The organism is Micromonospora sp. CNB394 (assembly GCF_000374985.1).
GTDB lineage: Bacteria > Actinomycetota > Actinomycetes > Mycobacteriales > Micromonosporaceae > Micromonospora > Micromonospora marina.
The window spans coordinates 224,667-282,337 of the sequence record NZ_KB895826.1; the positions used below are offsets into that span (position 1 = coordinate 224,667).

Genomic DNA, 57,671 nt, shown 5'->3' on the forward strand with positions numbered 1-57,671 from the left:
CGGTGAGCGCGTCCACCTGGTCGGTGAGGATCACGTCCGCTACCCGGCGGTGGATCGCCTTCTCGAACGACGGCGCGATGCCCGGGGTGCCCCGGTTGTCGATGGTGACCACCGCGAAGCCCTGCTCGGCCCACCACTGCCGTTCCAGCCAGACGCTGCGGGCCGCCACCACCTCCTGGTGGCCGGGGCCGCCGTAGATGTCAAGCAGCACCGGCAGCCGGGTGCCCTTGACGTGTTCGGCCGGGTAGAGCACCGCGCTGGGCAGCCGCCGGTCGGTCACCCGGACCATCGTCGGCCGCGGCGCGTACGAGCAGGTGGCGGCGAACGAACGCAGCTCACCCACCTCACGGTCGCCGTGCCACACCCGCCAGCGGACCCCGGCGTGCTCCAGCGACGCGATGCCCACCGCCAGCGTGGACCCACCGATCGAGGCCGTGTGCCAGCCCGGATCGCTGCCCATCCGGCGGGCGTCCATGCCGCCGCCGATCGTGGTCCGCACCCGGTAGAGGTGACGCTGGCTCGGTTCGCCCTCGCTCGCCTCCACCAGCAGGTCCGCCGGCGCGTTCGGGCCGTTCGGCAGCCGCCCGACGACCCGCCGCACGTACAGCGACGGCGGCGTGAGCAGCGTGCCGTCGGCGAACAGGCAGCGGGCGTCGTACCCGTCGTGGGCCAGCTCGCCGCCGACCAGCACCCGTCCGTCGGGCAGGTGCGCCGGGGTGCCGGGGATCGGCTCCACCCAGCGCGGGTCGGCCAGCTCGGCGTGCACCTGCGTCTCACCGGTACGCGGGTCGACCGCCAGTACCAGGCCGTGCTGCTGCGAGCGGCGCAGCACGGTGATGAGCGGTCCGCCCTCGGCCCAGTCCACCGAACTCAGGTACGGGTAGGTCTCCCGGTCCCAGTGCACGTCGACCCAGCCGCCGTCGAGGTCGAGCAGGTGCAGGCTGACCTCCGCGTTCGGCCCGCCCGCCACGGGGTACGCGAGCGACGTCGGCGGGGTCGCCGGGTCGGCCGGGTCGTGCAGGTACCAGCGTTCCAGGCGGGACTCGTCGACCCGGGCCGCCAGTACGCTGCGCCCGTCCGGCGCCCACCAGTACCCCCGGTAGCGGTGGAACTCCTCCGCGGCGACGTGTTCGGCCAGCCCCCAGGTGACGCCGCTGTCCTCCCCGGCGAGCAGATTGTCGGTACCGTCCGGCTCCACCACCCGCAACTGGCCCCGGCGCACCCCCTCGGCGGCGTCGGTGACGTACGCCAGCCGCTCCCCGGCCGGGTCGGGTCGCGGGTCGATCACCGGTCCGACGGCCGTCACCTCGACCACGTCGCCGTGCACCAGGTCGGCCCGGAACAGCCGCCCGGCCAGCGCGAACGCGGCGACCCGTCCGGCCGAGTCCAGCGCGTACGAGCCGATGCCGCCGGAGCTGAGCCGCAACCGCTCGCGCAGTGCCCGCTCGCCGGGGGCGAGGCGGGCCGGTTCGGCGTCCGTGCCCAGCAGCACCGCCGGGTCCGCGACCAGTCGTTCCTCGCCGCTGTCGACGTCGAGCAGCCAGAGCGCGTCGGCCGGGTCCTCCGGTCCCGCGGAACGCAGGAAGATCACCCGGGCGCCGTCGCCCGCGACGGTGACGGCGCGCGGCGCCCCGTGGCTGAACCGACGGGTACGGGCGGCCAGCTCGGGAAAGTCCACGCCTGCAGCGTAGGCGGGCGCCGGAGGTGATGTGGCCGACCTGGGCGGACGCATCACCGTCGAGCGGGCAGGACCGCCGGTTAGAGTGACGGGCGTGACGACCCTGCCCGATCGGCGACTTCTGCTGGTCCACGCGCATCCCGACGACGAGTCGATCGGCACCGGCGCGACGATGGCGCACTACGCCGCCACCGGTGCCCACGTCACGCTCGTCACCTGCACCCTGGGCGAGGAGGGCGAGATCCACGTCCCGGCGCTGGCCGGGCTCTGCGCGGCCGAGGCGGACCAGCTCGGCGGCTACCGGATCGGGGAGCTGACGGCGGCCTGTGCCGCGCTCGGCGTCACCGACCACCGGTTCCTCGGCGGCGCGGGCCGGTACCGCGACTCCGGCATGATGGGCCTGGCCACGAACGAGCACCCGCGGGCGTTCTGGCAGGCCGACCTGGACGAGGCCGCCGCTTACCTGGTGGACGTCATCCGTGAGGTCCGCCCCCAGGTGCTCGTCACCTACGACCCGGACGGCTTCTACGGCCACCCCGACCACATCCAGGCGCACCGGGTGGCGATGCGGGCGGTGGAACTGGCCGCGGACGAGGGGATCGCCCCGGCGAAGGTCTACTGGACGGCCATGCCGCGCAGCGTGCTCGACGCGGGTCTGGAGACGTTCACCGAGTCCTCGGACAACCCGTTCGCCGGCATCGAGAGCGCCGACGAGCTGCCGTTCGGCACGCCGGACGCGGAGATCGCCGCCCGGATCGACGCCACCGACCAGTACGCCGCCAAGGAGGCGGCGATGCGCGCCCACGCCACGCAGATCCCGGCGAACTCCTGGCTGTACTCGATCGCCGGCAACTTCGGCGGCGAGTTCATGGGCGTCGAGTACTTCACGCTCGCCGTCGGCGACAAGGGGCCGGGCGCCGGCCCGTACGGCTGGGAGGGCGACCTCTTCGCCGGGATCGCCGTGGACGGCGCGCAGCGGTCTCCGGTCGCGGCGGCCGGTCTCCGGTGACGTTGCCGGCCGTACCCGTGTCGACCCTTCCCGAGCAGCCGCCGACGGCCGCGACGCCGAGCCCGGCGGAGCGGGCGCTCGACCGCGCGTTGCGGGTGGCCGGCGGTGTCGTGACGGTCTGGGCCGGCGTCCTGCTCGCGTTGCTCGAACTGATCTTCGCGACCTGGGCCTGGAACATCGTGCAGGGCCTCTCCGGCGTGGCGCAGGCGCTGGTCGGGATCGGCTCGGTGGCCGTCGGGGTCGCCGCCGTGGTGGCGTCGACTGTGCTGCTGGGCTCGTACGCGCGCCGGTCGACCGGTGGCCGCTGGGCGATCGTGCTGGCCGCGCTGCCGTGGTTCGTGGTGATCGTGGCGGGTGGTGTCCGTACCGTCGAGGGTGATCTCGCACTGGTCGGCGACAACGTGCTGGGCCTGGCGCTGATCGTGGCCGGCGCGATCACGTTCGCGGTGGTGGGCTTCCGGCAACTGGTGACGCCGCCGCCTGTCCGCTGAGGTGCTGACGGCGCACCGGCAGCGGTGGTAGACATTCCTGCCAGAGGGCCCGCCGAGGGAGCGGGCGGTACGGCGGGAGGCGTGCGATGGGTCAGCGGTGGCGTGCGGTGGGTGTGCTGGCAGCCGCGTTGTTCGGGGTGAACGTGGTGGCCCGGCTGGTGATCAAACTCGCGTTCCCGGACGACGACACCGCGACCGGCCGTGTCTCGCTCGCCATGTTCCTGGTCATCGGACTGATCCTGGCCGGCACCGCGTTCCGGTGGGGCGCCGACCGGCCGCTGGACCGCTGGGCCGGTGACCTGGCCGCCGCGGTCGCGGTCGCGCTGGCGCTCACCGTGTTCGTCGGCCCGCTGCTGGTCGGGGAGAACCCGTTCGGCGGCGGCGCGGGCCTCTTCTTCGCCCAGATCTGGCTCTACCTCGCGGCCAGCGCGGCGGGCGTGCTGGTCGGCTACCTGATCCTGACCGCACTGGGCCGGGACTACCGGTCCCGCCAGCTCAAGCGCTACGCCGAGATGAAGCGCACCCGGCCCCGCAAGATCGTCCGGCGCTGACCGTCCGCCGCTCAGGCCGTCGGGGCGACCCGGGTCAGGTAGGTGTGGTGGGTGGTGAAGCCGAGCCGCCGGTAGAGCGTCACAGCGCCGGTGTTGCTCTGTTCCACCTGGAGGAACGCGCGGGCGGCGCCCTCGTCCGCACCCCAGTCGGCCAGGGCGCGGACGACGGCAGTGGCGAATCCCCGCCGCCGCGCCTCGGGCAGCACTTCGAGCAGGCCGAGGCCGAGCCAGCGGCCCCCGCCGGTCACCGTCCCCCGGCCGATGGCGAGCAACCGGCCGTCGACGCGCAGCTCCGCGAAGCGGACCCGGTCGACGGCGGTGAGCACGTGCCGTGCGGCGTCCGGCAGGCCGCCCTTGCGGCCGGCGCAGATGGCCAGCCAGTCGTCGGTGGGCGTGCCGGTCAGAGTCACCGGCGGCGTCCCGGCGGGTGATGCCGGCGGCTGGGGGTCAGCGGCCGCCGGCATCGCGACGCGCCCGGGGTGCACGTCGGCGGGGACGGTCTCCGGCGGCGCGGTCAGGGTGCGCAGCGGGACGGTCTGCACCAGTACCGGAGGCCGGGACGTCCAGCCGCGGGCGTCCAGCTCCGCCCCGACCGGTGCGGCCAGCGGCAGCGGGGTGTTCACCAGGGCGGACCCGCCGCGCTCGGCGTACCAGCGCTGCACCGCGTCGAGCGCGGCGGGCAGCGGGCGGTCCGGGTCGCCGGCGGGTAACGCGCTGTTCGCCCGCCCGGTCCAGCCGTCGGCCCAGCGCAGCAGCCAGTCGCCGAGCCGTCCGCGTACCGGTGCGGGCCACGCCTCGTCGGCGGCCAGCTCCAGCGCGACCACGGCGGCGGCGGTGGGCCGGCGGGCCGGCGGCACCCGCTTGGCCCGATGCACCTCGGCCACCGGTACGCGCAGCGGCCCGGCGTCGGTGGACAGGGTGATGTGGGTCTCGCTCAGCTCCACGAGTTCGCCGAGCGCGTCGGAGAACAGCGTGCGGCCCTCTCGAATCCCCACAATCCGGCGGACCACGATCCGGTGTCCCACGTCCTGCTGTCGGAGCACGATCGACCCCCTCCCCGGCGAGATACTAGGCTCTTACCGTTGCGGTTGATCGCGACGAGTCTTGCGGAGGAGAAGACCGGTGACCTACATCATCGCCGAGCCGTGCGTGGATGTGCTCGACAAGGCATGCATCGAGGAGTGCCCGGTCGACTGCATCTACGAGGGCAACCGGATGCTCTACATCCACCCCGACGAGTGCGTCGACTGTGGTGCCTGCGAGCCGGTCTGCCCGGTGGAAGCGATCTTCTACGAGGACGACGTCCCGGAGCAGTGGAAGGATTACACCGGGGCCAACTACGAGTTCTTCGAGGACCTGGGCTCGCCCGGTGGCGCCTCGAAGATCGGCAAGGTGGAGAAGGACGCCACCTTCGTCGCCGCGCAGCCGCCGCGCGGCGAGGGCCACTGAACCGGCACTCGCCGGTCTCGGCACGGCTGCCCGACTTCACCTGGGACACCCTGGACGCCGCGGCCGCGACGGCCGCGGCGCACCCGGACGGTCTCATCAACCTGTCGATGGGCACGCCGGTCGACCCGGTGCCAGACCTGATCCGGCAGGCCCTGGCCGACGCGTCCGACGCACCGGGCTACCCGCTGACCGCCGGTACGCCCGCCCTGCGGGACGCGATCGCGGCCTGGGTCGCGCGGGCCTGCGGCGCGGGCGTCGACGGCCTGGGCGTGCTGCCGACGATCGGCTCCAAGGAGCTGGTGGCCTGGCTGCCCACGCTGCTCGGGCTCGGCCCCGGTGACGTGGTGGTGGTGCCGTCGGTGGCCTACCCGACCTACGAGGACGGGGCCCGGCTGGCCGGCGCGACGACGGTACGCACCGACTCGCTGACCGCCCTGGGCCCGGATCCCCGGGTCCGCCTGGTCTGGGTCAACTCGCCGGGTAACCCGACCGGCCGCGTGCTGCCCGCCGCCCACCTGCGCAAGGTGGTCGAGTGGGCGCGCGAGCGCGGCGCGGTGGTCGCCAGCGACGAGTGCTACCTGCCGCTGGGCTGGGACGCCGAGCCCGTCTCGGTGCTCTCGCCCGAGGTGTGCGGCGGCTCGTACGACGGCGTGCTGGCGGTGCACTCGCTGTCCAAGCGCTCCAACCTGGCCGGCTACCGGGCCGGGTTCGTCGCCGGTGACCCGGCGCTGGTGGCCGAGCTGCTCAAGATCCGCAAGCACGCGGGACTTATCGTGCCGGCCCCGGTGCAGGCCGCCATGGTGGCCGCGCTCGGCGACCAGGAGCACGCCGACGCCCAGCGGGAGCGCTACCGGGTCCGGCGGGAGAAGCTGCGGGAGGCGTTCACCGCCGCGGGTTTCACAGTCGAGCACTCGGAGGCCGGGCTCTACCTGTGGCTCACCCGGGGCGAGGACTGCTGGGAGACCGTGGACCGGCTGGCCCGCCGCGGCATCCTGGTGGCCGCCGGTGTCTTCTACGGACCGGCCGGTGCCCGGCACGTCCGGGTGGCCCTCACCGAGTCCGACGAGCACGTGGACGCGGTGGCCGGGCGGCTCGCCGGGGCCTGACGTGGCGGGCGGGCTGGCGCGGGCGGCGGTGGTCGGCACCGGACTGATCGGCGGTTCGGTGCTGCTGCGGCTGCGCGACGCCGGGCTCGACGTCGCCGGCTGGGATCCCGATCCGGTGGCCCGCCGGCAGATACGCGACCGGGGCGTCGACGCGCCCGACACGGTCGAGGAGGCGGTCACCGGCCGGGACGTGGTGTTCCTCTGCGGCCCGCTGCCCACGCTGCCGACGACACTGGCCCGGGTCGCCGCCGTGACCGACGAGGCCTGCGTGCTCACCGACGTGGGCAGCGTCAAGGCCGAGGTGAGCACCGCCGCCACCGTGCAAGGGCTCGGGCACCGTTTCGTGCCGGGCCACCCGATGGCCGGCGCGGACCGCGCCGGAGCGGGCGCGGCCAGCCCGGACCTGCTCGACGGCGCCGCCTGGGTGCTCTGTCCGGGGCCGACCGGCCTGGGTGCGTTCCGGCGGCTGGCGATGCTGCTGGTGGACGTCTTCCACGCCCGGGTGGTGCCCATGTCCGCCCCGGAGCACGACGGCGCCGCCGCGCTCGCCTCGCACGTGCCGCACGTGCTGGCGGGCGCGCTGGCCGGCACCGTGCACCGCTCGGCGCTGCGGGACGCGGTGCTGACGCTCGCCGCCGGTAGCTTCTCCGACGGCACCCGGGTCGCCGGCGGGCCACCCGAGCGGACCGCGAACATGCTGCTCGGCAACCGGGACCGCGTACTGGCCGAGCTGGACGCGCTCGGCGCGTTCCTGGACGAGCTGACCGAGGCGCTGCGCGGTGGTGACGCCGGTGCCCTGGCCGACCGGTTCGCCGAGGGGCGGGACGTCCGCTCCACGCTGCGGGCCCGTACGTTCACCGCGCACCGGCGGGAGTTCCCGGCGGCCGCCGACCACGCGGGCGAGCTGGCGTACCTGCGGGAGCTGGGCACGGCGGGCGGCCACCTGAGCGAGGTCCGGGAGACGGCCGGCGCGGTCACCTACACGGGACACCTCCCGGCCACCCCGCCGTTAGGCTGAGCGGCATGGCGGACGCACCGGTCGTGGCGGTACGCGGTGAGGCGTACCGGGAGACGGCTCCCGAGCTGGCCCGGTTCACGGTGACGGCGGTGGCGCGCGACCGGGACCGGGAGACCACGCTGACCCGGCTGGCCGAACGCGCCGCCGCGGTGCGCGCGCTGCTGGACGCGGCCGAGCCCGCGGTGGAGCGCCGGGAGACCGGCCAGGTCCACGTCCGGCCGGTGACGAAGCGCTCCGGCGACCGGGTGGTCGCCTACCAGGGCAGCCTGAGCACCACCGTGACGACCACCGACTTCACCGCGCTCGGTGACCTGATGCTCCGCCTGGCCGACCAGGATCAGGTCGAGGTGGCCGGGCCGGTGTGGTCGCTGCGGCCGGACAGCCCGGCGTACCGGGAGGTGCGGCAGGCGGCGATCGCCGACGCGCTGGTCCGGGCCCGGGAGTACGCCGAGGCGCTCGGCGCGCGGGTGATCGCGTTGCGCGAGCTGTCCGACACCGGGATGAGCGCCGGCCCGCCGATGCTGGTCAAGGCGGCGTACGCGCGGTCCGGCGAGCCGGAGCCGGAGCTGGAGCTGGACCCGGCACCGCAGCCGGTGCACGCGGCGGTCGAGGCGCGGTTCACCATCAGCGAGCCGGTGCTGGGCTGATGCCACCGGCGGAGGTGCTCGCGCTCGACGAGCTGATCGCCCGGGCCCGTGCGCTGGCCGGGGACGGCCCGCGGCAACTGCTCGGCATCGCCGGGGCGCCGGGGGCGGGCAAGTCGACGCTGGCGGAACGGATCGTGGCCGCGCTCGGCCCGTCCGCCCGGCTGGTCCCGATGGACGGGTTCCACCTGGCCGGGCCGGCACTGGCGCGGCTCGGCCTGGCCGGGCGCAAGGGCGCGCCGGACACGTTCGACGTCAACGGCTTCGTCTCCATGCTGCGCCGGTTGCGCCGCCTGGAGCCGACGTCGGTGTGGGCGCCGGAGTTCCGCCGCGACCTGGAGGAGCCGGTCGCCGGGTCGATCGAGGTGCCGCCCGAGGTGCGCCTGGTGGTCACCGAGGGCAACTACCTGCTGCTGCGGGACGACCCGTGGGAGGAGGTGCGCACGCTCGTACACCAGGTCTGGTTCCTCGACCTGGACGCGGAGCTGCGGCTGCGCCGGCTCACCGCCCGGCACGAGGCGTACGGGAAGTCGCCGGAGCAGGCCCGCGCCTGGGCGCTGGGCAGCGACGAGGAGAACGCCCGGCTGGTCGCCGGCACGGCCGGGCACGCCGACCTGGTGGTACGCCTGGCCGACCCGCCGCAGGCGGCCTGACCGGTCAGCCGGTCCGCTGCCGGGGTGAGGGCACGGTGCGGCGCAGCAGCCGGGCCACCACCGACCGCTCCCGGGTGAACTCCGTCGCCTCCGGGTAGCCGCTGTGGCTGCGGATGGGCGGGTCGGCCACCTCGCCGCCGGACGGGTGCAGCGCCTCCGGGTCGGCCACCGGCACGTCCCGCTGACCGGCGCTGACCTGCCAGCCCAGCGGGTCGGTGTCCCGCCAGAAGTTCGTCCAGGCCACGTGCCCGCCGGGCCAGGTCAGCGCGCCGGCGAGCGCCCGCAGCCGTTCCGGTCCGAAGTAGGACGGGAAGACCCGCCCGTAGAGCCGGGTGAGCTGGCAGCCGTAGGAGAAGAACCAGGTCCGCAGCCGCCACCGGCGGGGAAGTTGCAGCAGCACCGCGGCGCAGATGACGGTGCCCTGGCTGTGCCCGGAGAGGATGACGCCGTCCATCCGGGCGCTGTGGTGCGGCGGCAGCGCCAGCAGTCCCGCGACCCGGGTCTGGAGTTCCGGTACGGCGCGTTCGGCGTAGCTGGGCGGCGCGAGCGGATGCGCGGCCCGGGGCCAGAACGTGCACACGTCCCAGACCACCCCGACCGAGCGGCGTACCGAGTCGGTGCGGTAGACGAGCAGCCCGAGCGCCGCCATCACCACCGGCAGCCAGCCGAGGACGGTGTCGCCGCGCTCGGCGGTCCAGTGGATGGCGGTCTGCCAGCCGGACGGGGACAGCGGGCTGGGCCGCTCGCCGGACAGCGCGGCGGCGCAGCAGAGCGTGACCAGGATCGCGCAGAACGCGGCGTAGCAGCCGAGGAGCCGTACCGCGTGCTCGCCGACCAGCCGGTGCAGCGCGCGGTAGGTGCTGACGTCGCGGCAGCGCCGCAGGTCGTGGGCGGACAGGCCGGGTGTGGCGGCGAGCCGGGCGTACTCGACGCGGCGCAGCCGGTGCAGCAGGACGACGGCCCGGATCAGCAGCACGATCAGCGCGGCCAGGCCGATCGCGCAGGCCAGCCCGGCCCAGAAGACGGCCAGCGGCGGCACGACCCGGCTCGGGCCGCTCGGTTCGGCGGACGCGTCGAGCCGGTCGCTGACCCAGTAGAGCAGCCCGGCGCAGTACGCCACCGCCATCATCCAGCCGAATCCGGCGATGACCGCCGGGGCGCAGCCGCGCCAGGCGAGATCGGTGTACGCGCCGAGCGGCTGGGTCGGCACCGTCGCCCGCAGGCGGGGCAGGAACAGTCCGGCGGCGGCCAGCGCGACGGCCGGGCCGACGAGCATCCAGGTGCGCAGCGCGTCCGGCGCGGCGGGCAGCGCGGGCAGGCCGCGTTCGATCCAGGCCGCGCCGAGCGGCAGCAGCAGCATCCCGGCGGCGGGTCCGGTCAGTGCCCGGCGGCCGGAGCGGTTCGCCGCGGCGATGGCGAGCAGCAACAGCACCTGGTACGCGACGAGCCAGGCGATCGCGGTGTCGTACCCGGGCAGGGACCGGTCGGCGTGACAGCCGCCGGTGTCCGGCCCGGCCACGCACCCGTCCGGCGGCCGGTACGTCGACAGCGGCTGCCCGGCCGCCCCGTCGGGAAGCAGCAGCAGGAGGAACGCCCCGGCCAGTCCGAGGGCGGTGAGCGTCGCGACCGCCACGCTCCACCGGCCGAGTGGGGTGGCGCCCTGCCGCCGGCTCAGCCACGGCCGGGCGACCGCGACCACGGCGATCACCACCACGGCGGCGAGAAGCGCCACTGTGGGCCAGGCGACGGCGGCCCGTATCCCGCTCGGCGGGTCCATGACCAGCACCGCGGCGACCGGTACGGCTGCGGCGCTGACCGCGCCGGTGCACAGGTGCAGCACGGCGGCCCGGCGCAGTTGTCCCTCGCCGTGCCAGAACGTGGGGTCCTGCAACGGGTTCTGCGAGGGTTCAGGCGGGTTCGGGTGCCCGTCCGGTTCCCCGTCCTCCCGGGCCGGCGCGTGGTGGTGCGGGTCGGCGGGCATCTGCGCCTCGTACTGGTAGGTGCGGAAGGCGACGAGCCCGATCGCGGCCAGCACGAGCAGCGGCAGCAGCAGCCCGAGCGCGAGCGCCCGGGTGTCCGCGCGCCACCAGGAGTCGCCGAGGAACTCCCACGGGCCGGGCAGTTGGCTGAGGCAGGCCGCCTCCACGCACTGCCAGCCGACCAGGTCCACTCCGACGCCGGTCACGGTGACGACGAGCGTGCAGGTCAGGCTCAGGCAGAACAGGCGGATCAGCCAGGCGGTGATGCCGGACCGGCTGACCCAGCGTTCCTGGTCCGGGTCGGGCGGGATGCCGGCGCGGGCGTGCAGCGCGACGTTCGCGAGCGCGAACGGGAGCATCAGCGTCCACAGCGCCCGTTCCACGTCCCGCCGGGTCCGCGCGCCGGAGGTCAACTGCCCCCAGCTGTACGCCTCGACCGTGATCGGGTCGTCCCGGCCGGCGGTGCTGGACCGGTAGAAGCCGGTCACCTGACCACCGGCGACGAGCGCTGGTTGCGCACCGTCACCGTTGACGGCGGCGGTCAGGCCGAGCAGCTGATCCGGCGGAGTGTTGGAGACGCCGTGCACCCGCAGTTCGAGGACCCGTTCCATTGTGCCTCCCGGTGAACGCTCTACTACCCAGAGTGCGCGAAGGGCCGGGAATTCGCATCCGCTGGAGCGATTGTTCTCGCAGCTCAGGCGGCTATGTCAGAGTCCTGATTGGGCGAGCGGGATTACCCACCGCCACCACATTGGCCGGTAGGTCACGGGTGACCACAGCACCGGCGCCGACCACCGTGTTCTCGCCGATGGTCACCCCGGCCAGCACGATCACGCCTCCGCCGAGCCAGACATTGTCACCGATGGTGATCGGCTGGGCCGACTCCCACTTGGCTCGGCGCGCCTCCGGCTCCACCGGATGGGTGGCGGTGAGCAGTTGCACGTTCGGCCCGATCTGGACGTCCGCGCCGATGGTGATGCGGGCGACGTCGAGGAGGACCGCGTTGAAGTTGACGAAGGTGCGCGGGCCGATGTGCGTGTGCGAGCCGTAGTCGCAGTACAGCGGCGGCCGGACCCAGGCGTCCTCGCCGAGCGAACCGAGCAGTTCACGCAGCGCCGCGAGGCGGCCGGGAGGGTCGTCGGCGGAGCTGCGGTTGAAGCGTTCGCCGAGCCGGGCCGCGCGCTGCAGGTCGGCGATGATCGCGGGGTCGTCGGCGATGTACTGCTCGCCGGCCAGCATCCGGTCCTTCATGGAGGTCATCGCTCGATCGTCCCGGCCCGCCCGGGAGTGGGGTGGTGGTTCCGTCGGATCGGCGACTTCCTGTTGCATACCTGGTATGCAATCCTGATATCCGCGTCGATGTGTCTCTCATCGATGAAACGCCTGACGAAGGAGGAAGGTTGCTCCGGAACCGCAGAAAGCTGACGGCGGTCGGCCTCGGCCTGGCGCTGGCGCTCGGCCTGCCGGTGCCCGCGCCGGCCGCCGCGCCCACCGGCCCGTCCGCGCCCACCGGCCCGTCCGCCCAGACCGGCGCCGGTCCGGTCACCGTCACCCTGATCACCGGCGACCGGGTCACCGTCGCCCCCGGCGGTCGTGCCGCGGTACGCCCCGGCACCGGCCGTGCCGGCATCCAGTTCCTGGTCGGGCGGGAGCGTGACCGGCTCACCGTGCTGCCCCAGGACGCGCTCCCGCTGGTCCGCGCCGGCAGACTCGACCGGCGGCTGTTCGACGTGACCGGGCTGATCGAGGCCGGGTACGACGACGCGCGCCGCGGCACCGTACCACTGCTCGTGACGTACCGGCCGGGAGCAGCCCGGCGGGCGACGGCCCCGCTCGCCGGCGCGCGGGTGACCCGCGACCTGCCGGCGATCGCCGGCGCGGCTGTCGTCGCCGACAAGGGTGACACCGGCGCGCTCTGGAAAGCGGTGAGCGCGGACCGCTCCGGTGCCCGGCTCGACGCGGCGGGGGGTGTCGACCGGATCTGGCTCGACGGCCGGCGGCGGCTGACACTCGACCACAGCGTGCCGCAGATCGGAGCGCCGACCGCGTGGGCCGCCGGCTGGACCGGTAAGGGCGTGCGGGTCGCGGTGCTCGACACCGGCGTCGACCTCACCCACCCGGACCTGGCCGGCAAGGTCGCCCAGTCGCGCAACTTCACCGAGGAGGCGGACCCGGACGACATCGTCGGCCACGGCACGCACGTGGCCTCCACGATCGCCGGCACCGGCGCCGCCTCCGGTGGGAAGTACCGGGGCGTGGCGCCGGACGCCACGCTGCTGTCCGGGAAGGTGTGCGAGGTCTTTGGCTGCACCGACTCGGCCATCCTGGCCGGCATGCAGTGGGCCGCGGCGGAGCAGCGGGCCACCGTGGTCAACATGAGCCTCGGCGGCGGCGACACCCCGGAGGTGGACCCGCTGGAGGAGGCGATCGGGACGCTCACCGAGCAGTACGGGACGCTGTTCGTGATCTCCGCCGGCAACGACGGCGCGGACGGTTCCGTCGGCTCGCCGGCCACCGCCGACGCAGCCCTCGCGGTCGGCGCGGTGGACCGGAACGACGAACTCGCCGACTTCTCCAGCCGCGGACCCCGCGCCGGCGACGGGGCGATCAAGCCGGACATCACCGCGCCGGGTGTGGAGATCGTGGCCGCGCGGGCCGCGAACGGCCAGATCGGCGACCCGGTGGGGGACCGGTACGCCTCGCTGTCCGGCACGTCGATGTCCGCCCCGCACGTGGCCGGCGCGGTCGCGCTGCTCGCCCAGCAGCACCCCGGCTGGACGCCGGCCCGCTACAAGGCGACGCTCATGGCGTCGGCGAAGCCGCACCCGGAGCAGACCGCGTTCCAGCAGGGCGCGGGCCGGGTCGACGTGGCCCGTGCGATCACCCAGCAGGTGACGAGCGAACCGGCGTCCGTCTCGTTCGGCCTCGCGACCTGGCCGCACACCGACGACCAGCCGATCAGCCGGACGGTCACCTACCGCAACGGCGGGAACGCCCCGCTCACGCTGGACCTGAGCACCCGGTTCACCGGACCGGGCGGACGGACCGCACCGGCCGGCATGCTCACCCTCAGCACCTCCCGGCTCACCGTCCCGGCGGGCGGCACCGCCCCGGTGACGGTCGTGGTGGACACCCGGCTCGGCGCCGACGGCTACTGGACCGGCCGCCTGGTCGCCCGCGCCGGCGACGCGGTGGCGGTGACCCCGCTCGCGGTCGACCGCGAGGTGGAGAGCTACGACCTCACGGTGACGCACCGCGACCGCTCCGGCGCACTGACCGGCGGCTACTACACCAGCCTGCTGGGGCTCGACGACGTCAGCTACCGCGACGTGTACGACGCCGACGGCGAGGCCCGCATCCGCGTACCGAAGGGCCGGTACGGCGTGCAGAGCCTGATCTTCGTGGACGGTGACCAGGGCTGGTCGGAGGTCTCCTTCCTGGCCCAGCCGGAACTGGTGGTGACCGGGAACCAGCGGCTCACGCTGGACGCCCGGCGGGCGAAGCCGATCCGTACCACGGTGCCGCAGCGTGGCGCGGCGCCACTGCTGATCGACCTCTCCGCCGCCTGGGGATTCGGTGACTACTACAACACCTTCGGGCTCTGGACCGACAGGTTCGAAGGTCTCCACTCCGCCCAGCTCGGCCGCACGGTCTCGGACAAGCTGTTCGTCGGTTCGCTCGCCAGCCAGTGGGCCGAGCCGACAGCGCCCGAGCGCAGCCCGTACTTCTACGGCCTGAACGAGCTGTTCCCGGGCCGGTTCCCGACCGGCTTCGTCCGGCACTACCGGCCGGCCGACCTGGCCACCGTCGCGAACCGGTTCGCGGCCGGCTACACCGGGATGGACACCGAACTGGTCGTGTACGCGGAGCCCGACTACAACATGGGCGGCTCGGCGATCGTCCTGCCCGTCCGGGTGCCGGGCAAACGGATCCACCACCTCAGCACCACCCGGACCCGCTGGAGCGCCGAACTGTCCTTCGGCGAGCGGGACGAGCAGGGGTGGCTCCAGCCGCGGGCGGTGCTGGGGTCGGTGCCCATTCGCTACCGGGCCGGGCACACCTACCGCGACGAGTGGAACAAGGCCCCGTTCGGCCCGTCGTTCCCGCAGCCGCGGTGGCCGGAGGAGGGCATCACCCGTATCGGCGACACCTTCGTGGTCTTGCTGCCGGTGCACAGCGACGCGGCCGGGCACCCGGGCGGCTCGCTCAACGACACCGAGCAGACCCGGCTCTACCGCAACGGCAAGCTGGTCGGTGAGTCGCCCTACCCGGGCTACGGCGAGTTCACGGTGCCGCCGGGGACGGCGAACTACCGGCTGGAGAGGAGCGCGACGCGCGGCTTCACCGACCTGAGCACCGAGGTCTCGGCGACGTGGACGTTCCGCTCCAAGCGCGTGCCGGGCGACGTGCCGGCCCGGCTCCCGGCCATGGCGGTCCGGTTCACGCCGCCGCTGGCGGTGGACAGCTCCGCCCCGGCGGGCCGGACGTTCACCGTGCCGGTGACGGTGCAGCGCCAGCCCGGCGCACCGTCCGGCCGGGTCGTGGCGCTCACCGTCGACGTCTCCTACGACGGCGGCAAGACCTGGCGCAAGGCGGCATTGAAGAAGCAGGGCGGGGGGTGGACGGCCACCGTCCGGCACCCGGCCGGCCCGGGGTACGCGTCGCTGCGGGCCACCGCCCGTGACGACGCCGGCAACACCGTGACCCAGCGGATCATCCAGGCGTACCGCCTGCGGTGAGCCGGCCCGTCCGGGTCCGCGCGGCCGTCGCCGTCGCGGACCCGGTCGGGGGTACGGCTCAGTCGTTCGCGTGCAGCGCGGCGTTGAGCGCGATGCCCTGGCCGGTGCGGGGCTTCGCCTCCAGCGCGCCGGTCACCGAGTTGCGCCAGAACAGCAGCCCGTCGACGCCGGACAGCTCGCGGGCCTTGACCGTCCGGCCGTCCGGCAGCGTCACCTTGGAGCCGGCGGTGACGTAGCAGCCCGCCTCGACCACGCAGTCGTCGCCGAGCGAGATGCCGATGCCGGCGTTCGCGCCGACCAGGCTGCGCTCACCGATGCGCACCTTCTCCGTGCCACCGCCGGAGAGCGTCCCCATGATCGAGGCGCCCGCGCCGACGTCGGAGCCGTCGCCGACCACCACGCCCTGCACGATCCGGCCCTCGACCATCGAGGTGCCCAGCGTGCCGGCGTTGAAGTTGCAGAAGCCCTCGTGCATCACAGTGGTGCCGGACGACAGGTACGCGCCGAGCCGGACCCGGTCCGCGTCCGCGATCCGCACGCCCGACGGCACCACGTAGTCGGTCATCCGGGGGAACTTGTCCACCCCGTACACGGACAGGTGGCGCCCGGCGGCCCGCTCGATGACGCGCAGCTCGTCCACCCGTTCCGGCGGGCACGGCCCGGCCGATGTCCAGGCGACGTTGGCCAGCTTGCCGAAGATGCCGTCGAGGTTCACCTCGTTGGGCCGCACCAGGCGGTGGGAGAGCAGGTGCAACCGCAGGTACGCGTCGGAGGCGTCCTTGATCGGGTCGTCCAGCGAGCCGATCACGGTGGTCACCTCGACCGTGCGCAGGCCGGGCAGCGCCCGTTCGCCGATCGCGCCCGGAGGCAGGTCGAGCACGTCGGCCCGGTCCTCGCCGGGCACCAGCGGCAGCTCGCCCAGACCCAGCTTGCCGGTCGGGTACCAGGTGTCGAGCACCTGGTCCTGAGCGGTGACGGTGGCCAGGCCGATGCCCCAGGCGGATGGTGCGGACGTCACGGTGTCACCCTTCTCCTCCGGCGGCGGCGTCCGCCGCTGCCCGCGTCCGGGGGCGCGGCACGTGTTCATCGCGCCCACCGAGGTTGACGGTACCGTGCGAGACATGCAGAACCCGTTGACCCCCGAGGTCCTGGCCGATCCGGTGGCGCTGACCCGCGCCCTGGTCGACATCGAGTCGGTATCCCTCAACGAGAAGGCCATCGCCGACTGCGTCGAGGAGGTGCTGCGCGGAGTGCCGCACCTGACCACCTACCGGCACTCGAACACCGTCATGGCCCGCACCGACCTGGGCCGGGCGCAGCGCGTGGTGCTCGCCGGCCACCTGGACACCGTTCCGCTCAACGGCAACTTCCCCTCGACCATGCGCGGCGACCTGATGTACGGCTGCGGCACCTCCGACATGAAGTCCGGTGTCGCCTTCGCGCTGCACCTGGCGGTGACGCTGCCCGACCCGCGCTACGACGTCACGTACTTCTTCTACGAGGCCGAGGAGATCGAGTCGAGGTACAACGGCCTCACCCTGGTCGCGCAGAGCCACCCCGAGTGGCTGGAGGCCGACTTCGCGGTGCTGCTGGAGCCGACGTACGGGATCGTCGAGGCGGGCTGCCAGGGCACCATGCGGGCGGTGGTCACCACGCACGGCGAGCGGGCCCACGCGGCGCGCTCCTGGCACGGCGTGAACGCCATCCACGGCGCGAGCGAGGTGCTGCGGCGGCTGACCACGTACGAGGCCCGCCGGGTGACCATCGAGGGCTGCGACTACCGCGAGGGTCTCAACGCGGTCCGGATCACCGGCGGGGTCGCCGGCAACGTCGTCCCCGACCGCTGCGAGATCGAGATCAACTACCGGTACGCCCCGGACCGCGACCCGGCGGGCGCCGAGGCGCACCTGCGCGAGGTCTTCGCCGGCTTCGATCTGGAGGTCACCGACGCGGCGGCCGGTGCGCCGCCCGGACTGGAGAGCCCGGCGGCGCAGGAGTTCCTGGCGGCGGTCGGTGCCGCACCGATCGGCAAGCTGGGCTGGACGGACGTGGCGCGGTTCGCGGCCATGGGCATTCCGGCGCTGAACTTCGGCCCCGGTGACCCGAACCTGGCGCACCACAAGGACGAGCACGTCGAGCTGACCAAGATCCGGGACGGCGCGGCGACGCTGCACCGCTGGCTGGCCCCGGCCTGACGCGTTGCGATCGCGGGGCCCGCGCCCGCCTCGCGGGCCCCGGGATCGTCAGACGGTCGTCGTCAGGGGTGCGTCCGCCTCGCCGGTCTCGGCGGTCAGGTCGGACCGGTGGGTCTCCATCATCCGGGCGCGGCGGCGCTCGGCCACCACGTCGCGGATCCGCCGCTGCATCTGACGGCGAATCCGGATCATCTCGCTGTTACTGATCAACGCTGGCTCCTCCCCCGAAGGCGCGTCGCCCGGGGTATACCGGGTATGTGAATAGTAAGACGTACGTGCGACCGATTTAGTTGCCCGGATCCAAAGATTTCTCCGGCTTCCGGGCCTGCGCGCCGCGCCGGAGCCCCTCTACTACGGTGACCCCATGGGCGAGAGCAGGGAAATGCCTGCCGGGGACGGCCGGCGGGAGGAGCGGAACCGGGGGGAGCGTCACCGCGGCGCGGTGACGTTGCGCAATCGGGCGATTCCGACGAGTACGGCGGATCAGCGGCTGCTCGACTCCCGGGGCCGCAGCGACTGGAAGACCAAGGACGCCTGGCGCGCGCTGCGGATCCTCTCCGAGTTCGTCGAGGGCTTCGACACCCTCGCCGACCTGCCCCCGGCGGTGAGCGTCTTCGGCTCCGCCCGGAGCAAGCCGGACAGCCCGGAGTGCCGGATGGCCGAGGAACTGGGCGGCGCCCTCGCCCGCGCCGGTTACGCCGTGATCACCGGCGGTGGCCCCGGCGTGATGGAGGCCGCCAACCGGGGCGCCGGTGAGGCCGGCGGCCTCTCCGTCGGGCTCGGTATCGAGCTGCCGTTCGAGCAGGGCCTCAACGACTGGGTCGACCTGGCAATCGACTTCCGCTACTTCTTCGCCCGCAAGACCATGTTCGTCAAGTACGCCCAGGCGTTCGTGGTGCTGCCCGGCGGCTTCGGCACCCTGGACGAGCTGTTCGAGGCGCTCACCCTGGTGCAGACCGGCAAGGTGACCCGCTTCCCGGTCGTGCTGATGGGCACCGGCTACTGGCACGGGCTGCTCGACTGGCTGCGCGGCACGATGGCCGCCGAGGGCAAGATCGGCCCGGCCGATCTGGACCTGATCTGCCTCACCGACGACGTCAACGAGGCGGTCCGGCACATCGTGGAGGCCGAGGCCGTACTCTCCGCCGAGCAGGAGGCGGTCCGCGAGGAGGCGGTCGCCCGGGTGGCCGCCGACCAGCGCGCCGCCGCCGACGCCGCCCCCGACGGCCCGGCGGGACGGAGCTGATCCGTGGCCAACGTCTGTGTCTTCTGCGCGTCCTCCCGTACTCTCGACGCCCGCTGGCTGGCGCTCGCCACCGACACCGGCGAGGAACTGGCCCGGCGCGGCCATACGCTGGTCAGCGGAGGCGGCTGCGTCGGGATGATGGGCGCCGTGGTGCAGGGCGCGCGGGCGGCCGGCGGTCGCACCGTCGGCGTCATCCCGCAGTCCCTGGTCGACCTGGAAGTGGCCGACCTGGACTCCGACGAACTGCTGGTCACCGACAGCCTGGCCAGCCGCAAGACGCTGATGGACGAGAAGTCCGACGCGTTCGTGGCGCTGCCCGGCGGGCTCGGCACGCTGGACGAGCTGTTCGAGGTCTGGACCACCGCCACCCTGGCCCTGCACGCCAAGCCGATGGTGATCGTCGACGTGGACGGGTTCTACCGGCCGCTGCTCGACTGGATCCGCGGGCTCGGTGAGCAGCGGTTCCTCAAGCCGGCCGCGCTGGACCTGCTGATGGTCGCCGACGGCGTCCCCGCCGCGCTGGACCTGGTCGACGCCCGCCTCACGTGACGCGCGCCCGGTCGGCCGCCCGTGCGTGATCGACACCATCTCGCGGAGGTGGTGGTGTCCGGGCTTGTGGGGTGTGGCCATTTCCCCGTGGTGGTGTTGATCTAGGCGCTGCATGCGGGTGAGCTGGTGACGGGCCGGACGGCGGTCGGTTCCCGGGTGTCGTACCGGCATGGTGGGATGTCGGTGATGCAGGCGTACCGGTTGGTGCGCCGGCCCGGTGGCGCGGAGGCGGGGGTCACCCACGACGCCGGGGCGGGGCAGGGGGTGGGCCGGTCCGGTGGACCGGCCGAGGCGGAGCCGCGATCCGGGGGGTCGGCGGGCGGTGCCGCGCACCCGGAGCCTGGCACGAACGCCGACTCGGTGCAGGCCGAGGTGGTCGCGCACACCGACGGGCCGATGCTCGTCGTGGGTGGACCGGGCACCGGGAAGACGTCCACTCTGGTCGAGGCGGTCGCCGCCCGCGTGGCCGAGGGTGTCGACCCGGAGCGGATCCTCGTGCTCACCTTCGGCCGGCGCGGTGCCACCGGACTGCGCCACCGGATCGAGGCGCGGATCGCCGGGGACGGGCACCGCGTGGTCCGCGAGCCGCTGGTGCGTACGTTCCCGGCGTACGCCTTCGGGCTGCTGCGCCGCGCGGCGGCCGAACGCGGCGAGCCCTCGCCCCGGCTGCTCACCGGCCCGGAACAGGACCTGATCATCCGCGAGCTGCTCGACGTGGTGGGGGAGGAACCCGGCGACGACCCGGTCGGCTGGCCGGAGGACCTGCGCCCCGCGCTGCGTACCCGGGCGTTCGCCCAGCAGCTCCGCGACCTGCTGATGCGTGCCGCGGAGCGCGGCGTCGGCCCGGTCGAGCTGGCCCGGCTGGGCGAGAAGCTGGGCCGCACCGACTGGCCGGCCGCCGCGCGCTTCCTGCGGGAGTACGTCGCCGTGCTCGCCCTGCGCGACGTGAGCAACCGGGGCTCGGTCGCGTACGACCCGGCGGAACTGGTGCGTGCCGCCACCGGCATGCTGCTCGACGATCCCGAGTTGCTCGCCGCCGAGCGCCGTCGCCTGGCCCACGTGTACGTCGACGAGCTGGCCGACACCGACCCGGCCCAGCTCGACCTGCTCGCCGTGGTGGCCGGGGGCGGGCGGTCCCTGGTGGCGTTCGCCGACCCGGACTCGTCCACGTACGCGTTCCGCGGTGCCGACCCGGCGGGCGTCACCACGTTCCCGCACCGGTTCCGCACCGCCTCCGGTGCGCCGGCGGCCCAGGTCACGATGACCACCTCGTACCGGGCCGGGCCGGAACTGCTCGCGGCGACCGCCCGGCTGGCCCGGCGGCTGCGCGGCCCGGCGGCGCACCGGCGGCTGCGCCCGTTTCCCGGGGCGCCCGCGGGAACTGTCGAGGTACGGACGTTCCGGTCCGCCACCAGCGAGTCGGCGTGGCTGGCGCACGCGTTGCGTGAGGCGCACCTGCTCGACGGCGTGCCCTGGTCCCGGATGGCGGTGCTGGTCCGCTCCACCGGCCGGCAACTGCCGTCGCTGCGGCGGGCGCTGCACACGGCCGGTGTGCCGACCGTGGTGCACGGCGAGGACCTGCCGTTGCACCTCCAGCCGGCGGTCGCTCCGCTGCTGCTCCTGCTGCGCTGCGCGCTCGAACCCGACCGGCTGGACGAGGAGGCGGCGGTCGCGTTGCTGCACTCGCCGCTGGGCGGGGCCGACCCGCTGGCCGAGCGGCGGCTGCGCCAGGGCCTGCGGGCGCTGGCGCTGGCCGGCGGCGACCGCCGTCCCTCCGGCGAGCTGCTGGTGGAGGCACTGCGCGACAGGGCGGAACTGGCCACCATCGAGCGTCGCTGGGCGGCTCCCGCGCAGGCGGTGGCGCACCTGCTCGCGACCGCCCGGGAGACGGCCGGCCGGCCCGGCGCCACGGCCGAGGACGTGCTCTGGGCGGTGTGGCGGGAGAGCGGGCTGGCCGAACGCTGGGCCGGGGCGATCACCCGGGGGCGGGCGGCCACCGGCGAGCACGAGACCGCCCAGCGGTGGCGGGCCGAGGCCGCCGACCGTGACCTGGACGCCGTGCTCGTCCTCTTCGACGCGGCGGCCCGGTTCGCCGACCGGCTGCCCGGCGCGCGTACCGAGGTGTTCCTCGACCACGTCCTCGGGCAGGAGCTGCCCGCCGACACGCTCGCCGCCGCCGCCGACCGGGGTGACGCGGTACGCCTGCTCACCGCGCACGCCGCCAAGGGGCTGGAGTGGGATCTGGTCGCGGTGGCCGGGGTGCAGGAGGGCGTCTGGCCGGACCTGCGCCTGCGCGGCAGCCTGCTCGGCTCGGAGCGGCTCGTCGACGTGCTCGCCGGTCGCGCCGACGGCGCCGGGCTGCGGGCCAGCCTGGTCGGGCAGACGTCAGCGCTGCTCGACGAGGAGCGGCGGCTGTTCCACGTGGCGATCAGCCGGGCCCGGCGGCGGCTGCTCGTCACCGCCGTCGCGTCCGCCGCGGTCGGCGGGGACGACCACGAGGAGCAGCCGAGCCGCTTCCTGCACGAGCTGGCCGCCGCCGACCCACCCGCCACCGGTGGAGGCGGCCCGAACCCGACGGGGAACGGACCGACCGGCCCGGCCCGGCCCGGGAACGGCCCGACCGGTACGGCCACGCGCGGAGGCACCGCGGACGGGCCGGTGCCGCACGGGGACGAGCATCCGCAGGACGGGCCGCCCGCGGCGCTCCCGGTCACCCTGCCGCCGCGTGGGCTCACCCTGTCCGCGCTGGTGGCGGAGCTGCGTACCGCCGTCACCGACCCGGCGACGCCGATCACCCGGCGGCACGCGGCGGCGGGTGAGCTGGCGCGGCTGGCCGCCGCCGGGGTGCCCGGCGCGCACCCGGACGACTGGTGGGGGCTGCGTGGCCTGTCCGACGACCGGCCGCTGGTCGACGAGGGCGAGCCGGTGCGGGTCACACCGTCGGCGATGGAGAGCGCGTTGCGGTGCAGCCTGCGCTGGCTGCTGGAACGGCACGGCGGCAGCGCGCCGGCGAGCGCCGCTCAGGGCGTGGGCAACCTGGTGCACGCCGCCGCGATGCTCGCGGAGGACGCGAGCGTCGACCGGGAGGCGTTGCTGGAGTACGTGGCCGCCCGGTTCGACGCGATCGAGCTGGCCGCCCGGTGGATGGCCGGCCCGGAACGGCAGCGCGCCGAGGCGATGGTGGACAAGCTGCTGCGCTGGCTGGCCGGCAACCCGCGCCGGCTGCTCGCGATCGAGCACGAGTTCGCGGTCCGCCTCGACGACCCGTCCCGCCCGATCGAGCTGACCGGCCGGGTCGACCGGCTGGAGGTCGACGACGACGGGCGGCTCGTGGTGATCGACCTGAAGACCGGCAAGTCGACGGCTGTCACCGAGCGGGAGGTGGCCGAGCATCCGCAGCTCGGGGCGTACCAGGCGGCGGTGGAGGCGGGCGGGTTCGCCGAGTTCGGCGAGGAGACGGGCGGTGCCGCGCTGGTGCAGCTCGGCACCGGTGCGCGCGACGCCAAGGAGCAGACCCAGGCGGCTTCCGGGGAGGGCCCGGAGGCGGGGTGGGCCACCGCGCTGGTGCGCCGTACCGCCGACACGATGGCCGCCTCGACGTTCGCCGCCGTGGCCAACTCCAAGTGCCGGGTCTGCCCGGTACGCACCAGCTGCCCGGTCTCCGGCCAGGGCCGCCAGGTGGTCGAAGCCCCACCGGAAGAGTCATGAGCGTTCAGCCGGCGCTGTTCGGCGCCTCCGCCACGCCCGCGCCGCGCACCGCCGACGCCGGGCCCCGCTACACGCCGGTCGAGCTGGCCCGGCTGCTGCGGCTGCCGGCACCGACCCGGGAGCAGGCCGCGATCATCGCCGCGCCGGTGGAGCCGCTGCTGGTGGTCGCGGGCGCCGGCTCGGGCAAGACCGAGACGATGGCCGCGCGGGTGGTGTGGCTGGTCGCCAACTCCTACGTGCGGCCCGAGCACATCCTCGGCCTCACCTTCACCCGCAAGGCGGCGGGTGAGCTGGCACACCGGGTCCGGACCCGGCTCGACCAGCTCATCCGGCGGCTCGGCAGGCCGGGGCGGGATCCGCACGACGACCCGCTGGCGGGCGAGCCGACCGTGTCCACGTACCACTCGTACGCCGGGCGGATCGTCACCGAGCACGGGTTGCGCGCCGGGTACGAGCCGACCACCCGGCTGCTCACCGAGGCGTCCCGCTGGCAACTGGTCGACCTGCTGGTGCGCAACTACGACGGCGACATGTCCGAGGTGGACCGGATGCCGTCGACCATCACCGACGCCGTCCTGGCGCTCGCCGGTGAGCTGGACGAGCACCTGGTCGACCCGGACGAGCTGGCGGCCTGGACTGGTCGGTTCTTCGCCGACGTGCAGTCCCGGCCGGGCCGCGTCTACGCCGACGTCCGCAAGGCGCTCCAGCTCCAGCGGACCCGGCTGAAGCTGCTGCCGCTGGTGCGCGCGTACGCCCGGCGCAAGGACGACTTCGAGGCGATGGACTTCGCCGACCAGCTCGCCCGCGCGGCCCGGGTGGCGCGGGACCACCCCGGCGTCGGCGTGATCGAGCGGGACCGGTTCCGGGTGGTGCTGCTCGACGAATACCAGGACACCAGCCACGCCCAGGTGGTGCTGCTCAACGCGCTGTTCGGCGGCGGCCACCCGGTCACCGCCGTGGGTGACCCGTGCCAGTCCATCTACGGCTGGCGCGGGGCCAGCGCCGGCACGCTCGACCGGTTCCCGGCCGAGTTCGCCCGCACCGACGGCAGCCCCGCCGACGTACTCAGCCTGACCACGAGCTGGCGTAACCGGCCGGAGATCCTCGGCGTGGCGAACACGCTGTCGGTGCCGCTGCGGGCGGCCGGCGCGCGGGTGCCGGAACTGCACGCCGCGCTCAGCGTCCGCGACCCGATCCCGCACCGCACGCCGGGCGGGCAGGCCGGCGGCACTGTGCACTGCGCGCTGCTCCAGACGTACGCCGACGAGGCCGACTGGATCGCGGACAGCGTGCTGGCGGCGTGGCGGGGCGCGGCCGGGTCGCCGGGTGCGCTGCCCGAGCACATCCCGGCCGACCGCCGCCCGACCACTGCGGTGCTGGTGCGGCTGCGCAGCCAGATCCCGGCGATCGAGGCGGCGCTGCGTGCCCGCGGGCTGCCGGTCGACGTGGTCGGCCTGGGTGGGCTGCTGGACACCCCGGAGGTACGGGACGTGGTGTGCACGCTGCGCGTGCTCGCCGACCCGGCGGACGGGGCGGCGCTGCTGCGGCTGCTCACCGGTGCGCGCTGGCGGATCGGCCCGCGTGACCTGGTCGCCCTGCACCGCCGCGCCCGCGCCATCGCCCGCAGCCGCCGCGAGTTCACGGGCGACGAGGGCCCGGAGATCACCGTGGACGCGCTGGACGAGGCCACGCTGGTCGAGGCACTGGCGGACCTGGGGCCCGCGCAGGCGTACTCGGCCGAGGGCTACGCCCGGCTGCGCTCGTACGGGATGGAGCTGGCGCTGCTGCGCTACCGGCTGGACCAGTCGCTGCCGGAACTCATCGCGGACATCGAGCGGACCATCGGCCTCGACGTCGAGGTGGCGGTCCGGGCCGGGCGGGACGGCGCGGGCGACGCCGGACTGGCCCGCGCCCACCTGGACGCGCTCGGCGACGTGGCGGCCCGGTTCAGCGGCGAGACACCCGGCGCCACGCTGGCCGGTTTCCTCGCCTACCTGGCCGCCGCCGAGGACGAGGAGCGCGGGCTGGCGCCCGGCGAGGTCGAGGTGGTGGCCGGCGCGGTGCAGGTGCTCACCGCGCACGCCGCGAAGGGCCTGGAGTGGGACGTGGTGGCGGTGGCCGGGATGACCCGGGGCGTCTGGCCGGGGCCGGTCCGCAACTCCGACCACTGGCTGGGCGGCCTGGGTGTGCTGCCGTTCCCGTTGCGCGGCGACGCGGACGGGCTGCCCGACCTGGCCCTGCCGGAGGCGGAGGACCAGCGCGGCGTGGCCCGGGCGCTGACCGACTTCACCGACGCCTGGCGGGCGCACGACGAGCGGGAGGAGCGCCGGCTGGCGTACGTGGCGGTGACCCGCCCCCGCCGGTTGCTGCTCTGCTCCGGCTACTGGTGGGGGGAGGGGACCAAGCGGTTCCGCGGCCCGTCGGTGTTCCTGCGGGAGGTGCACGACGCCTGCCTGGCGGGTGCGGACGGGCACGTGGTGGACGCATGGACGCCCGAGCCGGCCGGGGACGCGGCGAATCCGACCACCGAGACGGTGCTGCGGGCCGAGTGGCCGGCCGACCCGCTGGGCGCCCGCCGTCCGGCGCTGACCGAGGCGGCGGCGCTGGTCCGCCGCTTCCTGGCCGACCCGGAGGCGGCCCGGCGCGAGGCGGCAGTGCTCGCCACGACCGGGGAGGACGCCGCTGTGGCCCGCTGGCGGCGCGAGGCCGATCTGCTGCTCGCCGAGCGGGCGGAGCTGGCCCGGCAGGCCGAGGCGGTCGAGGTCGAACTACCCGGCCAGCTCTCGGTGACCCAGCTGGTGGCGTTGCGCCGCGACCCGGAGGCGCTGGCCCGGACGCTGCGCCGCCCGATGCCGACGGAACCGAACCCATACGCCCGGCGGGGCACCGCGTTCCACGCCTGGCTGGAGCAGCGCTTCGGCGCCGACCGGCTGCTCGACGTGGACGAGCTGCCCGGCGCGGCGGACGAGGACGCGGCCCCGGACGAGGCGCTGGCCGAGTTGCAGGAGCGGTTCCTCGCCAGCGAGTGGGCCGACCGGGTGCCGGTGGAGGTGGAGGTGCCGTTCGCCACCGTCGTCGCCGGGGTGGTGGTCAGGGGCCGGATGGACGCCGTGTTCGCCCGCCCGGGTGGGCGCTACGACGTGGTCGACTGGAAGACCGGTCGGCAGCCGGCCGGCCGGGAGGCCGACGCGGCGGCGGTGCAGCTGGCGATGTACCGGCTGGCCTGGGCGGAGCTGGCCGGGGTGCCGGTGGACCGGGTCGGTGCCGCGTTCCACTACGTGCGGGACTCCGCCACGGTCCGCCCGGCCGACCTGCTCGACGCCGAAGGGCTGGCCGCGTTGGTGGCCGCCGTGCCGGAAATCCCGGGGGATCTCCCGCAGCGCACGAATCCGTGATACGTTGACGGGGTTGCAGTTTTGGTTTCCAGAGACTCTGTGTGCGCCTGGCGGATTGTGGCCCCAGGCGCTCTTTGTTGTGTCCGGAGTTCTCCGGGCGGGGCGACCAGCAGCGACAGGCACGCCGCGTATTCCACGCGCGGGGTGCTCCTCTCCGGCCCGCAACACGTGCGGGCCGACCGTTCCGTCAAGGAGACGAAACACATGGCAATTGGCACCGTCAAGTGGTTCAACGCTGACAAGGGCTTCGGCTTCATCACCCCGGACGACGGCGGCGCCGACGTCTTCGCCCACTTCTCGGCGATCCAGACCTCCGGCTACCGGAGCCTGGACGAGAACCAGCGGGTCGAGTTCGAGGTGACCCAGGGCCAGAAGGGCCCGCAGGCGGAGAACATCCGTCCGCTCTGATCTTCGGATCAACCAGCACCACCATCGCGCCCCTTCGGGCGTGGTGCACGGGCCGGCCCGCCTCTGCCGGGCCGGCCCGTCCCTTTCGGTTCGTGCTTGTGACCACCGGTGACCACCGGTGACGCGCCGCTGTCCGGCGCCCTTCCTCGACACGTGCCGCGTCGAGGAAGGCTTTCCGCATGACCACGACCCTGCCCACGTTCGCCGCCACCGGCCTGGCTCCGGCGCTCGTCTCCGAGCTGGCCGCGCAGGGCATCTCCGCGCCGTTCCCGATCCAGGCGGCCACCATCCCGGACTCGCTGGCCGGCCGGGACGTGCTCGGCCGGGGCCGGACCGGCTCCGGCAAGACGCTCGCGTTCGGGTTGCCGCTGCTGCACCGTACGGCCGGCCGCCGGGCCCGCCCGGGCCGCCCGCTGGCGCTGGTGCTCGTGCCGACCCGGGAACTGGCCGCGCAGGTGACCGACGCGCTCGCTCCGTACGCCGCCGTGCTCGGCCTGCGCTGCGCCACTGTGGTCGGCGGGCTCTCGCTGACCCGGCAGGCGGCCGCGTTGCGTGCCGGCGCCGAGGTGCTGGTGGCCACGCCGGGCCGGCTGCACGACCTGATCGACAGGGGAGACGCCCGGCTGGACCAGGTGGCCATCACCGTGCTCGACGAGGCGGACCAGATGGCCGACATGGGCTTCCTGCCGCAGGTGACCAAGCTGCTGGAGCAGGTCGCGCCGGGCGGGCAGCGGATGCTGTTCTCGGCCACCCTGGACCGGGGGGTGGACCGGCTGGTCCGCCGTTTCCTGGCCGACCCGGTGACGCACTCGGTCGACCCGGGCACCGCCACCGTCACCGCGATGACGCACCACGTGCTGCACCTCGACGCGGAGGACAAGCCGGCCGCGCTGGCGCATATCGCCGCCCGCGAGGGCCGCACCATCGTGTTCATCGCCACCAAGCACCGCGCCGACCGGGTGGCCCGCCAGTTGCTCGCCAAGGGCGTACGCGCGGCGGCGCTGCACGGCGGCAAGTCGCAGCCGCAGCGCACCCGCATCCTGGAACAGTTCCGCACCGGCCAGGTCACCGCGCTGGTGGCGACCGACGTGGCGGCCCGGGGCATCCACGTGGACGGGCTGGACCTGGTCGTCAACGCCGACCCGCCCACCGAGGCCAAGGACTACCTGCACCGGGGCGGCCGGACCGCGCGGGCCGGCGAGTCGGGCACTGTGGTGACGCTCGTCCTGCCGGACCAGCGCCGCGACGTCGCCCGGCTGATGAGCACCGCGGGCATCAACCCCAAGACCACGCGGGTACGCCCCGGCGACAGTGAACTGAGCCGGCTCACCGGTGCGCGGGAGCCGTCCGGCGTGCCGGTGACCATCACCGCGCCCGCTGCCGCGCACCCCGCTCCGGGAACCCGTCCTCGCCGGCGCCCGCGCCGCCGCTGACCGTGCCCCGCGTCCGCCCGGTCCTGAGTCGGGAATCAGTCGACTTTCGGTCGGCTGCCCGACTGCGCGACCGGAACCCGACCGCGATGCTGCTGCTCGGGAGACCGGTCGGGGGGTCGGCCGGACGCGGAGGGAGCGGTCATGGCGCGGGACGCCGGATCGAGCGGAGCGCGGGAAGTGGTGCTGGTGCTCGCGGTGGCGGGAGCCGGCCTGGCCCTCGCCGCGGTGGCCGCGTTCGGGCCCTGGCAACCCTCCTACGACGGCCCGCAGGGCCGTGGCGCCACCCGAAGCTTCACCCCGGGCACGAGCGCCGAGCACAGCGGCGCAGGGGAAGCCCTCTCGTCGAATGTCCAATCCGCAGTGTTCGGTCGACCGTTCGGCCAGGGCACACCGGCGGTAGAGCCGGTACCGAGGCGCTAGTGTCGATCTCGTGCCGACGCGTAGAGCGAAGATCCCAGCGACGAAGTACCCGGTCGAACGGTTCACCCTCGACAACGGCCTGCGCGTGGTGCTCACGCCGGACCGCAGCGCCCCGGTCATCGGGGTGGCGGTGGTCTACGACGTCGGTATCCGCTCCGAGCCGGAGGGACGCACCGGGTTCGCCCACCTCTTCGAGCACCTGATGTTCCAGGGCTCGGAGAACCTGGAGAAGCTGGCCCACTTCCGGCACGTCCAGGGCGCGGGCGGGACGTTCAACGGCTCCACCCACCTGGACTACACCGACTACTTCGAGACGCTGCCCGCCAACGCACTGGAACGGGCGCTGTTCCTGGAGGCCGACCGGATGCGCGGCCCCCGGCTGACCGAGGAGAACCTGCGCAACCAGGTGGACGTGGTGAAGGAGGAGATCCGGGTCAACGTGCTGAACCGGCCGTACGGCGGGTTCCCCTGGCTGACGCTACCCCCGGTGATGTTCGACACCTTCCCCAACGCGCACGACGGCTACGGCTCCTTCGTCGATCTGGAGTCGGCCACCGTGTCCGACGCCGCTGACTTCTTCCGCCGCTACTACGCCAGCGGCAACGCGGTGCTCGCGGTCAGCGGCGACATCGACGTGGCCGAGGCGACCACGCTCATCGAGCGGCACTTCGGGGACGTGCCGGCCCGGCCCGCCCCGCAGCGGCCCGACTTCGCCGAGCCCGACCTGACCGCCGAACGGCGCAGCACGTACACCGACGCGCTGGCCCCGCTCCCGGCGGTGGCCGGCGCGTGGCGGGTGCCCGACCCGATCGGCGACTTCGCCGCTTACCTGCCGTACGTGGTGCTGGCCGAGGTGCTCACCGACGGCGACGCCTCCCGGCTGGTCGAGCGGCTGGTGCAGCGCGACCGGTCGGTCACCGGCCTCGGCGGGTACGTCGGCTTCATGGGCGACCCGTTCGACGTGCGCGACCCCACCGCACTGCTGCTCCAGGCGCACCTGCCGCCCGGCGGTGACGTGGACAAGGTGCTGCGCACGATCGACGAGGAACTGGACCGGCTGGTCACCGACGGGCTGACCGAGGGGGAGCTGGCGCGTACCCAGGCCCGGATGGCCACCCACCTGCTGCGTGACACGGACGCGGTACTCGGCCGCGCGCTGCGGATGGCGGTGCTGGAACAGCAACGCGGCGAACCCGGCCTGCTCAACGACCTGCCCCGGCTGGTCGGCGAGGTGACCGAGGAACAGGTCCGCGCCGCCGCCACCACCCTGCGGCCCGAGCGCCGCGCGTCAGTCGAGGTCGTTGCCGGAGGAGCCCGATGAGCACGGGTACGACCACCGCCGCTGTGCGGCCGCTGCCGGCACTCGGCCCGAACCGCCGCCTCAAGGTGCCCAAGCAGGCCGAGCGCACGCTCGGCAACGGTCTCACCGTGATCGCGGTACGCCGGTCCGCAGTACCGCTGGTCGAGCTGCGGCTGTGGATGCCGTTCGGGCGCACCCACCTGGCCCGCGGCGCGATGCTGGCGCAGACCATGCTCTCCGGCACCGAGGCGCACAGCGCCACCGAGCTGGCGGCCGAGTTGCAGAAGGTCGGCGGCGGGCTGACCGCCGGTCTCGACCCGGACCGGCTGATGCTCTCCGGCGCGGGCCTGGTCACCGGTCTGGACCGGATGCTGGAACTGCTCGCCGAGGTGCTCACCGGGGCCTCCTACCCGGCCGACTGGGTGGAGACCGAACGGGAGCGGCTGGTCGACCGCATCCAGGTCGCCCAGAGCCAGCCGTCCCACCTGGCCCGCACCGCGCTGCTCAAGCGGGTGTACGGCCGGCACCCGTACGCGGAGCAGACGCCCGACCCGGACCAGGTCCGGGCCGTCCGCCCGGCCCCGTTGCGCCGGCTGCACACCGAGCGGGTGCATCCGGCCGGCGCGGTGCTGGTGCTCGTCGGGGACGTCGCGCCGGACCGGGCGCTGGACGCGGCCGAGCAGGCGCTGTCCGGGTGGCGCGGTGACGGCCACGTCGCCGAGGTGCCCCCCGCGCCGCCGCTGGAACCCGGGCCGCTGCTGCTCGTCGACCGTCCCGGCTCGGTGCAGTCCTCGGTACGCCTCGCGCTCCCAGCGGTGCCGCGCACCCACCCGGACCACGCCGCCCTGCAGCTCGCCAACCTGATCTTCGGCGGCTACTTCTCCTCCCGCTGGGTGGAGAACATCCGCGAGGACAAGGGCTACACGTACGGGCCGCACTCGCTCGTGGAGCACTCGGTGGCCGGTTCGCTGCTCGTCGCCGGCGCCGAGGTGGCCACCGAGGTGACAGCGGCGGCGCTGGTGGAGACGACCTACGAGCTGGGCCGCCTGGCCACGGTGCCGCCGAAGCCGGAGGAGTTGGAGCAGGCCCGCCAGTACGCCCTCGGCACCCTTCAGCTCGGCATGTCCACCCAGGCCGGCCTCGCGTCGCTGACCAGCGCGTACGCCGGCAACGGGCTGCGGCTGGACTTCCTCGCCGAGCACGCCGCCCGGCTGGCCGCCGCGACAGTGGACGACGTGGCCGAGGTGGCCGCCCGCTACCTGGCCCCGGCCCGCGCGGTCACCGTCGTGCTCGGCGACGCCGAGCGGGTGGCCGACTCGCTCGCCACGCTGACACCGGTGCGTACGGAACCGGCATGAGCGGCGAGTCCGCCCCGCCGCTGGCCCGGTCGACGCTCGACCGGGCCGCGCACCGGCGTACCGATCCGGGCTGGCTGACCGAGGCGTGGGAGCGGGCCCGGGTGCTGGTGCTGGACTCCGCGGCCGAGGGACGGGCGCTGGTCCGGGGCGCGGCGACCCCGCCGGAGCTGGTCCTGGTCGGCCCCGGTGAGCTGGCCGAGGTGCCCCGGTCGGTACCGATGTTCCTCGGCGTCGAGCCGGACGGCGTACCGGTGTTCGCGGTGGACGGGCCGCTGCCGGCGCTGCCGGACACCCGCCCGGTCCACCTGCGCGAGGTCGGCCACCTGATGACCGACCGGGACGCGGGCCTGTTCACCACCGCGTTGGCGCTGCTCAACTGGCACCTGCGGCACGGGTTCTCGTCGACGACCGGCAAGCCGACGAGCGTCGACGAGGCCGGCTGGTCGCGGATCGACCCGGACGGCGGGCGGGTCTGGCCGCGTACCGATCCGGCCATGATCGTGCTGGTGCACGACGGGGTGGACGGCCCGGAGGGCCGCTGCCTGCTCGGCAACAACGCGGCCTGGCCGCGCACCCCGGGCCGGCGTCGCTACTCCTGCCTGGCCGGATACGTCGAGCCGGGCGAGTCGGCCGAGGCCGCCGTGCTGCGCGAGGTCCGCGAGGAGGTGGGCGTCCCGGTCGAGGAGATCGCGTACGTGGGCAGCCAGCCCTGGCCGTTCCCCGGCTCGCTGATGCTCGGCTTCCTGGCCCGCGCCGACGCGGACGCGCCGATCCGGGTCGACCTGGCCGAGATCGCGCACGCGCGCTGGTTCACCCGCCGGGAGGTCGGTGCGGCGCTCGCGGACGAGCCGGTGCCGGTGGGCGGGGGAGACCGGCTGGTCCTGCCCACGCCGTCCTCAATCGCGTTGTTCCTGGTGCACCGCTGGCTCGACGGCCACTGCTGACCGTCCGTCGCCGCCGGGTTGCCGTCGTCTCCGCCGGTGGGACACAGCCACCTCGCCGAACTGGCGAGGCCGGTCCGGCCACGACGGACGTCAGCGTCCGGTCATCCGCCGTCCCAGCGGTACGGGTGGCCGGGGGCGGGTTCCTCGATCGGCAGCACCTTGACCCGGTGCCGGCCCGCGCGCACCGCACCGACTGCTGACAGTGCGCGGGCGAGCAGGAGTGCGGCGTCCCGGTCCTCGGCGTGGACGACCTGGCGGCGGGGTTCCGGCGTGCACGTCTCGTCCCGCAGGCGGCCCCCGCCGGCCCAGGCGGCGGCGATGTCGGCGTCGGCGACGGTGCGGATCTCGGTGCGGACGATCAGGAACCGCATGGTGTCCCCCGGACAATCGGCGGTTACACGCTGGAACTTCCACGTCACTCCCGCGTCATGTTACGCCGATGTGTCCGCCCGGCAAGGGGAACGCGCCAGCTCGACCGAACGGGGGATCCCAGGTCAGCGCCGTTGTCGGGGCTGGACGCGCGGAGGGCCGCCGGCTCGCGCCGACGGCCCTCCCGTGGTTCGCCGGATCAGTCCAGATCGAACTGACCGCTCTTCGTGCCGGCGAGGAAGCCGAGCCACCCGGCCCGGTCGAACAGCAGGACCGGTCCGCTCGGGTCCTTGCTGTCCCGCAGCGCCACTGTGGCCGGCCCGGAGCCGAGCGGCGCGACCTCCACGCAGTTGGAGGTCTGGCTGCGGGTGCTCTTGCGCCAGGCGGCGCCGGCGAGCCGTCCCGAGCGGGCGGTCGTGCTGGTGTGGATCTCGTTCATGGTGCTTGCTCCTGGTGAGGTGCTCCGATGGGACCGAGCGACGCCGGAGCGCGGGCGGTGTCCGTGCCGGTTCACCGTTCCGTGGTGAGGCGCCCCGAGTCCCGGCGACGTTGGGTCGGCGCCGTTGCCGGCCCGTACGCCACCGTGGACTCGACTGCCGTGCCGGTCGGCCGTCCCGTCGCCTCGATCAACCAGGAGAGGGTGTCCGATGCGGAGAGCGCCGACGAGCATAGCCACTCGAACACCACTTTATAGCGATTTAGGGTGTTTGCCTCGGTCGACATGACGTCGGTGAACCCACAGTCGATGGCGAGTGTCTCCGGATCGAGGGGATCGGCGAACCGGTAGACCGAGAACGCGGTCGGCGGCAGGTACCAGTCACCGACCCGGGTGTCCCGCAGCAGCAGACGCAGCGTCACGTTCGGCAGCAGCGCCATCTCGCACAGGTGGACGAGCTGCTCGTGCAGGACCTCCGGCGGGCCGGCACGGCGGCCGAGCGCCGCCTCCTCCAGCACCGCCGTGTAGCGGGGCACCTCGGGGGAGCGGGTCAGCAGCGACTGGCGGGCCTGCCGCGCGCGTACCTCGGTCTCGGGATCCTCGGTCTCCGGGTCGCCGGCCTCGGCGGCGACCTGCGCGGCGGACATGATCCGGTGCCGGGCGTACCCGGGCGTCTGCAACAGCCCCGGCACCAGCACCGGGTTGTACTCGGAGATCTCCGCGCAACCGGCCTCAAGCTCGGCGAAGGCGCGCTGCTGCTGGGTCATCACCGGGAAGTTGCGCAGCCAGCCGCGCATGTCGCCGGCCTCGTGGGTGATCCCGGTCAGCTCCGCGCGCTGCTCCTCGTCGGCGCCGTAGAGCGTCAGCAACACGTCCACGTCGTCCGGGTCGGGACGGCTGCGGCCGTTCTCCAGACGGGACAACTTGGATGCGGAGGCCCAGCCGATCCGCTCGATGACCTGGTCACCGGTCAGACCGGCCTGTTCGCGGAGCCGACGCAGCTCGGTGCCGAGTCGGCGGCGGCGCAGAATCGGGCCTGGTACGGCAGGAGGCACGGCGTCCTCTTTCCCGTCGACCGCCGCTTGACGCGACGGTAACTGTATGAAATTCGCCCCCCACGGTCAGTATGGACGGCGCGACCGGCGCCGGAGGTTCCGGCACGGGCGTGTCACGAGACAAAAAGAGGACCGTGGAGGGTGTCTTCACCAGCGCCCGCCCCCGACGCGCCCTGGTGGCGCACCCCGCCGGAGGGAACCCGATGCGCACCGTCCTGCGCCGCCCCGACTTCCGTCTCCTGTTCGCCGCGCTCGTCGCGAGCATGGCGGCGGAGTCGGTCCTGTTGCTCGCCCTGGCTGTCTGGGTCAAGGATCTGACCGGTTCGGACAGCATGGCCGGGGCGACCATCTTCGCGGTCATCGCGCCGATGGCCCTCGCCCCGCTGGTCGGCTGGGTGGTCGACCGCTACCGCAGGCGGCCGTTCTTCATCGCCGCCAACCTGGTCGCGGCCGTCCTGCTCGGCCCACTGCTCACGGTCCGGGACCGGTCCGACGTCTGGGTGATCTACGTGGTCGCCGCGCTCTACGGGCTCTCGTACATCACCCTCACCGCGGTGCTCAACGGACTGATCCGGCATCTGGTTCCGCCCGACCTGCTCGCCGACGCGAACGGGGTGCTCCAGACCGTCCGGCAGGGGCTGCGGCTGATCGGGCCGCTGGCCGGAGCCGGTGTCTACGCCGCCGTCGGCGGCTGGCTGCTGGTCCTGCTGGCCATGACCGGCTTCCTCGTCGCGGCGGCGGTGGTCGGGCGGCTGCACGTGCGGGAGGGCACATCGTCCCGGCCGGGTCGTCGCGGGCCGTCCGAACTGGGCGCGGGGCTGCGGCACCTGACCGGCGAGCCGGCGCTGCGCCGGGCGCTGCTCGGATACGGGCTCGGCTCGCTGGTGATGGGCTTCACCGAGTCGCTGATCTTCGCGTACGTCGATCTCGGCCTGCACCGCGACGCCGCGTTCGTCGGCGTGCTGGTCATGGTGCAGGGCGTCGGCGGGCTGGTCGGCGGCCTGTTCTCGGCCGCCGTGGTCCGCCGGTTCGGCGAGGTCGGCGCGCTCGCCGCGGGCGTGACGTTCTTCGGGCCCGCCGCGCTGGCGCTGGCGTACCCCCGGTTGTGGCTCGGGGTGGTGGCGCTGCTGCTGGCCGGCCTCTCGCTGCCGCTGACCATGGTGGGGTTGAACACGCTGATCCAGCGGCGGACGCCGCCGCGGCTGCTGGGCCGGGTGACCGCCGCGTCGGAGGCGCTGGTCAGCGGGCCACAGGCGCTCTCCATCGGCACCGGCGCGCTGCTCGTCGGCGTGTTCGACTACCGGCTGCTGTTCGCCCTGGTGGGGGCCGTCACCACGGCGGCGGGCCTCTACCTGTGGCGGGGCCGCGGGCTGAGCGCACCGGTCGCCGGGCCGGTCCGAATCCCGTCACCCCGCCAGCCCGCCGACGACGGGGTGCTCAGCCGCGGAGGTGCCTGAACGACGGCGAGCGGCCGTACCCGGATCGGGTACGGCCGCTCGTGGCGTCGCGGGCGGATCAGCCGGGCAGCGCGGCCAGGTGCTGCTTGACCTGGGTGATCGAAGGGTTGGTCAGGGCGCTGCCGTCGGCGAAGCGCAGCGTCGGGACGGTCTGGTTACCGCCGTTGACGCTCATCACGAAGTCCGCGGCCGTCGGGTCCTGCTCGATGTCGACCACCTCGTACGCGATGCCCTCCCGGTCGAGCTGCGACTTCAGCCGGTGGCAGTAGCCGCACCACGGGGTGGAATACATCGTCAGCATGGTCTGGTCCTCCAAGGGTGGCTCGCGCCCGGTCCGATCAGGCCAGGCTAACCGCTGCAACGTCACCCGATGCTGGGATGATTCCCTGCTGTGGGCGTTCACTCAGCGGCGGAACGGGTGCTGGCCGGGCTGGATCCGGAGCAGCGCGCAGCGGTGACCGCACCGGCCGGCCCGGTCTGCATCCTGGCCGGCGCCGGCACCGGCAAGACCCGGGCGGTGACCTCGCGGATCGCCTACCGGGCGCTGACCGGCGACATCGCCGGCCGGCATGTGCTGGCGGTCACGTTCACCGCCCGCGCCGCCGCCGAGATGCGCAGCCGCCTCGGCGTACTCGGGGTGCAGGGGGTGCAGGCACGCACGTTCCACGCCGCGGCGCTGCGGCAGGTCCGCTACTTCGCGCCCCGGCTGCTGGCCGGGCGGGGCATGCCGGAACTGCTGGACAGCAAGGTGCGGGTGGTCACACTCGCCGCCGCCAAGGTGGGGCTGCGCGCCGACCGGGCCGCCGCGCGGGACCTGTCCGCCGAGATCGAGTGGGCCAAGTCGTCGCTGGTCGAGCCCGGGGAGTACGTGGTGGCCGCGGCCAAGGCGCTGCGCGAGACGCCGTACGAGCCGGCCCGGGTGGCCGACGTGTTCGACGCGTACGAGCGGCTCAAACGCGGCAACGGGGTGATCGACTTCGAGGACATGCTGCGCGCCGCGGTCTGGGGCATCGAGGAGCACCCGGACGTGGCCGAGCAGGTGCGCAACCAGTACCGGCACTTCGTGGTCGACGAGTACCAGGACGTCAACCCGCTCCAGCAGCGGTTGCTGGAGGCGTGGCTGGGCGGCCGGGACGACCTGACGGTGGTCGGCGACGCCAGCCAGACGATCTACTCGTTCACCGGTGCCACCTCGTCGTACCTGGTCGACTTCCCCCGGCTGCACCGGGGCGCGACTGTGGTCCGGCTGGTCCGCGACTACCGCTCCACCCCGCAGGTCGTCGGGCTCGCCAACGCGGTGATCTCGCAGGCCCGGGGCACCGAGGCGCGGCTGCGGCTGGAGCTGCACGGTCAGCGCCGGCCCGGCACCGAGCCGGAACTGCGGATCTTCACCGACGAGCCGGCCGAGGCGAACGCGGTAGCGGCCCGCTGCCGGGCACTCGTGGCGGGCGGCACCCCGGCGCGGGAGATCGCTGTGCTGTTCCGCACGAACGCGCAGTCCGAGGCGTACGAGAAGGCGCTCTCCGAGGCCGGGGTGCCGTACGTGCTCCAGGGCGCGGAGCGGTTCTTCGAGCGCCCCGAGGTGCGCCAGGCGATGATCGCGTTGCGCGCCGCCACCCGGTCGGCCGACGCGGGGACACCGCTGCCGGCCGCCGTGGTCGAGGCGCTCACCGCTGTCGGCTGGGCCCCCGACGCACCCCCGCCGGGCGGCGCCGCGCGCGAGCGGTGGGAGGCACTCGCCGCGCTGGTCCAGCTCGCCGAGGAGTACGCGGCGGACGCCGAGGCGGAACCCGGCCTGACCGGCTTCTGCGAGGAACTCGCCCGGCGGGCCGCCCAGCAGCACGTGCCCACCGTCGAGGGGGTGACGCTCGCGTCGCTGCACTCGGCGAAGGGGCTGGAGTGGGACGCGGTGTTCCTGGTCGGGCTGGCCGAGGGCACGCTGCCCACGACGTACGCGAAGACCATGGAGCAGGTCGAGGAGGAACGCCGGCTGCTCTACGTCGGGATCACCCGGGCCCGGGAGTGGCTCTGGCTGTCGTACGCCACGGCGCGCTCACCCGGTGGCCGGGCCCGGCGGCCCTCCCGGTTCCTGCCCCAGCTCGACCGGTCCGGCGGTGGTGAGCGGGCCGGAGGTGCCGGGCCGGCCCGGCGGGCCGAGCGGCGCCGTCCGCAGGTGGTCTCGTGCCGGATCTGCGGCGCCACGCTGCTCGCCGGCGCGGACCGCAAACTGGGCCGCTGCCCGACCTGCCCGTCGGACATCGACGAGGAGCTGTACGAGCGGCTGCGCGAGTGGCGGCAGCGGGTGGCGGGCGCGCAGAAGGTGCCGGCGTACGTGGTCTTCACCGACGCCACGCTCACCGCGCTGGCCGAACGCAAGCCCGGGCGCACCGAGGAACTGGTGGCGATCGCCGGGATCGGGCCCCGAAAAGTCGGGCTATACGGGGATACGGTGCTCGCGCTGGTGGCGGGTGCCACCGTGGACGAGGTCTGCCCACAGAAAACTTCTGAAAAGTAGCCGTAAATCGTTTGCCCTCCCCCGAGGGCGAGGAATAGCCTCATGGCACACCTCGCGAGCGGCGCCGTTCTGGCTGCTCAACGGGGATGAGTCCACGGTCGCACGAGGAGAGTCAGGGAGGTGGCACCAATGGAGATCTTCACCTGTGAGCGTCTTGCGGCGATGCCGTCTGCCGTCGCTCCGCTGTCGTCCGTCCGGGTGGCCCTCGCCGCTCGACCGTCGGCTCCGCAGGTGCACCAGGTCCCGGTTCAGGCCGAGCTGAATCTGACCGTCGCGCCGATCACCGGAGTCGAGGGGACCAGCGGCTTCGCGGGCAAGGGCATCGATGGCGCCAAGAAGCGCACGGATGTCCGCGGCGTTCCACCTCGAGGTAGACCGGTCTGATCCATCAGACCACCGGCTCACCTCGAGGCCGCGGAACCCGCATACCGGGATCCGCGGCCTCAGTTTTTTGCCCCGCCGAAGTACGTCGGAATGCGATCCACGAGATCGAAGTGAGAGAGAGGTGACCGGAGGATGAGTCTGGCGTTGGCCCCACTCGACGTGAGCGTCGAGGTGGAGGCGAACCTGCCCTGCCGGAAGTTCGACCCCGACCTGTGGTTCTCCGACTCGCCCGCCGAGCTCGAGCTGGCCAAGTCGCTCTGCGGGGACTGCCCGCTGCGCGTCGAGTGCCTGGCCGGTGCGGTCGAGCGAGCCGAGCCCTGGGGCGTCTGGGGCGGCGAGATCTTCGAGCGTGGCGCGGTCGTCCCGCGCAAGCGGCCCCGTGGCCGTCCGCGCAAGTCCGACCTCGCCCGTGACGCGCAGCTCCGGGTCGAGGCGGAGGCGCGACTGGCGGCCAGCGGGCTGTCCGAGTCGCGGAACTCCGTCCGGCTGGCAGCCTGACACACCTACGTTCCGAGCCCGAACCGATGCCGGTGTCCCTCCACCGGCCGACCTGAGAGAGAAATTCTGATGCTGAACCTGCCGAACGGATTCGAGATGCAACTACTCCACGAAGCGTTGTCCAGGGCCCGAATGCGCCGGCCTCAGGCCGGTCGCACCACCACGAGCACTGAGGCAACCCGTTCCGCCCGTACCGTCGCCATGCGGGGTCGCAGCCGGTCGGCCCGCGACCTGGGCGTCCTGTAGCACGACCGAGTGAGGAAGGGGCGGTGACCGACAGGTCACCGCCCCTTCGCCGTGCCGCTCGCCGGTCCGCTCCCGCTCAGCCCACCGGCGCGAAGCCTGGTAGCCAGCGTTCCAGGATCGACCGGTAGGACGCCTTCGCCTCCAACTGGCAGAGCACCCCGATCGAACCCAGCGTGACCCGATGGATCATCAGGTACGACGGGGGCAGGTTGAGCTGCCGGCTGAGCTGGTAGGCGGGGGAGCGAGGGGTGGCCAGCCGGGTCGCCTCGGCGCGCAGCCAGGCCCGGGTGAAACGGAACTCGTCGGCGGCGATCGGCTCCAGCATCGGACGGAGGAAGTCGAGCACCGCCGGGGCGTCGATCGACTCGGTGCGGCTGACGAAGCCCTCGTCGCGCAGCCCGTCCACCACCGCTTCGGCGTCCCCGCGCAGCGCCAGCGCCGCGATCCGGCCGATCGGCTCAGGCGTGCCCTGCGGCATCCGGGCCACCGCCCCGAAGTCGATCACGCCGAGCCGCCCGTCCGGGAGCAGCCGGAAGTTGCCCGGGTGCGGGTCGGCGTGCAGCAGCCCGGCCCGCTCCGGCGCGGACAGGTGCAGCTCGGCCATCAGCCGGCCGGCCTCGTTGCGCTGCTCCTCGGTGCCCTCCCGGATGATCTGGGACAGCGGGATGCCCTCCACCCACTCGGTGATCAGCACCCGCGGCGCGGCGTCGAGCACCTCCGGGATGAAGATGTCCGGGTCGTCGGCGTACGCCGCGGCGAAGGCCCGCTGCGACTCCGCCTCCAGTTCGTAGTCCAGCTCCTCGGTGATGCGCTCGCGCAGCTCGGCCAGGAGCGGCTTCACGTCCAGCCCCGGCTGGATGGCCCGGAACATGCCGCCGAGCCGGGAGAGCTGCTTGAGATCGGCGAGCAGGGCGTCACCGGCCCCCGGGTACTGGATCTTCACGGCCACGTCCCGGTGCAGCGGGCCGCCGTTCGGGCCGTACCCGGGGTCGCGCCAGACCGCGCGGTGCACCTGGCCGATGCTCGCCGCGGCGGCCGGAATGTCGTCGAAGGAGACGAACCGGTCGCGCCAGTCCGGGCCGAGTTGCTCGGCGAGCACCTTGTGCACTGTCGCCGCCGGCAGCGGCGGCGCGGCCTCCTGGAGCTTGGTCAGCGCCTGCCGGTAGGGGGCGGCGACCTCCTCGGGCAGCGCCGCCTCGAACACCGACAGGGCCTGGCCGAACTTCATCGCCCCGCCCTTGAGCTGCCCGAGCACGCTGAACAACTGCTCGGCGGTGCGCTGCTGGATCTCGGCGGAGATGACGTCGGACGCGAGGCCGGTCACCCGCTTTCCCATGCCGAGGACGGTTCGACCGGCGAACCCGAGCGGCAGGGCGGCGAGTTTGGCGGTGCGGGACACGGCCCGGCGCGGGATGTCGGTCACCCGGCCATTGTTACCGACTCGGGGCCTCCGCTGCTGCAGTGCGGCGGGTAGCGGCCGGGGCCGACCGGATCGGGCGACGCCGGCAGCAACCGCAGGAGGAGTGTGGCGGCCACCGTCGGTAGCGGACCCGGCCGGGACCGCGGATCTCCACCGCGCCGCCGAGTGTCTCCGGCTGGGCGCCGTCGAGGTGGGCCAGCACCTCGGCCGTGGCGAAGGCCACCGCGGCGAGCCCGGTGGCGGTGGCGCAGGCCCGCTCGCCCCGGTCGGCGGCGAGCTGGGCGGCGAGCGCGGGCCAGTCCGGATCCCGGTCGCCGCGGTGCAGGTCGAGGCAGCGAAGGCAGGGACCGGCGGGCGGGCGGACCAGCGGACCGATCACCGGTACGCCGCCGCGCAGGTCGAGCAGCAGGTGAGGCTGACGGCGGCGGGCGTACCCGGTGGCCAGCAGCTCGGCCGGACGGTCCACGCCGAGCTGGACCACCAGATCCGGTCGGGTCGCGTGGGACGGGCCGGTGACGGTTGCGGGCGCGCACCGCTGAAGCGCCGCGCGTACCGCCGGGGCCAGCGGACGGCCCAGCTCCGCGGCGGTCAGGCCGGTCCCGACCAGGTCACCGGCGCCGACCGGCCCGGCCAGATCGGGTACGACGTGCCCGACCCCGGCCTGGGCCAGCGCGACGGCGACCGCCGCGCCGAGGCGTCCCGTGCCGGTGACCAGCACCCGGGCGGCACGGCGGCGGCGCAGCAGCCGGGCCGGTGTGCCCGGCAGGTCGGGTGACGCGAGCGCCAGCGCCGCGGCCTCGGCGGCCAGCCGGGCCCGGGCGGCTCCGGCCAGTTCACGGGGCAGCAGGGCCTGGGCCGGCACCACCAGTCCGGCGTCGCGGAGCGTGTCGAGCAGGGCGCGTGCCTCGTCGGGCGGAACCCGGGCGGCGCCCGCCGCGGCCAGCACCGCGCGTTCGCTGCGGGTGCCGTCGAGCAGGTCGAGCAGGCGGGCCGTCCCCGGCGAGGACATCTCCAGCAGTACCGCGCGGCCGGGCGGCTCGCCGAGCTGGAGCGTGTGCCGGTCGCGCCAGAGCCGGGTCAGGCCGGGCAGCAGGACGGGACGGACGAGCGGAGTCGGATCGGTCACGCCACTGATCGTGACCGTTTCCAAGCGTTCCGTCGCTCGTTATCCACAGGTGTGGCGAGCCGTGGCCAGCGTTGTCCACAGGATCTCGCCGGTTTTCCACAACCAGCCGGTAACCCTGTCGGCTACCCGACGGGGAGGACGGCCACCGGCCGTCCTCCCCCATGTCCGCCGTACGGGTCAGACCTTGGCCTTACCCAGGATGCGGTTCACTGTTGTGCCGCACACCGGGCACTTGCCCTTGGCCATGTTCATGCCGGTCTTCGAGACCTCCACGTGCCCCTCGAAGTCCCGCTTCTCCTTGCACTTCACGCAGTAACCGTTGTAGGTCTGGGCCTGGTCGGCCACGGTAGCCTCCTCGTCTCGTCCGCCGGAGGTGTCCCGGCGGGTCTCCCTGCGGCGGCCCACGCGTGGCACCGGCGCCGGGGGTTCTCCACGGTCAGTCACCTGACCGTGGTTGGCGGACCCTACCCAGGTCTGGGCGGTTCCATGTCAGCTGTACGCCGACTCTGTGAGCAAGTCGACGTCGAGAGTGTGCATGCCGAGTAACGTCGGATAAGTCAGTTTCGCGCGGACACGCCGGATGAATGCACCCAGATCCGCTTCGCGTGGCCCCGCCGGTAGTCACTCGTCGTAGATCACTTAACGTGAACAGGGCCGGTCAGGTGATGGTCAGCTACCGTCGCAAAGAATTTTTTCCGGACTCCTGACAATCAACCGCCATTTTCCGGGCGCGTGTCGTCGTGTTGACTCTTGCGGAGTCCTGGTCAGAACGCATTAGCTTTCCATCGTGACAGTCAACCGAGGCTGCGCGGACCGGTAATGGCCGTGACGCGGAAGCCCGTGGTCGAGGTGCGGCGCAGCCAGCGTCGGCGGCGCACGGTGTCCGCGTACCGGGACGGGGAGCGCGTCGTCGTGCTGATCCCCGACCAGTTCTCCCGGGCCGAGGAGAGCGAGTGGGTCGACCGGATGCTCGCCCGGCTCGCCGCCCGCGAGGGCCGGCTGGCCCGCTCGGACGCCGAGCTGCTCGCCCGCGCCGCCCGCCTGATCGACCTCTACCTGTCCGAACACGGGTCGGCCGTCGCGCCTGCGAGCGTCCGCTGGGTGACCAACCAGAACGGCCGCTGGGGCTCCTGCACGCCCGCCGACCGCACCATCCGGATCTCGCACCGGGTCCAGGACATGCCCGACTGGGTGATCGACTACGTGCTGCTGCACGAGCTGGCCCATCTCATCGTGCCCAGCCACAACGCCGAATTCTGGGCGCTGGTCGCCCGCTACCCGAGGTCGGAGCGCGCCCGCGGCTACCTGGAGGGCGTGGCCGCCACCGCCGCCATCCCCTGAACCCCCTTCGTGCGTCGATCATGAAGTTGTCCCGGTGTTCCGCCCGTGTGCTGGCGTGGGGTTAAGGTCGGCGGATGTCGCGACGTGTGGTGGTGGCGCTGCTCGGCCCGGTGACCTGGTCGCCGCCCGGAATCGATCCGGCGCGATGGCGTACCGCGCTCGCCGAGGACGTGGTGGACCTGCTCGCCACGCTCAACGAGGTGGAGACCGCCGTCGCGGTCACCGCCCGGGACCGATGGCTGGCCGACGCCGTGGTCTGGCCCGGCACCGGTGTGTACGAGGTGAGCGCGCCGACGCCGAACGCGGTGTTCGCGGCGGTGGCGGCCGGCTACGACCAGGTGGCGGTGGTGGCGGCGGACGCGCCGGACGTGCCGGGACTGACGCTCGGCAAGCTGCTGCGCCCGCTGACCACCCGGCCGGTGGCGGTGGCCCCGGTCGAGGGAGGCGGGGCCGGGCTGCTGGGAGTGGCGGCGCGGCTGCCCGTACCGGCGTGGCTGCCCGAGCTGGATCTGGGCACTGCCGAGCCGGCCGAGGTGCGGCGGTCGGCGCCGAGCCCCGGGGACGTGGCGGTCACCGCCGGCTGGCGCCGGATGCGCGGCCCCGCCGACCTGGCCGCCCTCGATCCGGCCGTCGAGGGCTGGGAGGCCACCCGCGCCCTGCTGTCCGGCCGCCCCGTCTGACCCGCCGCCGGCCGATCGAGGAACTCCCGCCCGCGCCGCCCGAAACCTCTGCGATCTTGGAGTTGTGGTGCCCGGCAGACGCCACACTCAGGACATGCTGAGCGCCGCAACTCCAAGATCGACGGGCGGGACGGGGGTGGGGACGCGGGCGGGGCCCGCACGGTGATCCGTGCGGGCCCCGTGTCGCGTACGTGTCAGCGCTTGTCGTCGTCCTCGCCGGGGGACTTCTCCTCCGGGGCACCGGGGGCGGAGAAGTCGAAACTCGCCAGCTCGTCGTCGAGATCGGTGCTCGTCCTGGCGAACGCCTCCGGGTCGGCGAAGTCGTCGTCGGAGGGCAGCAGGTCCGGGTGGCCCCAGACCGCGTCCCGGCCCGCGATGCCGCGGTGCTCGGTCAACGCCGCCCACAGCACCGTCGCCTCGCGCAGCCGGCGGGGCCGCAGTTCGAGGCCGACGAGCGCGGCGAAGGTCTGCTCGGCCGGGCCACCCGCGGCGCGGCGACGGCGGAACGCCTCGCCGAGCCGTACGACGTTGGGGAGGCGGTCACCGGCGGCGCTGTCGACGACGTGGCAGACCCAGCCCTCGACCAGGGCGAGTACGGTCTCCAGCCGGGCCAGCGACGCCTTCTGCGCGGGAGTGTCCTCCGGCGTGAAGATGCCCTCCAGCGCGATCGCCTGCATCGACTCCGGGTCGGTCGGGTCGACCCGGCCCATCGCCTCCTCGATCGCCTCCCGGTTGACCCGGATGCCCGCGGCGTAGTTCTCCACCGCCGTCAGGACGTGCCCGCGCAACCACGGCACGTGCTGGAACAGCCGCTGGTGGGCGGCCTCGCGCAGGGCCACGTAGAGACGTACCTCGTCCTCGGGCAGCTCCAGGCCCTCGCCGTACACCTTGATGTTGGCGGGGACGAGCGCGGCGGTGCCGGCCGGGCCGAGCGGCAGGCCGATGTCACCGGCGGAGAGCACCTCGGCGGCGAGCGAGCCGAGCGCCTGGCCGAGCTGGCCGCCGAAGAGGGCGCCGCCGAGCGTGGCGACCATCGACTGCATCGGACCGAGCTGGGCGCGCGCCTCCGGCGGCACCAGGTCGCCCATCGCGCCGACCATCCGGCTGGCCACCGGGTCGCAGAGCTTGCGCCACACGTCGAGCGTCTTGAAGATCCACTCGTTGCGGTTCCAGGCGACCGAGGTGCGGATGCCGGAGGGCCACGAGGTCGACGGCTCCAGCCAGAGGTCGGCGATGCGCAGCGCCTCCTCGACCGCGTTGCGTTCGAACGGCGACACCGCCGGGTCGCCGGCGGCGGCGAGCTGACTGGCGGCTACCTGCCGGGCGAGGTCCCAGTTGACCGGCCCGCTGCCCGGCGCCGAGAGCAGGTGCTGCAACTGCGACATGAACTGCTGCATCGCCACGGGATCGTTGGGGTCTGGTGGTTGACCACCCGGGAGCGCGAAGCCGAACGGAATATCAGGCACGACCTCTACGGTACGCGGGCCCCGCCGCAGGTCGTGTCACTCGGCGTTGCGCTGAGGGCGAAGTCCTCGGGTCACCGCGCCGGATGGCAGGGCACGGATCGGTACGCTCTGGCGCATGAGACGTCGCGGCGTGACCGTCCTGCTCGGTGCCCTGCTCACCGCACTGCTCAGCGTCGGCGTGCTGAGCGTGCCGCTGCCGTACGTGGTGCTCGGCCCCGGTCCGACGGTGAACACGCTGGGCCGTGAGGACGGCAAGGAGGTCATCCAGGTGACCGGCCGCGCGACGTCCACCTCCGCCGGTCAGCTCCGGCTCACCACCGTCGGTGTGCAGCCGACCGTGCGGCTGCGGTCGGCGCTGGCCGGATGGTTCTCCGCGGACGAGGCGGTGGTGCCGCGGGAACTGGTCTACCCCCCGGGGGAGTCGCAGGAGGAGGTCGAGCAGCGCAACACGGAGGACTTCCAGAACTCGCAGACCAGCGCCGAGACGGCGGCGCTGCGCGAGCTGGGCTATCCGATCAAGGTGCTGGTCAAGGCGGTCACGCCGGGCGGCCCGTCGGTCGGCGTGCTGCGGCCCGACGACGTGGTCACATCGGTCGACGGGGTGCCGGTGACGAGCGCGGCCAAGCTCACCGAGCTGATCCGGTCCAAGCCGGCGGGCACCGCGCTGACGATCGGCTACACCCGTGGCGACACTCCCGGTACGGCCACGGTGACCAGCAGTGAGCGGGACGGCCGGCCGCGCATCGGGGTGGAGATCGACCAGCAGCAGCCGCACCCGTTCACCCTGAAGATCGACCTGGGCGACATCGGCGGGCCGAGCGCCGGGCTGATGTTCTCGCTCGGCATCATCGACAAACTGGAGCCCGCCGATCTCACCGGCGGGAAGATCATCGCCGGTTCCGGCACCATCGACGACGAGGGACGCGTCGGCCCGATCGGCGGTATCGCGCAGAAGCTGGTCGGCGCCAAGGACGCGGGCGCGAAGGCGTTCCTGGTGCCCGCCGACAACTGCGCGGAAGCGGTCCGCAACCCGCAGCCGGACCTGCCGCTGCTGAAGGTCGCCACGCTGGGTGAGGCATTGACGGCACTCGAGACGCTGCGGGCCGGGGGGCAGCCGACGCGCTGCTGAGGCGGGCCGGGCGGCGGTAACCGGGCGGATCGTGACGTGACCTTGACCCGACGTGCTCAGGAACACCCCGTACTCTTGGTGCCTGGTCGGAGCCGATCACATCGAGCGTGCGGAGCCAACAGTGGTCATGCGTAGCAGTCCCTTGCCGAGGATGAGCCGGCGCGGACGCGTCACCATCGGTGTCCTGATCGGGGTGTTCATCTTGTTCACCCTCCTCGGCTGGGGCGTCAACGCCTGGACCGACTGGCTCTGGTTCGACGAGGTCCGCTACACCCAGGTCTTCACCGGCGTGCTCACCACCCGCCTGCTGCTGTTCCTCGTCGTCGGCGTGGGCATGGCGCTGCTCGTCGGCGGCAACCTCTGGCTGGCCCACCGGCTGCGGCCCAGGATGCGTCCGCACTCGGCCGAGCAGGCGACGCTGGAGCGCTACCGGATGCTGCTGAGCCCCCGGCTGGGCATCTGGATCACGCTCGCCGCCGCCGTCGTCGGGCTGTTCGCCGGCCTCTCCGCGCAGAGCCGCTGGGGTCAGTGGCTGCTGTTCCGCAACGGCGGCGACTTCGGCGTGAAGGACCCGGAGTTCGGCGTCGACGTCGGCTTCTACGTCTTCCAACTCCCGTTCTGGCGCTACCTGCTCGGCGTCGGCTTCACCGCCGTGGTGCTGTCGCTGCTCGGCGCGCTCGCCGTGCACTACATCTTCGGCGGCGTGCGCCTGCAGGGCGTCGGCGACCGGATGACGAACGCCGCCCGCGCCCACCTGAGCTCGCTGATCGCCGTGTTCGTGCTGCTCAAGGCCGTCGCCTACGTGCTGGACCGGCGGGCCATGCTGCTGGAGTACAACGAGGGCGCGAAGCTCTACGGCGCCGGCTACGCCGACGTGAACGCGCTGCTCCCGGCGAAGGAGATCCTCGCCTGGATCTCCGTCCTGGTGGCGCTGGCGATCATCGTGTTCTCCAACGCGGTCATGCGCAACCTGGTCTGGCCGGGCATCTCGCTGGCCCTGCTGGGCGTCTCCGCGGTGGCGATCGGCGGCATCTACCCGTGGGCCGTGCAGACCTTCGAGGTGAAGCCGAGCGCCCGGGACAAGGAGGCGCCGTACATCGAACGCAGCATCAAGGCCACCAGGTCCGCGTTCGGCCTGGAGGGTGCGAAGACCACACCGTACGCGGCCAGCAACCTCGTTCCACCCGCCAGCCTCGCCACCGACACCTCGGTGGTGTCGAACATCCGGCTGCTCGACCCGCAGCTCGTCTCCGAGACGTACACGCAGCTTCAGCAGGTCCGCGGCTTCTACGACTTCGGCTCGAAGCTGGACATCGACAGGTACTCGGCCAACGACAAGACCTCCGACTACGTGGTCGGCGTCCGTGAGATCAACTACGGCGAGCTGACCGACCAGCAGAGCAACTGGATCAACCGCCACACCGTCTACACCCACGGGTACGGCCTGGTGGCCGCCCCGGCGAACCAGGTGGTGTGCGGCGGCCAGCCGTACTTCGTCTCCGGCTTCCTCGGCGAGAAGGCGCAGGAGGCGTGCTCCGCGCCGACCGAGGAGATCCCGGCCCAGCAGCCGCGGATCTACTACGGCGAGCGGATGGAGCAGAGCGACTACGCGATTGTCGGGCAGACCGGCGACCGCAACGTCGAGTTCGACCGGCCCACCTCCACCGGTGGCGAGCAGTACTACACCTACACCGGCGAGGGCGGCGTCGAGATCGGCTCGTTCCCGCGCCGGCTGCTCTACGCGATCAAGGAGCAGGAGACGAACTTCCTGCTCTCCGAGGCGGTCAACGAGAACTCGAAGCTGCTGTACGTGCGTAACCCGCGCGACCGGGTGGAGAAGGTCGCACCGTTCCTCACGCTCGACGGCGACCCGTACCCGGCGGTGGTCGACGGGCGCGTCCTGTGGATCATCGACGGCTACACCACCTCGGCGACCTATCCGTACGCCGAGCGGGTCAACCTCCAGGCCGAGACCGCCGACGAGCTGACCGGCCGGGGCACGTTCCAGCTCGCCCGGGAGAACGTCAACTACATCCGCAACTCGGTGAAGGCGACTGTCGACGCGTACGACGGCACGGTCAAGCTGTACTCGTACGACGACACCGACCCGGTGCTCAAGGCGTGGAACAAGGCGTTCGGCGGCGATCTGGTGCTGCCCAAGGGCGACATCCCGGCCGAGCTGGCCGAGCACTTCCGCTACCCGGTCGACCTGTTCAAGGTGCAGCGCAACCTGCTGACCAGGTTCCACGTCACCGACCCCGGCGACTTCTACTCCGGCCAGGACTTCTGGCAGGTGCCGAACGTGCCGGACGCGCCGGACAGCGACCAGAAGCAACCGCCGTACTACCTGTTCACCCAGTTCCCCGGGCAGGACGGGCCACGCTTCCAGCTGACCTCGGCGGTCACCCCGAACGGGCGGCAGAACCTCGCCGCGCTGGTGTCCGGGTCGTACGTCGACGGGCAGCCGAAGCTGGAGGTGCTGGAGCTGCCGGACCAGACCCGGATCTCCGGGCCGACGCAGGTGCACCAGCAGATGACCAACAACGGCGACATCCGGCAGCAGCTCAACCTGCTCTCCTCCAACCAGGCGCAGGTGCAGTACGGCAACCTGCTCTCGCTGCCGTTCGCCGACGGCATGCTCTACGTCGAGCCGGTGTACGTGAAGAGCAGCAGCCAGGACGCGTACCCGCTGTTGCAGAAGGTGCTGCTCTCCTACGGTGACGGCGGCTCGTACGTGGTGCTTGCCAACAACCTCAGCGACGGCATCAAGCAGCTCGTCGACCAGGGCAAGCGGGCACCGAACAACAACCCGCCGCCCAGCACCGACGACAACCCGCCGCCGCCGACCGGGGGCGACAACAACACGCCGCCGCCGATGAGCGGGGAGCTGGCCCAGGCGGCCGCCCGGGTGCAGACCGCGATCGCCGAGGTCAAGGCCGCGCAGACGTCCGGCGACTTCGAGCGGTACGGGCGTGCGCTGAAGGCGCTGGACGAGGCGATGAGCGCGTTCCAGCAGGCCCAGGCCGCGGCGAACGGCTCGGGCAACCCGGCGCCGTCGGGCAGCGTCTCGCCACCGGCGCCGACGTCGCCCGCGCCGACACCGGGCGGCTGACGCCGAGCTGACGAGCCCGTGGTCCGGGACCGCAACGGTCACCCGGACCACGGGCTCGTGTCGTGAAACCGACCTCCCGGGCCGCAACCCCGCACCCCACCGCGCCGTCAACAGTGCAGGTGAACATGTGGGGGCGGGAGGGCACATGCGGGACGCGAACAGTTTCGACGACTTCTACCGCAGCACGTCGGGGCGGGCCGTCCGGTACGGCTACGCGGTGGCGGGCGACCCGGGCGAGGCCCAGGATCTCGTGCAGGAGGCGTACGCCCGGGCCTGGCGGCAGTGGGCGAAGCTCGCCTGCCATCCCGCGCCGGAGGCGTGGCTGCGGCTGGTGATCAGCCGGCTGGCGACCGACCGGTTCCGGCGGCTGCGCGGGTGGCGCCTCGCGGCCGGCCGTACCGGCCCGCCGCCCGACGTCGAACCGCCCGGCGAGGACACCGTGCTGCTGGTCGCGGCGTTGCGGCAGCTGCCGACCCGGCACCGGCAGGCGCTCGCCCTGCACTACCTGTTCGACCTGCCGGTGGAGGAGATCGCCCGGGAGGCCGGCGTACCCACCGGCACGGTGAAGTCCTGGCTGTCCCGGGGACGGGCCCGGCTGGCCGAGCTGTTGCCCGGTGTCACCGCCGAGGAGCTGGAGGTCAACGATGTCGCGTGAACTGCACCGCTACTACCGCTCCCTCGCCGCCGATACCGACGAGCGGGTCCTGCCGGCGCCGGACCGGCTGCGCCGCAGCGCCGACCGCTGGGCCCGGCGCCGCGCCGCGATCACCGTCCTGGCCGCTGCCGGGCTGGTCGCGGGCACGGTGGCCGGAAGCCAGCTGGTGCTCGCCGCCGGGCCGGGCCCCGATCCGGTTCCACCCCCCGCGGGTACGCCCACCCCGCAGCCGTCGTCCGCCGCGCCCTCGGTCGTGCCGTCGCCCACCACGCCGTCGCCGTCGGTCGGGCGTACCCCCGGCTCGCGGAGCCCGGTCGTGACCACCACGTCTCCGGCCGCGGCGACCCCGGTCACCATTCCGGACCGGGCGTTCTTCGTGCTGCCCGCCGCGAACGACGCCGGCACGGGCAACTACTTCGGCCCGGGACCGGTCCTGCCGGCGCTGTGCGGCGCGACGCCCGGAGACGAGCGGGTGGTGACGCAGCGGGCCCGGTCGCTGCCGTACCGCCGGACCGGCGCGGCGGCGGACGAGGTGCCGTCCGGCACCTACCGGCACAGCATCACGATCTACCGTGCCGGGGGTGCCGGCGCCGCGCTGGCCGAGCTGCGCGCGGCGGTGCGGGCCTGCCCCGAGCAGCCCGCCCGGGGCACGCCGCCGGTGACGGTGCGGCAGCGGCTGCTGCCCGACAGCGGGTACGGGGACGAGTCGGTGCTGTTCGAGACGCGGACGCCGTACCGGGACGCCAACGGTGATCCGAGCGGCGGGGACGAGGTGCACCTGGTACGCGCGGTGCGCTCCGGCGACGTGGTGACGATGCTCTGGGAACAGGGCTGGGAGAGCACCTCGACCCAGCGCGCCCAGTTCGACGCGGACAGCCGCCGGGCGGTCGAGGCGATCCGGCGGTGGCTGGACTGAGCACCCGTTTTGCGCCTCCCCCTGTCGGTGCGCTACGGTTGTCGAGCCGACGCGGGGTGGAGCAGCTCGGTAGCTCGCTGGGCTCATAACCCAGAGGTCGCAGGTTCAAATCCTGTCCCCGCTACTCGTGACGAAGGCCCCGGATTCCTCCGGGGCCTTCGCCGTTTCCGCCCGACGCCGGCGGGATCGGGTACCCGGCTGATCTCCAGGATCGGGGTGCGATAAGCTGTACGAGCCGACGCGGGGTGGAGCAGCTCGGTAGCTCGCTGGGCTCATAACCCAGAGGTCGCAGGTTCAAATCCTGTCCCCGCTACCACCGTTCAGGCCCGGAATCAACGGATTCCGGGCCTGAACTCATTCCGGGTACGTCTCGGTGAGGGCGAGCAGTTCCGCGCGGGCCAGCCGGAGCTGCTCGTCGGTGACATAGGCGGTGCCGAGGCCGATGGCGATTCCCTCCGCGGCGTACCGGACGGCCCAGACGCGGCCCGGCGGCAGGCCGTCGGCCTCGAAGGCGCGGTTCCAGCGCGCCGGGTCCTCGGGGTCCACCGCGAGCACGTGTTCCATGCTGTCGATCCCGAGCTGCGCGAGCAGGCCGGTGGCGCTGCCCAGTTCCGCCAGGTACGCGCTGTCTCCGGTGAGGGCGCGCACGTAGCCGCGGGTGAAGGCGCCGGGCCGGTCGTCGCCGGGGTCGACGTGGGCGTCCACCTCCTCCCGGAAGCGGATGATCACGTGCTCGACCAGGGCGGCGAACAGGTCCTCGCGGGAGGGGAAGTGATGCATCAGGCCGCTCTTGGTGACACCCGCCTCCTGGGCGATGGCGGCCAGGCTGACTTTGGCGCCGTGCTGCGTGATCACCCGTTCGGCGGCGTCCAGCACGGCCCGCCGGGTACGTGCGCGATCGCGGACCGGACGACGTTCAGTGCTCGGCACGGACACCTCCAGCAGGCACGGGCTCGGAGGGGATGATCGTCCAGGCCACCACCGAGGCGCCGACCAGGATCACGGCGGCGACGAAGGTGGCGGACTGCATCGCCTGGGCGAAGGCGTCCTGCGCCGCGGCCACGACGCCGGGCGACGGTGACCCGTACACGGCCGCGGCCAGGGAGTCCTCCGCCAGCGCCCGATCGGCGGCGGTGGTCCCGGCGGGGAGGGTCAGCGACGAGCGGTAGAGCAGCCCGTGCAACGAGCCGAGGACGGCGATGCCGAGCGCTCCGCCCAGCTCGTACGCCGTCTCGGCCACCGCCGACGCGGCGCCCGCGCGTCGCTCCGGGACGGCGCCGACGACGGCGTCCGTCGAGAGTGTCATGGCGACACCGATGCCGAGCCCGATGACGGCGAGGCCGATGCCCAGGCCCCAGTAACTGCGGAGGTCGACGCTCGCGCCCATGACGGCGAGCCCGACGGCGGCGACCAGCAGTCCCAGCGCGATCGCGCGGCCCGCCCCCAGCCGCGACAGCAGGATGCCGATCAGCGCCACGACGAGCACCGCGGCGAGTGTCCCGGGCAGCTCGGCGACGCCTGCCTTCAGGGGACCGAAGCCCCGGACGAGCTGGAGGTACTGGGAGAAGAAGAACAGCAGCCCCAGGAAACCGAAGATGGCCAGCACGTTGGCGGCCAGCGCGCCCGAGAACGCCGGCACCTTGAACAGCGAGACGTCGAGCAGCGGCACCTCCAGCCGGTTCTGCCGCCGCACGAACCACCATCCGGCCAGCAGCCCGGCCGCGGCGGCTGCCACGGTGAGGGCGTCGGCGCCGTCACTGAACAGGCGCTTGAGGGCGAGGACGAGGGGGACGACCGTGACGATGGACAGCGCCGAGGAGCCGACGTCGATCCGCGCCGGCGCCTCGCCCTTCGACTCCGGCAGCAGCAGCCATCCGGCCACCAGCGCCAGCACCATCACCGGCACGTTGATCAGGAAGACCGATCCCCACCAGAAGCGCTCCAGCAGTGCGCCGCCCACCAGCGGGCCGAGCGCGGCCCCGGCGGTGGCCCCGGCCGACCAGAGCGCGATGGCCCGGGCCCGCTGCGCGCGATCGGCGAACATCGACCGGACGATGGAGAGCGTCGACGGCATCAACGTGGCGCCGGCCAGGCCGAGAAGCGCGCGGGCCGCGATCAGCACTTCCGGGGTGGTGGCGAAGGCCGCCAGCACGGACGCCGAGCCGAACCCCACCGTGCCGATCATCAGCAGCCGCTTGCGGCCGATCCGGTCGGCCAGGTTGCCCATCGTGATCAGGAGCCCGGCGAGCACGAAGGCGTAGATGTCCCCGATCCACAGGATCTGCGTCGCGGTGGGCCCGATGTCCGCCGTCAACGACGGGACCGCGAGGTAGAGGACGGTCCCGTCGACGGCCAGGAGAAGGACCACGAGGACGAGTACCACGAGGGCTGCCCATTCCCGCTTTCCGGCGAGGGCCGGTGCGGGGATCGAGGGCCGGGTGGAGGTCACCAGGGAACCTTAACAGTCCAAATGGACGGCTATTTTGTCGTGCCCGGCGATATCCGCCCGGTCCGCCGTGCCCCGGTTGCGGGTCTCGGCCAGGATGGGGTCATGTCTGCATGGAACAAGTGGTGGGGCCGCCTGGGCGCGGTCCTCGGTACGGTCGTGCTCTCGGTCTTCGTACCGGTCGCGGCCTGGGCGTCGTCGGGCACCGGCGAGATCGTGGTGGAGGCGGCGCGCCGGCGCTCCCGTGGCGGGTTCGGGCTCCTCGGCCTGCTCTGCTGCCTCGTGGTGGTCGGCGGCATCGTCCTGCTGGTGGTGCTGCTCACCCGCAACCGGCGCAACCGCCCCCCGCGCTGACGCCCTGCCCACCCCGCCCGTGCCGGGCGGGGTGGGGCGGGTCACCGGGCGAGCGCGGCGTTCGCCTGGGCCATGAAGCGGGAGGTCGCGGTGCGGGCGCCGGACCGCTTGCCGCGGATGCTCTCGGCCGCGTCGATCAGCAGCGTGCGCACCTCGGCGTGACCCTTGGGCGGTGGTGCGGGCGACGGGCCGGCCAGGTCGTCCAGCTCGGCGCCGAGCGCGGCCATGCGCTTCTCGGCCCGGCCGGTCACCTCCGCGACGACGAACGAGCGTACCTGCCGGCTGGCGTTCAGACCGCGCTCGACGCCGAGGAGCCGGCCGGCGGCCACGTTCGTGGTCAGGAAGCCGAGCACGTCCACCACCGCCTCCGGGTGGCGGGTCCCCCGGAAACCGGCCCAGTACATCGAGGCGCGCGGCCACTGGGCGGCGGGCGTACCCGGGAAGGCGACCGCGCCCAGCTCGTCCTCGGTCAGGTTCTGCAACTCGGGCAGCTGGTGCGACCAGGCGAAGGACGCAGCGGTGTGCCCGGTGACCACGAGCTGGCGGGCCAGCTCGCCGCTGTCGGCCTGCTCGACCAGGGCGGCGCTCGGTGTGGCCCGGTCGAAGCGCGCCACCTCCCAGAACTCGAACCAGGCGAGCAGCTCGGCGGAGCTGAAACCGAGCTGCCGGCCCCGGTACAGCTCGCGGCCCTGGCCGCGCAGCCACAACCAGAACGCCCGATAGTCGCCGGAGGCGTCCATGGTGCCCGCGACCCGGTTGCCGGAGGCGCGCGTGACCCGGGCGGCCCAGGTCACGTACTCCTTCCAGGACATCCCGGTGCGCGGCTCGGGCTGGCCCAGCCGGCGCAGCAGCCGGCGGTTGAACACCAGCGCCGCGCTGGTCTGCGCGGCCGGCACGCCCACCGTGCGCTCGTCCACCCGGCCGTAGCGGGCCAGCTGCTCCGGCACCTCGCGCAGGTCGAGCCGCTCGTCGGCGACGTGCCGGGTGAGGTCGAGCAGGATGTCCCGGCCGGCGTACTCGGCGAGCACCGTGTCGTCGATCTGGAACAGGTCCGGCGCGTTCCCGCCGGTGGCCTGGGTGGCGATCCGGTCGTAGTAGCCGCCCAGCCCCTGCCAGGTGACCCGGAAGCTGACCCGCGGGTTCTGCTGCGAGTACAGCCGCAGCGCCTGCTCGGTGGCCGCGGCCCGGCGGGCACCGCCCCACCAGAACACGGACAGCTCGATCGGGCCGTCGTCGGCGGCCACCTCCTCCGGGCTGCACCCGGCGAGCAGCGGCAGCCCGCCGGCGGCGAGCGGCAGCCCGGTGAGCGCGCCGAGGAACCGTCGCCGGGCGAGCCCGGGACGGGGTACGGACTGCGGAGCGCGCACGGGGTCTCTCCGAAGGTGGGGTGGACGGATCATTTCACCGGTACCCGGCCGGGTGTCAACGCCGGGCGGGACGGCTGGTGGGCGCGCCCGGCGGCCCACGCCGGTCATGGTGTACTAGCGCCGTGGAACTTCTGCACTCGGGCAAGGTCCGGGACGTCTACGCCGACGGCGAGGACCTGATCCTGGTCGCCACCGACCGCGTCTCCATCTACGACGTGGTGCTGCCGACCCCGATCCCGGACAAGGGCCGCCTGCTCACCGCGCTGTCGCTGTGGTGGTTCGAGCAGCTGGCCGACCTGGTGCCGAACCATGTGATCTCCGCGACGGACGTGCCGGCCGAGTTCGCCGGCCGGGCGATCCGCTGCCGGCGGCTGGAGATGGTGCCGGTCGAGTGCGTGGCCCGGGGCTACCTGACCGGCAGCGGCTTCGCCGAGTACCAGCGCACCGGCTCGGTCTGCGGTGTGCCGCTGCCCCGCGGCCTGGTGGAGGCGTCGATCCTGCCCGAGCCGATCTTCACACCGACGACCAAGGCGCCCACCGGCGAACACGACGAGCCCATCACGTACGAGCAGGTGGCGGACAAGGTCGGGCCGGAGGTCGCCGAGCGGCTGCGGCAGATCACCGTCGACGTCTACCGGCGCGGCGCGGAGATCGCCGCCGAGCGGGGCATCCTGATCGCGGACACCAAGCTGGAGCTGGGCTGGGCGGCGGACGGCACGCTGGTCCTCGGCGACGAGGTGCTCACCTCCGACTCGTCCCGGTTCTGGCCGGCCGAGTCGTACCAGCCGGGCCGCGCCCAGTTCTCCTACGACAAGCAGTACGTGCGGGACTGGGCCACGGCGAGCGGCTGGGACAGGCAGCCGCCCGCCCCGGAGGTGCCGGTCGAGGTCGTCGAGGCGACCCGGGCCCGCTACGTCGAGGTGTACGAGAAGCTGACCGGCAACAGCTGGGACTGACGCTCAGTCGACCCAGTCGAGCGTGCGCCGGACCGCCTTGCGCCACTGGCGCAGCTCGCGCTCCCGGTGCGCCGGGTCCATCGTCGGCTCCCACTGCGCGTCCGAGCGCCACTTCTCACGCAGCGTGGCCAGGTCCGGCCAGAACCCGACGGCCAGGCCGGCGGCGTACGCGGCGCCGAGGCACGTCGTCTCGGTGATCCGGGACCGCACGACCGGCACGTCCAGCACGTCCGCGAGGAACCGCATGAGCAGCTCGTTGCCGGTCATCCCGCCGTCGACCCGCAGCCGGCGCAGCGCCACGTCGGAGTCGGCGTTCATCGCGTCCACCACCTCCCGGGTCTGGAAGGCGGACGCCTCCAGCACCGCGCGGGCCAGGTGCCCCCTGGTGATGTAGCCGGTCAGCCCGGCGATCACGCCCCGGGCGTCGCTGCGCCAGTGCGGGGCGAACAGGCCGGAGAAGGCCGGCACCACGTAGCAGCCGCCGTTGTCGTCGACGGTGCGGGCCAGCTCCTCAACCTGCGGGGCGGTGGAGATCAGGCCGAGGTTGTCGCGCAGCCACTGCACGAGCGAGCCGGTGACCGCGATGGCACCCTCCAGTGCGTACACGGCGGGCTGGCCCTCGATCCGGTACGCCACAGTGGTGAGCAGGCCGTGCCGCGACGGCACCGGGCTGGCGCCGGTGTTGAGCAGCAGGAAGCTGCCGGTGCCGTAGGTGCACTTGGCCTCGCCGGGCTGGAAGCAGGTCTGCCCGAACAGCGCCGCCTGCTGGTCGCCGAGCGCGCTCGCCACCGGCACCCCGGCCAGCACCCCCCGGGCGGTGCCGTACACCTCGGCCGAGCTGCGGATCTCGGGCAGCATCGCGGCCGGGATCCGCAGCGCGTCGAGCAGCTGCGGGGCCCAGTCGAGCGTCTCCAGGTCCATCAGCATCGTGCGGCTGGCATTCGTCACGTCGGTGACGTGCCGGCCGGTCAGCTTCCAGATCAGCCAGCTGTCCATGGTGCCGAACAGCACCTCGCCGCGTTCGGCGCGCTCGCGCAGCCCGTCGTTGTGGTCGAGCAGCCAGCGCAGCTTCGGCCCGGCGAAGTAGGTGGCCGGGGTCAGGCCGGTACGGGCCCGCAGCCGCTCCTCGTCGTACGTCTCGGTCAGCTCCCGCAGCAGCGGGCCGGTGCGGGTGTCCTGCCAGACGATGGCGTTCGCCACCGGGCGGCCGGTCTCCCGGTCCCACACCACAGTGGTCTCCCGCTGGTTGGTGATGCCCACCGCGGCCAGCATCTCGGTGCCGATGTCGGCGCTCGCCAGCGCCTCGCGCACCACGTGCTCGACGTTCGTCCAGATCTCCTCGGCGTCGTGCTCGACCCAGCCGGGGCGGGGGAAGATCTGCCGGTGCTCGCGCTGGGCCACGGTGACGATCTCGCCGGCCCGGTCGAAGACGATGCAGCGCGAGGACGTGGTGCCCTGGTCGATGGCGGC

The 57,671-nt window shown here is 73.6% G+C and carries 50 protein-coding genes and 2 tRNA genes (2 of these 52 cut by a window edge); 34 read left to right on the forward strand and 18 right to left on the reverse strand.

What is annotated here, in order from left to right:
- A protein-coding gene (locus C569_RS0105035) for a prolyl oligopeptidase family serine peptidase (protein ID WP_018784709.1) crosses the window boundary here: on the reverse strand, positions 1–1,678 show its 5' portion. Its footprint begins 467 nt before the window's first position; 1,678 of the gene's 2,145 nt are visible here — the first part of the coding sequence; the start codon lies at positions 1,676–1,678; the stop codon falls past the left edge of the window.
- Positions 1,679–1,763: 85 nt separating this feature from the next.
- Between C569_RS0105035 and mshB the strand changes: the two genes are divergently transcribed.
- From mshB to C569_RS0105050, 3 genes are all read left to right on the forward strand, one after another.
- The gene (gene mshB / locus C569_RS0105040; RefSeq protein WP_026267709.1) at positions 1,764–2,687 is read left to right on the forward strand and encodes an N-acetyl-1-D-myo-inositol-2-amino-2-deoxy-alpha-D-glucopyranoside deacetylase; all 924 of its coding nucleotides are present in this window, start codon (positions 1,764–1,766) and stop codon (positions 2,685–2,687) included.
- 17 nt (positions 2,688–2,704) lie between these two features.
- Positions 2,705–3,178, forward strand: a complete 474-nt coding sequence (locus tag C569_RS0105045) for a hypothetical protein (protein WP_018784711.1) — start codon at positions 2,705–2,707, stop codon at positions 3,176–3,178.
- An 86-nt stretch (positions 3,179–3,264) separates the two neighbouring features.
- Entirely contained in the window at positions 3,265–3,729 is a 465-nt protein-coding gene (locus C569_RS0105050; protein ID WP_026267711.1) for a hypothetical protein, read from the forward strand.
- Positions 3,730–3,740: 11 nt separating this feature from the next.
- Here the strand turns inward: C569_RS0105050 and C569_RS0105055 are convergent, their stop codons facing one another.
- Entirely contained in the window at positions 3,741–4,772 is a 1,032-nt protein-coding gene (locus C569_RS0105055; protein ID WP_018784713.1) for a GNAT family N-acetyltransferase, read from the reverse strand.
- A gap of 79 nt (positions 4,773–4,851) precedes the next feature.
- Here C569_RS0105055 and fdxA point away from each other — a divergent pair, with 79 nt between their 5' ends.
- From fdxA to C569_RS0105080, 5 genes are read left to right on the forward strand one after another with little or no spacing between them, the layout of a single operon-like run.
- Positions 4,852–5,178, forward strand: coding sequence for a ferredoxin (gene fdxA, locus C569_RS0105060; protein ID WP_007464872.1), 327 nt, complete (start codon positions 4,852–4,854; stop codon positions 5,176–5,178).
- Positions 5,175–6,284, forward strand: a complete 1,110-nt coding sequence (gene dapC / locus C569_RS0105065) for a succinyldiaminopimelate transaminase (protein ID WP_036345218.1) — start codon at positions 5,175–5,177, stop codon at positions 6,282–6,284. The genes fdxA and dapC overlap by 4 nt, the downstream gene beginning before the upstream one ends.
- Position 6,285: 1 nt before the next feature.
- Positions 6,286–7,302, forward strand: a complete 1,017-nt coding sequence (locus tag C569_RS0105070) for a prephenate dehydrogenase/arogenate dehydrogenase family protein (RefSeq protein ID WP_018784715.1) — start codon at positions 6,286–6,288, stop codon at positions 7,300–7,302.
- Between the two features lie 5 nt (positions 7,303–7,307).
- Positions 7,308–7,949, forward strand: coding sequence for an SIMPL domain-containing protein (locus tag C569_RS0105075; RefSeq protein ID WP_018784716.1), 642 nt, complete (start codon positions 7,308–7,310; stop codon positions 7,947–7,949).
- Positions 7,949–8,599 (forward strand): nucleoside/nucleotide kinase family protein, encoded by a 651-nt coding sequence (locus C569_RS0105080; protein WP_018784717.1) that lies wholly within the window; start codon positions 7,949–7,951, stop codon positions 8,597–8,599. Before C569_RS0105075 ends, C569_RS0105080 begins: the two co-directional genes overlap by 1 nt.
- Positions 8,600–8,603: 4 nt before the next feature.
- On the opposite strand, the gene C569_RS0105085 is transcribed toward C569_RS0105080, so the two are convergent.
- Both C569_RS0105085 and C569_RS0105090 read right to left on the reverse strand, forming a co-directional pair.
- The gene (locus tag C569_RS0105085) at positions 8,604–11,189 is read right to left on the reverse strand and encodes a hypothetical protein (protein ID WP_018784718.1); all 2,586 of its coding nucleotides are present in this window, start codon (positions 11,187–11,189) and stop codon (positions 8,604–8,606) included.
- A gap of 91 nt (positions 11,190–11,280) precedes the next feature.
- On the reverse strand, positions 11,281–11,838 hold the full coding sequence (locus tag C569_RS0105090; RefSeq protein WP_018784719.1) for a sugar O-acetyltransferase: 558 nt from the start codon (positions 11,836–11,838) through the stop codon (positions 11,281–11,283).
- A gap of 140 nt (positions 11,839–11,978) precedes the next feature.
- Here C569_RS0105090 and C569_RS0105095 point away from each other — a divergent pair, with 140 nt between their 5' ends.
- Positions 11,979–15,317, forward strand: coding sequence for a S8 family serine peptidase (locus C569_RS0105095; RefSeq protein WP_018784720.1), 3,339 nt, complete (start codon positions 11,979–11,981; stop codon positions 15,315–15,317).
- Between the two features lie 58 nt (positions 15,318–15,375).
- Here the strand turns inward: C569_RS0105095 and dapD are convergent, their stop codons facing one another.
- Positions 15,376–16,335, reverse strand: coding sequence for a 2,3,4,5-tetrahydropyridine-2,6-dicarboxylate N-succinyltransferase (dapD, locus tag C569_RS0105100; protein ID WP_026267713.1), 960 nt, complete (start codon positions 16,333–16,335; stop codon positions 15,376–15,378).
- Positions 16,336–16,438: 103 nt separating this feature from the next.
- Between dapD and dapE the strand changes: the two genes are divergently transcribed.
- Complete coding sequence (dapE, locus tag C569_RS0105105; protein ID WP_018784722.1) at positions 16,439–17,512, forward strand: succinyl-diaminopimelate desuccinylase; 1,074 nt, start codon at positions 16,439–16,441, stop codon at positions 17,510–17,512.
- Positions 17,513–17,560: 48 nt separating this feature from the next.
- Here dapE and C569_RS33600 read toward each other — a convergent pair whose 3' ends face one another.
- Positions 17,561–17,722, reverse strand: a complete 162-nt coding sequence (locus C569_RS33600) for a hypothetical protein (protein WP_167361468.1) — start codon at positions 17,720–17,722, stop codon at positions 17,561–17,563.
- A 154-nt stretch (positions 17,723–17,876) separates the two neighbouring features.
- On the opposite strand from C569_RS33600, the gene C569_RS0105115 reads away from it, so the two are divergent.
- The 10 genes from C569_RS0105115 to nudC all read left to right on the forward strand — a co-directional run bounded on the left by C569_RS0105115 (position 17,877) and on the right by nudC (position 32,273).
- Positions 17,877–18,758: a TIGR00730 family Rossman fold protein gene (locus C569_RS0105115; RefSeq protein ID WP_196806676.1), complete on the forward strand. Its 882-nt coding sequence runs from the start codon at positions 17,877–17,879 to the stop codon at positions 18,756–18,758.
- A gap of 3 nt (positions 18,759–18,761) precedes the next feature.
- Positions 18,762–19,307 (forward strand): TIGR00730 family Rossman fold protein, encoded by a 546-nt coding sequence (locus C569_RS0105120; protein WP_018784725.1) that lies wholly within the window; start codon positions 18,762–18,764, stop codon positions 19,305–19,307.
- Positions 19,308–19,493: 186 nt separating this feature from the next.
- A complete protein-coding gene (locus C569_RS0105125; RefSeq protein WP_196806679.1) occupies positions 19,494–23,015 on the forward strand; it encodes an ATP-dependent DNA helicase in 3,522 nt (1,173 codons plus the stop codon).
- Positions 23,012–26,410 (forward strand): ATP-dependent helicase, encoded by a 3,399-nt coding sequence (locus C569_RS0105130; RefSeq protein ID WP_018784727.1) that lies wholly within the window; start codon positions 23,012–23,014, stop codon positions 26,408–26,410. Before C569_RS0105125 ends, C569_RS0105130 begins: the two co-directional genes overlap by 4 nt.
- Positions 26,411–26,614: 204 nt before the next feature.
- Positions 26,615–26,818 carry a cold-shock protein gene (locus tag C569_RS0105135; RefSeq protein WP_013288421.1) on the forward strand — a complete coding sequence of 68 codons (204 nt, stop codon included), beginning with the start codon at positions 26,615–26,617 and terminating at the stop codon, positions 26,816–26,818.
- A gap of 179 nt (positions 26,819–26,997) precedes the next feature.
- Entirely contained in the window at positions 26,998–28,251 is a 1,254-nt protein-coding gene (locus C569_RS0105140) for a DEAD/DEAH box helicase (RefSeq protein WP_018784729.1), read from the forward strand.
- Between the two features lie 141 nt (positions 28,252–28,392).
- Positions 28,393–28,671: a hypothetical protein gene (locus C569_RS34095; protein ID WP_231394718.1), complete on the forward strand. Its 279-nt coding sequence runs from the start codon at positions 28,393–28,395 to the stop codon at positions 28,669–28,671.
- A 10-nt stretch (positions 28,672–28,681) separates the two neighbouring features.
- Positions 28,682–29,992 carry a pitrilysin family protein gene (locus C569_RS0105145; RefSeq protein WP_018784730.1) on the forward strand — a complete coding sequence of 437 codons (1,311 nt, stop codon included), beginning with the start codon at positions 28,682–28,684 and terminating at the stop codon, positions 29,990–29,992.
- Positions 29,989–31,329, forward strand: a complete 1,341-nt coding sequence (locus C569_RS0105150) for a pitrilysin family protein (protein ID WP_018784731.1) — start codon at positions 29,989–29,991, stop codon at positions 31,327–31,329. Before C569_RS0105145 ends, C569_RS0105150 begins: the two co-directional genes overlap by 4 nt.
- Complete coding sequence (gene nudC / locus C569_RS0105155) at positions 31,326–32,273, forward strand: NAD(+) diphosphatase (RefSeq protein ID WP_018784732.1); 948 nt, start codon at positions 31,326–31,328, stop codon at positions 32,271–32,273. Before C569_RS0105150 ends, nudC begins: the two co-directional genes overlap by 4 nt.
- Before the next feature lie 101 nt (positions 32,274–32,374).
- On the opposite strand, the gene C569_RS0105160 is transcribed toward nudC, so the two are convergent.
- The 3 genes from C569_RS0105160 to C569_RS0105170 all read right to left on the reverse strand — a co-directional run bounded on the left by C569_RS0105160 (position 32,375) and on the right by C569_RS0105170 (position 34,133).
- Positions 32,375–32,644, reverse strand: coding sequence for a hypothetical protein (locus C569_RS0105160; protein ID WP_018784733.1), 270 nt, complete (start codon positions 32,642–32,644; stop codon positions 32,375–32,377).
- 197 nt (positions 32,645–32,841) lie between these two features.
- Positions 32,842–33,081, reverse strand: coding sequence for a DUF397 domain-containing protein (locus tag C569_RS0105165; RefSeq protein ID WP_013288410.1), 240 nt, complete (start codon positions 33,079–33,081; stop codon positions 32,842–32,844).
- Positions 33,082–33,152: 71 nt separating this feature from the next.
- Entirely contained in the window at positions 33,153–34,133 is a 981-nt protein-coding gene (locus tag C569_RS0105170; RefSeq protein ID WP_018784734.1) for a helix-turn-helix transcriptional regulator, read from the reverse strand.
- Positions 34,134–34,336: 203 nt separating this feature from the next.
- On the opposite strand from C569_RS0105170, the gene C569_RS0105175 reads away from it, so the two are divergent.
- Positions 34,337–35,590 carry an MFS transporter gene (locus C569_RS0105175; RefSeq protein ID WP_018784735.1) on the forward strand — a complete coding sequence of 418 codons (1,254 nt, stop codon included), beginning with the start codon at positions 34,337–34,339 and terminating at the stop codon, positions 35,588–35,590.
- 58 nt (positions 35,591–35,648) lie between these two features.
- Here the strand turns inward: C569_RS0105175 and C569_RS0105180 are convergent, their stop codons facing one another.
- Complete coding sequence (locus C569_RS0105180) at positions 35,649–35,891, reverse strand: mycoredoxin (protein WP_018784736.1); 243 nt, start codon at positions 35,889–35,891, stop codon at positions 35,649–35,651.
- A gap of 90 nt (positions 35,892–35,981) precedes the next feature.
- Between C569_RS0105180 and C569_RS0105185 the strand changes: the two genes are divergently transcribed.
- The 3 genes from C569_RS0105185 (at position 35,982) to C569_RS0105195 (ending at position 38,987) form a co-directional block, all read left to right on the forward strand.
- Positions 35,982–38,105, forward strand: a complete 2,124-nt coding sequence (locus C569_RS0105185) for an ATP-dependent DNA helicase UvrD2 (protein ID WP_018784737.1) — start codon at positions 35,982–35,984, stop codon at positions 38,103–38,105.
- A 129-nt stretch (positions 38,106–38,234) separates the two neighbouring features.
- Entirely contained in the window at positions 38,235–38,489 is a 255-nt protein-coding gene (locus C569_RS0105190) for a hypothetical protein (RefSeq protein WP_018784738.1), read from the forward strand.
- Positions 38,490–38,621: 132 nt separating this feature from the next.
- Positions 38,622–38,987, forward strand: coding sequence for a WhiB family transcriptional regulator (locus C569_RS0105195; RefSeq protein WP_026267714.1), 366 nt, complete (start codon positions 38,622–38,624; stop codon positions 38,985–38,987).
- A 322-nt stretch (positions 38,988–39,309) separates the two neighbouring features.
- Here C569_RS0105195 and C569_RS0105200 read toward each other — a convergent pair whose 3' ends face one another.
- From C569_RS0105200 to C569_RS33050, 3 genes are all read right to left on the reverse strand, one after another.
- Positions 39,310–40,656, reverse strand: a complete 1,347-nt coding sequence (locus C569_RS0105200) for an AarF/ABC1/UbiB kinase family protein (RefSeq protein WP_018784740.1) — start codon at positions 40,654–40,656, stop codon at positions 39,310–39,312.
- A 10-nt stretch (positions 40,657–40,666) separates the two neighbouring features.
- Positions 40,667–41,779 carry a UBA/THIF-type NAD/FAD binding protein gene (locus C569_RS29840; RefSeq protein WP_018784741.1) on the reverse strand — a complete coding sequence of 371 codons (1,113 nt, stop codon included), beginning with the start codon at positions 41,777–41,779 and terminating at the stop codon, positions 40,667–40,669.
- A gap of 177 nt (positions 41,780–41,956) precedes the next feature.
- Entirely contained in the window at positions 41,957–42,124 is a 168-nt protein-coding gene (locus tag C569_RS33050; protein WP_007464795.1) for a DUF5679 domain-containing protein, read from the reverse strand.
- Positions 42,125–42,598: 474 nt separating this feature from the next.
- Between C569_RS33050 and C569_RS0105215 the strand changes: the two genes are divergently transcribed.
- Positions 42,599–43,120, forward strand: coding sequence for a M48 family metallopeptidase (locus tag C569_RS0105215; RefSeq protein ID WP_018784742.1), 522 nt, complete (start codon positions 42,599–42,601; stop codon positions 43,118–43,120).
- 74 nt (positions 43,121–43,194) lie between these two features.
- Positions 43,195–43,800 (forward strand): hypothetical protein, encoded by a 606-nt coding sequence (locus C569_RS0105220; protein ID WP_026267715.1) that lies wholly within the window; start codon positions 43,195–43,197, stop codon positions 43,798–43,800.
- A 194-nt stretch (positions 43,801–43,994) separates the two neighbouring features.
- Here C569_RS0105220 and C569_RS29845 read toward each other — a convergent pair whose 3' ends face one another.
- A complete protein-coding gene (locus C569_RS29845; RefSeq protein ID WP_081635901.1) occupies positions 43,995–45,266 on the reverse strand; it encodes a zinc-dependent metalloprotease in 1,272 nt (423 codons plus the stop codon).
- Between the two features lie 115 nt (positions 45,267–45,381).
- On the opposite strand from C569_RS29845, the gene C569_RS0105230 reads away from it, so the two are divergent.
- From C569_RS0105230 to C569_RS0105255, 6 genes are all read left to right on the forward strand, one after another.
- On the forward strand, positions 45,382–46,395 hold the full coding sequence (locus C569_RS0105230; protein WP_026267716.1) for a PDZ domain-containing protein: 1,014 nt from the start codon (positions 45,382–45,384) through the stop codon (positions 46,393–46,395).
- Positions 46,396–46,522: 127 nt separating this feature from the next.
- Positions 46,523–49,507, forward strand: a complete 2,985-nt coding sequence (locus tag C569_RS0105235) for a UPF0182 family protein (RefSeq protein ID WP_231394719.1) — start codon at positions 46,523–46,525, stop codon at positions 49,505–49,507.
- Positions 49,508–49,652: 145 nt separating this feature from the next.
- A complete protein-coding gene (locus C569_RS0105240; RefSeq protein ID WP_018784747.1) occupies positions 49,653–50,162 on the forward strand; it encodes a SigE family RNA polymerase sigma factor in 510 nt (169 codons plus the stop codon).
- A complete protein-coding gene (locus C569_RS0105245) occupies positions 50,152–51,078 on the forward strand; it encodes a hypothetical protein (RefSeq protein WP_018784748.1) in 927 nt (308 codons plus the stop codon). The genes C569_RS0105240 and C569_RS0105245 overlap by 11 nt, the downstream gene beginning before the upstream one ends.
- Before the next feature lie 50 nt (positions 51,079–51,128).
- Positions 51,129–51,202: transfer RNA gene (locus tag C569_RS0105250), tRNA-Met, on the forward strand.
- A gap of 115 nt (positions 51,203–51,317) precedes the next feature.
- Positions 51,318–51,394, forward strand: a tRNA-Met gene (locus C569_RS0105255).
- Between the two features lie 38 nt (positions 51,395–51,432).
- On the opposite strand, the gene C569_RS0105260 is transcribed toward C569_RS0105255, so the two are convergent.
- Positions 51,433–52,008, reverse strand: a complete 576-nt coding sequence (locus C569_RS0105260; RefSeq protein ID WP_026267717.1) for a TetR/AcrR family transcriptional regulator — start codon at positions 52,006–52,008, stop codon at positions 51,433–51,435.
- The gene (locus C569_RS0105265) at positions 51,995–53,527 is read right to left on the reverse strand and encodes an MFS transporter (RefSeq protein ID WP_026267718.1); all 1,533 of its coding nucleotides are present in this window, start codon (positions 53,525–53,527) and stop codon (positions 51,995–51,997) included. Before C569_RS0105265 ends, C569_RS0105260 begins: the two co-directional genes overlap by 14 nt.
- Positions 53,528–53,629: 102 nt before the next feature.
- Here C569_RS0105265 and C569_RS0105270 point away from each other — a divergent pair, with 102 nt between their 5' ends.
- On the forward strand, positions 53,630–53,878 hold the full coding sequence (locus tag C569_RS0105270) for a hypothetical protein (protein ID WP_018784751.1): 249 nt from the start codon (positions 53,630–53,632) through the stop codon (positions 53,876–53,878).
- Positions 53,879–53,919: 41 nt separating this feature from the next.
- Here C569_RS0105270 and C569_RS0105275 read toward each other — a convergent pair whose 3' ends face one another.
- Positions 53,920–55,245, reverse strand: coding sequence for an ABC transporter substrate-binding protein (locus tag C569_RS0105275; RefSeq protein WP_018784752.1), 1,326 nt, complete (start codon positions 55,243–55,245; stop codon positions 53,920–53,922).
- Between the two features lie 122 nt (positions 55,246–55,367).
- Between C569_RS0105275 and C569_RS0105280 the strand changes: the two genes are divergently transcribed.
- On the forward strand, positions 55,368–56,201 hold the full coding sequence (locus C569_RS0105280) for a phosphoribosylaminoimidazolesuccinocarboxamide synthase (RefSeq protein ID WP_018784753.1): 834 nt from the start codon (positions 55,368–55,370) through the stop codon (positions 56,199–56,201).
- 3 nt (positions 56,202–56,204) lie between these two features.
- Here the strand turns inward: C569_RS0105280 and glpK are convergent, their stop codons facing one another.
- Positions 56,205–57,671, reverse strand: partial view of a glycerol kinase GlpK gene (gene glpK / locus C569_RS0105285; RefSeq protein ID WP_026267719.1) — the 3' portion only. It continues 18 nt past the right edge of the window; the window shows 1,467 of its 1,485 coding nt (coding positions 19–1,485); its start codon lies beyond the right edge, outside the window; it ends in the stop codon at positions 56,205–56,207.

Coding starts and splice junctions, on each gene's coding strand:
- C569_RS0105050 (WP_026267711.1), top strand. CDS start 3,265: ATGGGTCAGCGGTGGCGTGCGGTGGGTGTGCTGGCAGCCGCGTTGTTC.
- C569_RS0105075 (WP_018784716.1), top strand. CDS start 7,308: ATGGCGGACGCACCGGTCGTGGCGGTACGCGGTGAGGCGTACCGGGAG.
- C569_RS0105080 (WP_018784717.1), top strand. CDS start 7,949: ATGCCACCGGCGGAGGTGCTCGCGCTCGACGAGCTGATCGCCCGGGCC.
- C569_RS0105085 (WP_018784718.1), bottom strand. CDS start 11,189: ATGGAACGGGTCCTCGAACTGCGGGTGCACGGCGTCTCCAACACTCCG.
- C569_RS0105090 (WP_018784719.1), bottom strand. CDS start 11,838: ATGACCTCCATGAAGGACCGGATGCTGGCCGGCGAGCAGTACATCGCC.
- dapE (WP_018784722.1), top strand. CDS start 16,439: ATGCAGAACCCGTTGACCCCCGAGGTCCTGGCCGATCCGGTGGCGCTG.
- C569_RS0105115 (WP_196806676.1), top strand. CDS start 17,877: ATGGGCGAGAGCAGGGAAATGCCTGCCGGGGACGGCCGGCGGGAGGAG.
- C569_RS0105125 (WP_196806679.1), top strand. CDS start 19,494: ATGCAGGCGTACCGGTTGGTGCGCCGGCCCGGTGGCGCGGAGGCGGGG.
- C569_RS0105130 (WP_018784727.1), top strand. CDS start 23,012: ATGAGCGTTCAGCCGGCGCTGTTCGGCGCCTCCGCCACGCCCGCGCCG.
- C569_RS0105135 (WP_013288421.1), top strand. CDS start 26,615: ATGGCAATTGGCACCGTCAAGTGGTTCAACGCTGACAAGGGCTTCGGC.
- C569_RS0105140 (WP_018784729.1), top strand. CDS start 26,998: ATGACCACGACCCTGCCCACGTTCGCCGCCACCGGCCTGGCTCCGGCG.
- C569_RS34095 (WP_231394718.1), top strand. CDS start 28,393: ATGGCGCGGGACGCCGGATCGAGCGGAGCGCGGGAAGTGGTGCTGGTG.
- C569_RS0105150 (WP_018784731.1), top strand. CDS start 29,989: ATGAGCACGGGTACGACCACCGCCGCTGTGCGGCCGCTGCCGGCACTC.
- nudC (WP_018784732.1), top strand. CDS start 31,326: ATGAGCGGCGAGTCCGCCCCGCCGCTGGCCCGGTCGACGCTCGACCGG.
- C569_RS0105160 (WP_018784733.1), bottom strand. CDS start 32,644: ATGCGGTTCCTGATCGTCCGCACCGAGATCCGCACCGTCGCCGACGCC.
- C569_RS0105165 (WP_013288410.1), bottom strand. CDS start 33,081: ATGAACGAGATCCACACCAGCACGACCGCCCGCTCGGGACGGCTCGCC.
- C569_RS0105175 (WP_018784735.1), top strand. CDS start 34,337: ATGCGCACCGTCCTGCGCCGCCCCGACTTCCGTCTCCTGTTCGCCGCG.
- C569_RS0105180 (WP_018784736.1), bottom strand. CDS start 35,891: ATGCTGACGATGTATTCCACCCCGTGGTGCGGCTACTGCCACCGGCTG.
- C569_RS0105190 (WP_018784738.1), top strand. CDS start 38,235: ATGGAGATCTTCACCTGTGAGCGTCTTGCGGCGATGCCGTCTGCCGTC.
- C569_RS0105195 (WP_026267714.1), top strand. CDS start 38,622: ATGAGTCTGGCGTTGGCCCCACTCGACGTGAGCGTCGAGGTGGAGGCG.
- C569_RS0105215 (WP_018784742.1), top strand. CDS start 42,599: ATGGCCGTGACGCGGAAGCCCGTGGTCGAGGTGCGGCGCAGCCAGCGT.
- C569_RS0105220 (WP_026267715.1), top strand. CDS start 43,195: ATGTCGCGACGTGTGGTGGTGGCGCTGCTCGGCCCGGTGACCTGGTCG.
- C569_RS0105230 (WP_026267716.1), top strand. CDS start 45,382: ATGAGACGTCGCGGCGTGACCGTCCTGCTCGGTGCCCTGCTCACCGCA.
- C569_RS0105235 (WP_231394719.1), top strand. CDS start 46,523: ATGCGTAGCAGTCCCTTGCCGAGGATGAGCCGGCGCGGACGCGTCACC.
- C569_RS0105240 (WP_018784747.1), top strand. CDS start 49,653: ATGCGGGACGCGAACAGTTTCGACGACTTCTACCGCAGCACGTCGGGG.
- C569_RS0105245 (WP_018784748.1), top strand. CDS start 50,152: ATGTCGCGTGAACTGCACCGCTACTACCGCTCCCTCGCCGCCGATACC.
- C569_RS0105270 (WP_018784751.1), top strand. CDS start 53,630: ATGTCTGCATGGAACAAGTGGTGGGGCCGCCTGGGCGCGGTCCTCGGT.